Annotated in this window: 48 protein-coding genes; 17 read left to right on the top strand and 31 right to left on the bottom strand. The window is 61.6% G+C overall.

What is annotated here, in order from left to right:
* Window positions 1-237 precede the first annotated feature (237 nt).
* Together tusA and pdxB are read left to right on the top strand one after the other, a co-directional pair.
* The gene (gene tusA / locus ACIPO9_RS27360) at window positions 238-492 is read left to right on the top strand and encodes a sulfurtransferase TusA (protein WP_400784448.1); all 255 of its coding nucleotides are present in this window, start codon (window positions 238-240) and stop codon (window positions 490-492) included.
* Between the two features lie 77 nt (window positions 493-569).
* Complete coding sequence (gene pdxB, locus ACIPO9_RS27365) at window positions 570-1718, top strand: 4-phosphoerythronate dehydrogenase PdxB (RefSeq protein WP_400784449.1); 1149 nt, start codon at window positions 570-572, stop codon at window positions 1716-1718.
* Here the strand turns inward: pdxB and ACIPO9_RS27370 are convergent, their stop codons facing one another.
* The gene (locus ACIPO9_RS27370; protein ID WP_400784451.1) at window positions 1719-2699 is read right to left on the bottom strand and encodes a zeta toxin family protein; all 981 of its coding nucleotides are present in this window, start codon (window positions 2697-2699) and stop codon (window positions 1719-1721) included.
* Between the two features lie 160 nt (window positions 2700-2859).
* Complete coding sequence (locus tag ACIPO9_RS27375; RefSeq protein ID WP_274133533.1) at window positions 2860-3033, bottom strand: PA1571 family protein; 174 nt, start codon at window positions 3031-3033, stop codon at window positions 2860-2862.
* A 193-nt stretch (window positions 3034-3226) separates the two neighbouring features.
* On the opposite strand from ACIPO9_RS27375, the gene ACIPO9_RS27380 reads away from it, so the two are divergent.
* Window positions 3227-5011 carry an ABC transporter transmembrane domain-containing protein gene (locus ACIPO9_RS27380; protein WP_400784453.1) on the top strand — a complete coding sequence of 595 codons (1785 nt, stop codon included), beginning with the start codon at window positions 3227-3229 and terminating at the stop codon, window positions 5009-5011.
* Between the two features lie 89 nt (window positions 5012-5100).
* Here ACIPO9_RS27380 and ACIPO9_RS27385 read toward each other — a convergent pair whose 3' ends face one another.
* Entirely contained in the window at window positions 5101-5388 is a 288-nt protein-coding gene (locus ACIPO9_RS27385; protein ID WP_400784454.1) for a pyrimidine/purine nucleoside phosphorylase, read from the bottom strand.
* A gap of 87 nt (window positions 5389-5475) precedes the next feature.
* A complete protein-coding gene (locus tag ACIPO9_RS27390; RefSeq protein WP_400609584.1) occupies window positions 5476-6018 on the bottom strand; it encodes an exonuclease domain-containing protein in 543 nt (180 codons plus the stop codon).
* Between the two features lie 387 nt (window positions 6019-6405).
* Between ACIPO9_RS27390 and ACIPO9_RS27395 the strand changes: the two genes are divergently transcribed.
* Complete coding sequence (locus ACIPO9_RS27395; RefSeq protein ID WP_400784456.1) at window positions 6406-7236, top strand: substrate-binding periplasmic protein; 831 nt, start codon at window positions 6406-6408, stop codon at window positions 7234-7236.
* Window positions 7237-7274: 38 nt separating this feature from the next.
* On the opposite strand, the gene ACIPO9_RS27400 is transcribed toward ACIPO9_RS27395, so the two are convergent.
* On the bottom strand, window positions 7275-7442 hold the full coding sequence (locus ACIPO9_RS27400) for a DUF2897 family protein (protein ID WP_093469957.1): 168 nt from the start codon (window positions 7440-7442) through the stop codon (window positions 7275-7277).
* A gap of 219 nt (window positions 7443-7661) precedes the next feature.
* Between ACIPO9_RS27400 and pyrF the strand changes: the two genes are divergently transcribed.
* Window positions 7662-8360: an orotidine-5'-phosphate decarboxylase gene (pyrF, locus tag ACIPO9_RS27405; protein ID WP_400784457.1), complete on the top strand. Its 699-nt coding sequence runs from the start codon at window positions 7662-7664 to the stop codon at window positions 8358-8360.
* Window positions 8361-8551: 191 nt separating this feature from the next.
* On the opposite strand, the gene ACIPO9_RS27410 is transcribed toward pyrF, so the two are convergent.
* Window positions 8552-9679 carry a glycerophosphodiester phosphodiesterase gene (locus ACIPO9_RS27410; protein WP_274133527.1) on the bottom strand — a complete coding sequence of 376 codons (1128 nt, stop codon included), beginning with the start codon at window positions 9677-9679 and terminating at the stop codon, window positions 8552-8554.
* Window positions 9680-9838: 159 nt separating this feature from the next.
* Here ACIPO9_RS27410 and ACIPO9_RS27415 point away from each other — a divergent pair, with 159 nt between their 5' ends.
* A complete protein-coding gene (locus ACIPO9_RS27415; protein ID WP_400784459.1) occupies window positions 9839-11197 on the top strand; it encodes a diguanylate cyclase domain-containing protein in 1359 nt (452 codons plus the stop codon).
* Between the two features lie 6 nt (window positions 11198-11203).
* Here the strand turns inward: ACIPO9_RS27415 and ACIPO9_RS27420 are convergent, their stop codons facing one another.
* Both ACIPO9_RS27420 and ACIPO9_RS27425 read right to left on the bottom strand, forming a co-directional pair.
* Window positions 11204-11650, bottom strand: coding sequence for a DUF2442 domain-containing protein (locus tag ACIPO9_RS27420; RefSeq protein WP_400784461.1), 447 nt, complete (start codon window positions 11648-11650; stop codon window positions 11204-11206).
* Window positions 11647-12075: a DUF4160 domain-containing protein gene (locus ACIPO9_RS27425; protein WP_400784463.1), complete on the bottom strand. Its 429-nt coding sequence runs from the start codon at window positions 12073-12075 to the stop codon at window positions 11647-11649. Before ACIPO9_RS27425 ends, ACIPO9_RS27420 begins: the two co-directional genes overlap by 4 nt.
* A 275-nt stretch (window positions 12076-12350) precedes the next feature.
* On the opposite strand from ACIPO9_RS27425, the gene ACIPO9_RS27430 reads away from it, so the two are divergent.
* The 4 genes from ACIPO9_RS27430 (at window position 12351) to ACIPO9_RS27445 (ending at window position 16125) form a co-directional block, all read left to right on the top strand.
* Window positions 12351-13283 carry a 2-hydroxyacid dehydrogenase gene (locus ACIPO9_RS27430; RefSeq protein ID WP_400784482.1) on the top strand — a complete coding sequence of 311 codons (933 nt, stop codon included), beginning with the start codon at window positions 12351-12353 and terminating at the stop codon, window positions 13281-13283.
* A 140-nt stretch (window positions 13284-13423) separates the two neighbouring features.
* The gene (locus tag ACIPO9_RS27435; RefSeq protein WP_400784464.1) at window positions 13424-14179 is read left to right on the top strand and encodes an SDR family oxidoreductase; all 756 of its coding nucleotides are present in this window, start codon (window positions 13424-13426) and stop codon (window positions 14177-14179) included.
* A gap of 234 nt (window positions 14180-14413) precedes the next feature.
* Window positions 14414-15103, top strand: coding sequence for a fumarylacetoacetate hydrolase family protein (locus ACIPO9_RS27440; RefSeq protein ID WP_400784465.1), 690 nt, complete (start codon window positions 14414-14416; stop codon window positions 15101-15103).
* Between the two features lie 119 nt (window positions 15104-15222).
* Window positions 15223-16125 carry a helix-turn-helix transcriptional regulator gene (locus ACIPO9_RS27445; RefSeq protein ID WP_400784466.1) on the top strand — a complete coding sequence of 301 codons (903 nt, stop codon included), beginning with the start codon at window positions 15223-15225 and terminating at the stop codon, window positions 16123-16125.
* On the opposite strand, the gene ACIPO9_RS27450 is transcribed toward ACIPO9_RS27445, so the two are convergent.
* Window positions 16120-17025 carry a LysR family transcriptional regulator gene (locus ACIPO9_RS27450; protein ID WP_400784467.1) on the bottom strand — a complete coding sequence of 302 codons (906 nt, stop codon included), beginning with the start codon at window positions 17023-17025 and terminating at the stop codon, window positions 16120-16122. The genes ACIPO9_RS27445 and ACIPO9_RS27450 overlap by 6 nt on opposite strands.
* 62 nt (window positions 17026-17087) lie before the next feature.
* Here ACIPO9_RS27450 and ACIPO9_RS27455 point away from each other — a divergent pair, with 62 nt between their 5' ends.
* Window positions 17088-17840: a CTP synthase gene (locus tag ACIPO9_RS27455; protein ID WP_400784468.1), complete on the top strand. Its 753-nt coding sequence runs from the start codon at window positions 17088-17090 to the stop codon at window positions 17838-17840.
* Between the two features lie 158 nt (window positions 17841-17998).
* Here the strand turns inward: ACIPO9_RS27455 and ACIPO9_RS27460 are convergent, their stop codons facing one another.
* The 3 genes from ACIPO9_RS27460 to ACIPO9_RS27470 all read right to left on the bottom strand — a co-directional run bounded on the left by ACIPO9_RS27460 (window position 17999) and on the right by ACIPO9_RS27470 (window position 21087).
* Window positions 17999-19417 carry a short-chain fatty acid transporter gene (locus tag ACIPO9_RS27460; RefSeq protein ID WP_274133518.1) on the bottom strand — a complete coding sequence of 473 codons (1419 nt, stop codon included), beginning with the start codon at window positions 19415-19417 and terminating at the stop codon, window positions 17999-18001.
* 261 nt (window positions 19418-19678) lie between these two features.
* Window positions 19679-20335: a CoA transferase subunit B gene (locus tag ACIPO9_RS27465; protein WP_274133517.1), complete on the bottom strand. Its 657-nt coding sequence runs from the start codon at window positions 20333-20335 to the stop codon at window positions 19679-19681.
* A 50-nt stretch (window positions 20336-20385) separates the two neighbouring features.
* On the bottom strand, window positions 20386-21087 hold the full coding sequence (locus tag ACIPO9_RS27470) for a CoA transferase subunit A (RefSeq protein ID WP_274133516.1): 702 nt from the start codon (window positions 21085-21087) through the stop codon (window positions 20386-20388).
* A gap of 130 nt (window positions 21088-21217) precedes the next feature.
* Between ACIPO9_RS27470 and ACIPO9_RS27475 the strand changes: the two genes are divergently transcribed.
* The 4 genes from ACIPO9_RS27475 (at window position 21218) to ACIPO9_RS27490 (ending at window position 25092) form a co-directional block, all read left to right on the top strand.
* Window positions 21218-22105 carry a LysR family transcriptional regulator gene (locus tag ACIPO9_RS27475; protein WP_400784469.1) on the top strand — a complete coding sequence of 296 codons (888 nt, stop codon included), beginning with the start codon at window positions 21218-21220 and terminating at the stop codon, window positions 22103-22105.
* 257 nt (window positions 22106-22362) lie between these two features.
* Window positions 22363-23733, top strand: coding sequence for a gluconate:H+ symporter (locus ACIPO9_RS27480; protein WP_400784471.1), 1371 nt, complete (start codon window positions 22363-22365; stop codon window positions 23731-23733).
* A gap of 334 nt (window positions 23734-24067) precedes the next feature.
* Window positions 24068-24343, top strand: coding sequence for a hypothetical protein (locus ACIPO9_RS27485; RefSeq protein ID WP_400784472.1), 276 nt, complete (start codon window positions 24068-24070; stop codon window positions 24341-24343).
* Between the two features lie 143 nt (window positions 24344-24486).
* Entirely contained in the window at window positions 24487-25092 is a 606-nt protein-coding gene (locus tag ACIPO9_RS27490; protein ID WP_274133586.1) for a LysE family translocator, read from the top strand.
* 141 nt (window positions 25093-25233) lie between these two features.
* Here ACIPO9_RS27490 and ssuE read toward each other — a convergent pair whose 3' ends face one another.
* The 17 genes from ssuE to ACIPO9_RS27575 all read right to left on the bottom strand — a co-directional run bounded on the left by ssuE (window position 25234) and on the right by ACIPO9_RS27575 (window position 44935).
* A complete protein-coding gene (gene ssuE, locus ACIPO9_RS27495) occupies window positions 25234-25815 on the bottom strand; it encodes an NADPH-dependent FMN reductase (RefSeq protein WP_274133512.1) in 582 nt (193 codons plus the stop codon).
* A gap of 390 nt (window positions 25816-26205) precedes the next feature.
* Window positions 26206-27288 (bottom strand): polysaccharide biosynthesis/export family protein, encoded by a 1083-nt coding sequence (locus ACIPO9_RS27500; protein WP_274133511.1) that lies wholly within the window; start codon window positions 27286-27288, stop codon window positions 26206-26208.
* Between the two features lie 180 nt (window positions 27289-27468).
* The gene (locus ACIPO9_RS27505) at window positions 27469-28881 is read right to left on the bottom strand and encodes an undecaprenyl-phosphate glucose phosphotransferase (protein ID WP_274133510.1); all 1413 of its coding nucleotides are present in this window, start codon (window positions 28879-28881) and stop codon (window positions 27469-27471) included.
* 13 nt (window positions 28882-28894) lie between these two features.
* Complete coding sequence (locus ACIPO9_RS27510) at window positions 28895-30127, bottom strand: glycosyltransferase family 4 protein (protein WP_274133509.1); 1233 nt, start codon at window positions 30125-30127, stop codon at window positions 28895-28897.
* 91 nt (window positions 30128-30218) lie between these two features.
* The gene (locus ACIPO9_RS27515; RefSeq protein WP_274133508.1) at window positions 30219-31259 is read right to left on the bottom strand and encodes an acyltransferase; all 1041 of its coding nucleotides are present in this window, start codon (window positions 31257-31259) and stop codon (window positions 30219-30221) included.
* A gap of 9 nt (window positions 31260-31268) precedes the next feature.
* Complete coding sequence (locus tag ACIPO9_RS27520; protein WP_400609615.1) at window positions 31269-32396, bottom strand: glycosyltransferase family 4 protein; 1128 nt, start codon at window positions 32394-32396, stop codon at window positions 31269-31271.
* A 186-nt stretch (window positions 32397-32582) separates the two neighbouring features.
* On the bottom strand, window positions 32583-33905 hold the full coding sequence (locus tag ACIPO9_RS27525) for a hypothetical protein (protein ID WP_274133506.1): 1323 nt from the start codon (window positions 33903-33905) through the stop codon (window positions 32583-32585).
* A gap of 104 nt (window positions 33906-34009) precedes the next feature.
* The gene (locus ACIPO9_RS27530) at window positions 34010-35263 is read right to left on the bottom strand and encodes a glycosyltransferase family 4 protein (RefSeq protein ID WP_400784474.1); all 1254 of its coding nucleotides are present in this window, start codon (window positions 35261-35263) and stop codon (window positions 34010-34012) included.
* Window positions 35260-36261, bottom strand: coding sequence for a glycosyltransferase (locus ACIPO9_RS27535; RefSeq protein WP_274133504.1), 1002 nt, complete (start codon window positions 36259-36261; stop codon window positions 35260-35262). Before ACIPO9_RS27535 ends, ACIPO9_RS27530 begins: the two co-directional genes overlap by 4 nt.
* Before the next feature lie 179 nt (window positions 36262-36440).
* Window positions 36441-36965: a transcription/translation regulatory transformer protein RfaH gene (gene rfaH, locus ACIPO9_RS27540; protein WP_274136717.1), complete on the bottom strand. Its 525-nt coding sequence runs from the start codon at window positions 36963-36965 to the stop codon at window positions 36441-36443.
* Window positions 36966-36971: 6 nt separating this feature from the next.
* The gene (locus ACIPO9_RS27545) at window positions 36972-37772 is read right to left on the bottom strand and encodes a WbqC family protein (protein ID WP_274136716.1); all 801 of its coding nucleotides are present in this window, start codon (window positions 37770-37772) and stop codon (window positions 36972-36974) included.
* A gap of 70 nt (window positions 37773-37842) precedes the next feature.
* Window positions 37843-40059: a polysaccharide biosynthesis tyrosine autokinase gene (locus tag ACIPO9_RS27550; RefSeq protein ID WP_274136715.1), complete on the bottom strand. Its 2217-nt coding sequence runs from the start codon at window positions 40057-40059 to the stop codon at window positions 37843-37845.
* Window positions 40060-40512 (bottom strand): low molecular weight protein-tyrosine-phosphatase, encoded by a 453-nt coding sequence (locus ACIPO9_RS27555; RefSeq protein WP_274136714.1) that lies wholly within the window; start codon window positions 40510-40512, stop codon window positions 40060-40062.
* Complete coding sequence (locus ACIPO9_RS27560) at window positions 40502-41431, bottom strand: glycosyltransferase family 2 protein (protein WP_400609621.1); 930 nt, start codon at window positions 41429-41431, stop codon at window positions 40502-40504. The genes ACIPO9_RS27555 and ACIPO9_RS27560 overlap by 11 nt, the downstream gene beginning before the upstream one ends.
* 3 nt (window positions 41432-41434) lie before the next feature.
* The gene (locus ACIPO9_RS27565) at window positions 41435-42949 is read right to left on the bottom strand and encodes a lipopolysaccharide biosynthesis protein (RefSeq protein WP_400609623.1); all 1515 of its coding nucleotides are present in this window, start codon (window positions 42947-42949) and stop codon (window positions 41435-41437) included.
* A 21-nt stretch (window positions 42950-42970) separates the two neighbouring features.
* Window positions 42971-44092, bottom strand: coding sequence for a DegT/DnrJ/EryC1/StrS family aminotransferase (locus ACIPO9_RS27570; RefSeq protein ID WP_400784475.1), 1122 nt, complete (start codon window positions 44090-44092; stop codon window positions 42971-42973).
* Window positions 44093-44149: 57 nt separating this feature from the next.
* The gene (locus ACIPO9_RS27575; protein ID WP_400784477.1) at window positions 44150-44935 is read right to left on the bottom strand and encodes a hypothetical protein; all 786 of its coding nucleotides are present in this window, start codon (window positions 44933-44935) and stop codon (window positions 44150-44152) included.
* Between ACIPO9_RS27575 and ACIPO9_RS27580 the strand changes: the two genes are divergently transcribed.
* Window positions 44916-45329 carry a hypothetical protein gene (locus ACIPO9_RS27580; RefSeq protein ID WP_274136709.1) on the top strand — a complete coding sequence of 138 codons (414 nt, stop codon included), beginning with the start codon at window positions 44916-44918 and terminating at the stop codon, window positions 45327-45329. The two genes, ACIPO9_RS27575 and ACIPO9_RS27580, sit on opposite strands and share 20 nt — an antisense overlap.
* Before the next feature lie 488 nt (window positions 45330-45817).
* Entirely contained in the window at window positions 45818-47626 is a 1809-nt protein-coding gene (locus tag ACIPO9_RS27585) for a M24 family metallopeptidase (RefSeq protein ID WP_400784478.1), read from the top strand.
* Window positions 47627-47686: 60 nt separating this feature from the next.
* On the opposite strand, the gene ACIPO9_RS27590 is transcribed toward ACIPO9_RS27585, so the two are convergent.
* Together ACIPO9_RS27590 and rhtA are read right to left on the bottom strand one after the other, a co-directional pair.
* On the bottom strand, window positions 47687-47974 hold the full coding sequence (locus tag ACIPO9_RS27590) for a hypothetical protein (protein WP_400784480.1): 288 nt from the start codon (window positions 47972-47974) through the stop codon (window positions 47687-47689).
* 182 nt (window positions 47975-48156) lie between these two features.
* Window positions 48157-49041, bottom strand: coding sequence for a threonine/homoserine exporter RhtA (rhtA, locus tag ACIPO9_RS27595; protein ID WP_400784481.1), 885 nt, complete (start codon window positions 49039-49041; stop codon window positions 48157-48159).
* Window positions 49042-49350: the final 309 nt, after the last annotated feature.

A 49350-nucleotide genomic window follows, 5' to 3' on the forward strand; every position in this document is an offset into this window, starting at 1 on the left:
GTCGAGGGAAGTCCGAAGGACCCCAGCCAGGAGCAAATGGTTTGCCTACTTTCCCGAAAGAAAGTAGGTCGCCCGTAAGGGGCGAAACCCTAAAGCCCAGCCACCGCGACAACGGATAAGCCCCCAATTCAAAAGTCACCCGCGACGCGGAGCGTCACAAGCGCCGTTAACAGATGATCAGATCTACCCGCCTACCACCATTTAAGCGACAATGCCCACCAGTTTCCGGAGTGCCCCATGTCTGATTCCCTCGAAAGCCTTGCCGTCGACGCCGTCCTCGACGCCACCGGCCTCAATTGCCCTGAGCCGGTGATGATGCTGCACCAGAAAGTCCGCGACCTGCCGGCCGGCGGCCTGCTCAAAGTCATCGCCACCGACCCGTCCACCCAGCGCGACATCCCCAAGTTCTGCGTGTTTCTCGACCACGAACTGGTCGACAAACAGATCGGCGACGGCGTCTTCCTGTACTGGATTCGCAAGAAACAGGGCTGACCCGGCCCGGCTTGCGTCTTCGGGCTGGCTCCCTCACCCGTCAGCGCCTACACTGCCGCGACTCCAGGGAGCCCACCATGCGCATAGTTGCTGACGAAAACATTCCACTGCTCGACGCCTTCTTCCAGGGTTTCGGTGAAATCCACCGCTACCCCGGCCGCACCCTTGACCGCGCTGCCGTCGCCGACGCCGACATCCTGCTGGTGCGCTCGGTGACCCAGGTGACCCGCGAACTGCTCGAAGGCACCCCGGTGCGTTTCGTCGGCACCTGCACCATCGGCACCGATCACCTCGACCTGGAATATCTCAAGCAAGCGGGCATCCAGTGGTCCAGCGCACCAGGCTGCAATGCCCGGGGTGTGGTGGATTACGTGCTGGGCAGCCTGCTGACCCTGGCTGAAATCGAAGGCGCCAATCTGGCCACGCGCACCTACGGCGTCGTGGGTGACGGGCAGGTGGGTGGTCGGCTGATCAAGGTGCTGCGCGGCCTGGGCTGGAACGTGCTGGTCTGCGATCCGCCCCGTCAGGCCGCCGAAGGGGGTGACTACGTCAGCCTCGACGAAATCATCGCTCGCTGCGACGTCATCAGCCTGCACACCCCTCTGAACAAGATCGGCGAGTCGCCGACGTGGCACCTGTTTGACCGCAGCCGCCTGCAAGGCCTCAAGCAAGGCACATGGCTGATCAACGCCGCACGCGGGCCGATCATCGACAACCTGGCCCTGCGCGAAGTGCTGCTCGAGCGTGAAGACCTGCAAGCGGTGCTGGATGTCTGGGAAAAAGAACCCCTGGTGGATCCGGACCTCGCCGAACTCTGCGTCATCGGCACCCCGCACATCGCCGGCTACAGCCTCGACGGCCGCCAGCGCGGCACGGCGCAGATCTACCAGGCGCTGTGCGAGCACCTGGGCCAGCCTGCGGCCATTCGCCTGGAGGACCTGCTGCCTCGGCAATGGCTGGCCCAGGTGACCCTGGACGCCGAGACCGATCCGGTCTGGGCGCTGAACATGCTCTGTCGCGGTGTCTACGATCCACGCCGTGACGACGCCGACTTCCGACGCAGCCTGGTCCCCGATGCCACCCAGCAGAAGCTGGCCTTCGATGCCCTGCGCAAACACTATCCGCCGCGCCGGGAAATCGAAGGCCTGCACGTGGATATCAAGGGGCAATCGGCTGCACTGATGCAGATCGTTCAGGCCCTCGGCGCAGTGCTGGTCGACGAGTGATTACCGGGTGTACTTCTTGATATAGCCCCACAGCGTCTCGGGCAGGCGCGACGGGATCTGCTGCCAGAATCCACGCATGCGGCCCAAGGCGCGGTAGGCGCTCTCCCAGGCCTCGCGGCGGTCATTGTCGCCTACGACCGGTGCATGGGTCATCTCGATGAAATTGGCGAAGCTGCAAGGCACGGGCAGCAGCTCGCTTCGTTCGATGCGTCGGATCTGCCGTTCCAGAGTGATGGGCTGGCCCGTTTCGTCGAGAAACTCCAGCGGCGTGAGGCTGTTGATGTGATCGCAGCGGCTGCGGCACAGCAGCCGGCGGTTTTTCAGCTCGCCGAACCCGCGTTCGTACATGCTGATGGTCGATCCGCTGACACGCATGCAGGCTGCCTCGAAGGCATTGAGGATTGCCTCGGCGTTCTCCAGGCTGGCCTCGATGGTCGCGACATCGACAAAGCGCTCCAGCGTGCCTTGCTCAAGGGCGTCGAGCGCGCGCTTGATGGTGGACAGGTGGACGAAGTCCTTCTTGCAGCCGATCAGATGCACGTCGAACTGGTAATCGGCCAGTTCCTTGCCGTTGATGACGGTCGCGAACGCCTTGGTGTCCAGCGCCGTTTCCAGGATGATGTTGTACTTGTTTTCATGGGCGTAGGCGAAAATACGCGCACACAACTCCCAGATAAACGTTTCGGTGTGCTTGTAGCGGCTGAGAACGTCCTGATTGGCGAATTCGGCATAACGCGGGTGAAGTTCCCTGAAGCTCTCCTTGTACAGACGCACGTAATTGTCGTAACCGCCATCCTTGAGCAGCGTGTTATTGAGCATGTAGGTCTTGCCGGAGCCCTGAACCCCGGCAACCACCAGGATCTTCGGCGCGGGCAGGTTATCCTCCCCAATGTCCCGCTTGACTTTGAATAGGCTCGCTTCCAGTGTTTCGTAGGCGGCGTCCATTTCTTTGGGCGTGTAGCTGTAATGTGTAGCGGGCATGACGATCTTCCTTGGATTGAGTCGATTGACTGATAAGCCGGGGACGTAATCGCAAGGAGGTGGGTAGGGCAAGCAGTTAGCAGCCCTTGTTTATTGCAGGATGTTTAAAACGCCCATAAAAAACCCGGCAATGGCGCCGGGTTTCAAGTAAGTCTGTTCATCAGTCTTGTTTTTCAGGTTTGACCCAGTACTTTTCGCATTCCTGACATGCGGCCTGAACCATCTCTTCAGTAATCAGGACTTCCTTTCCGTCCTTGTCAAGAATCGCGCCTCCCAGTTGAAACTCCGGTTGAGGGCGTACGACGGGTTCGTGACTGCTCTGCTGCAAGCTCATGGGCCTCTCTCCTCATCAGGTTGTGCGTTTTACGGTATCCACGCTTGATGACCACCCCGTGACATCCGCGGGTGCTGCGCGGGCACCTTTTACCTGACTGGCTGTGCCGCCCCGAGTTCAGCGCATCTCGACGAGCGTGCAGGTGACGAGCGGTGTAGGCTCTGCCATTCGAGCCGTCTATCAGGTGTATTTCATGGCAGCAGTGTTATCAGGGCGTCAGCGTCACGCCATTCGTCTGGCCATGCGCATGCTCGCGCCTTATCGCAGGCAGGCCATCGGCGCGCTGGTGGCGTTGATCGTCACGGCGGCCATCACGTTGTCCATGGGGCAGGGCATCCGGCTAATGGTCGATCAGGGATTCATGACCCGCTCGCCGACCCTGCTCAACGAAACCATCGGCCTGTTCATGTTGCTGATCCTGGCGCTGGCAGTGGGCACCTTCGCCCGTTTTTACCTGGTGTCGTGGATCGGCGAACGGGTGGTGGCCGATCTGCGCAAGCAGGTGTTCGATCACCTGGTCAGCCTGCATCCCGGCTTCTACGAAAACAACCGCAGCTCGGAGATCCAGTCACGCCTGACCGCCGACACCACGCTGTTGCAATCGGTGATCGGCTCGTCGCTGTCGATGTTTCTGCGCAACGCGCTGATGGTGATCGGCGGGGTGATTCTGCTGTTTTTCACCAACCCCAAGCTGACCAGTATCGTGGTGATCGCGTTGCCGCTGGTGGTGGCGCCGATCCTGATCTTCGGGCGGCGGGTGCGCAGCCTGTCGCGGGAGAGCCAGGACCGGGTCGCGGATGTCGGCAGCTATGTCTCCGAGGCCCTGGGCCAGATCAAGACGGTGCAGGCCTACAACCATCAGGCCCAGGACCGGCAGCGCTTCGGGCAGACCGCCGAAGACGCGTTCGACACGGCGCGCAAGCGGATCCTGCAGCGTTCGTGGCTGATCACCCTGGTCATCGTGCTGGTGCTTGGCGCGGTGGCGGTGATGCTCTGGGTAGGTGGCATGGATGTCATTGCCGGGCGCATTTCCGGCGGTGAACTGGCAGCCTTCGTGTTCTACAGCCTGATCGTCGGCAGCGCGTTCGGCACCCTCAGCGAAGTGATCGGGGAGCTGCAACGGGCGGCAGGCGCGGCAGAACGCATCACCGAACTGCTGCAGGCGCGCAGTGAAATCACCCCGCCTGCCGAGGATGTCCTGGTGCTGCCGCAGCGGGTCAGTGGGCGGCTGGAGCTTGCGAACGTCAGCTTCGCTTACCCGTCGCGGCCCGAGCGCAATGCCGTAGAGGACCTGACGCTGACCATCGAGCCCGGCGAAACCCTGGCGCTGGTCGGGCCGTCGGGGGCGGGCAAGTCGACGCTGTTCGATCTGCTGCTGCGTTTCTACGATCCGCAACAGGGGCAGGTGCGCATCGAGGGCTTGCCGGTCGAGCGTCTCGATCCACTGGACCTGCGCCGCTGTTTCGCCTGGGTATCCCAGACGCCGGCGCTGTTCTTCGGCAGCGTCGAGGACAACATTCGCTATGGCCGCCCGGATGCCAGCCTTGAGCAGATTCAGGCTGCGGCGCGGATCGCCCATGCCCACGAGTTCATCGAGCTGTTGCCCCAGGGGTATCAGACTCACCTGGGCGATGGCGGGATGGGGCTTTCAGGCGGGCAGCGCCAGCGCCTGGCCATTGCCCGGGCGCTGCTGGCCGATGCACCGGTTCTGCTGCTCGACGAGGCCACGAGTGCGCTGGATGCCCAGAGCGAGCATCTGATTCAGCAGGCCTTGCCTACCTTGATGAAGGACCGCACGACCCTGGTGATCGCCCACCGTCTGGCCACGGTGCAGAACGCCGACCGGATTGCGGTGATGGATCAGGGGCGGCTGGTGGCGGTGGGCACGCATCAGCAACTGATTGCCAGCAATGCGCTGTATGCGCGACTGGCGGCGTTGCAATTCAATGCGATGGGCCCTGCGAATGAGCGTGTGTAGCAGCACGGCTTGCCGGCGTTGGCGTACTTGCAGTCGCCACCGCCAGCAAGCGGAGCGCCACCCGGCCGGGCGGCGACAGGAAGAGGGTGTCAGTCCTTGCGGTACTCGCACAGGTAAGCGGTTTCGACGCTCACTTCCAGGTCGAACTTGCTGTTGGCCGGTACACGGAACTGGTCGCCCGCGTTAAAGATTTCCCAATCGTTGCTGCCTGGCAGCAGGACTTTCAGCGAGCCGGACACCACGTGCATGATCTCGCGGTCGGCGGTGCCGAAGTTGTACTTCCCTGGCGCCATGACACCGATAGTGGCTGCGCCATCGGCTTGCTGGAAGGCGATGGACTTGACGGTGCCGTCGAAATATTCGTTGACCTTGAACATGGCGGATTCCTTGGAAAGGGCTGAAAAAGGCCGGACAGTATGCCCAACGTATAAAAGGACGTCATCCGCTTTGATAAATGCGTCACTTCAGGCCGGAATCACCAGCGGCAAAAGTCTTGCGGTGTTGCGCGCATCGGTCAGTGCCCGGTGTTGCTGGCCGCTGAAATGCATGCCCGCCAGTTGCAGGGCAGTGTTCAGGCCGCAGGGTTTCTGTAGATGCCGCGCCTTGGCGAAGCGCTGCTTGAGGTTGATGTGCGAGAGGCCGCTCAACTCGCTGACCAACTGATGCTGCTGCCATTGCAGTTCGAACTGCTGACGATCGTAGTCACCCCAACTGACCCAGCCCTGCAGCCGGCTGCGATGATTGCCCAGCCAGCGCTCGAATTGCGGCCAGATGGCTGGCAAAGGCTGGGCGGTGTCGATCTGCGCCTGCTGGATATGGGTCAGCTCGCGGCAGAACGGGGTCAGCAATGGCCGCCTGACCGGACGCACGAAACGCTCGAAATGATCGACCTCCCGCCCGTCCGAATTGACCACGCAGGCGCCGATCTCAATGATTTCCATCTCTGCCACCGGCCATCCGCCCTCTTCGGTGGTGGCCTCCAGGTCTATCACCAGCCAGTGGGGCATGTGCAACTCCAGTCTCAAATCCGTGGCACCGCCATGGAGCGTAGCTGCTCAATCAGACTCACAGGAAGGCCGATGGTTTGCGCGGTGCTGCGGATTTTTACCGCACGACCGTCGGGAATGTTCCACCAGCCGCTTGCCTGCCTGGCTTGCAGGGCATAAATTGCGGCGCGTCCGGCGATTTTGTAAGTGTTTTTTTCCGGGATGGCGGAGCCGGGAATGGCTTGCGTATTCCCGCCGCGATGCTCAAGCGATGCGCTCCGGGCGCAGCCCTTGGTTGCGGGGCATTCATATCAAGAATAAATCGGACTTCGCGTTGTTTGACCGTTGTCTAATTGTTTTCAAACGCATAGCTTACGTACTTCGATTCGTCGGGAGTGTTCTGTCTTGATGTCTATGCCAATGCGGATGGCTCTGAAAACGCTGCTGCTGGTCACGACCACCCTGTGCGCCTGGCAGGCGAGCGCGGCGCAGGTCGTGCGCATTGGCGCGGCGCATTTTCCGCCGTACACCATTCGCCCCGAGCGCGGCGAAGACACCGGTTTGCTGCCGCAGATGGTCAGCGCCCTGAACGCCATGCAGAGTGAATACCGTTTCGAGATGGTACCCACCTCCATTCCTCGTCGTTTCCGGGATTTTCAGCAGGCGCGCTTCGACATGGCGATCTTCGAGAACCCTGGCTGGGGCTGGAAAGACATTCCCCACGAAGATGTCGACATGGGCCTGGAAGACGCGGAAATCTTCGTCGCCCATCGTGGCGCAGGCCGCACCCAGAGCTACTTCGACGACTTGCGCGGCAAGCGGCTGGCGCTGTTCAGCGGGTATCACTACGCCTTCGCCGACTTCAACGCCGACCCCAAATTTCTCGCCGAGCACTACAACGCCACGCTGACCTATTCTCACGACAGCAATCTTGCGATGGTGCTACGGGATCGGGCGGACATCGCCCTGGTCACGCGCTCGTACCTGAGCACCTTCCTGGCGAACAACCCGCAGGATGCCAACCAGTTCATGGCGTCGGACAAGGTGGATCAGGTGTATCGCCATTTCACGCTGTTGCGGCCGGGCGCGCCGATCACGGGGGAGCGGTTCAGCGATCTGCTGCGTCAGTTGCGGGAAAACGGCCAGATGTTCAGGATTTTCCAGCCGTTTCGCATCGCCGTCACGCCACAGGCCAGCCACCACGCCGTGGCGCTGGATATGGATGAAGGTCGGGATTGAAGGGGAACGGGCGGCGCCTTTGGCTCCGCCCGCAGTCATCAGCGGTCGCGAGCTTCCTTGGCATCCATTTCGGCATTGCGCTCATGAACTCGCTTGAGTTGTTCTTCGGTCAGGGGAAGTTTTTTCGCTGAATCCTTGAGCATCAGCAAACCACCGACGATCGAGCCTATTGCAACGACCAGTATCAACCACGCGTACCAGGGCATGATGCTCACTCCTTATTGTGATAAAGCTTTGAGCAATGGCGCTGCCCACAGGTTCCATTGTATGAGATGCCCGGTCGGGCGAGTACCGTGATGATGCTTCGGCAGGCCCCGTTTCAGGCATTGCGGGGTTTTACCATGGAGTTGCCGATCACCGGGTCCCGCGCCGGGACATGTTCAGCTACAATGCGCGCCGATTTCGACTTGCCAGAGAACCCGCTCATGTCCGCCTGCCAGACCCCCATCATCGTTGCCCTGGATTTCCCGACCCGCGAAGCGGCGTTGAAGCTGGCAGACCAGCTCGATCCGAAACTGTGCCGGGTCAAAGTGGGCAAGGAGCTGTTCACCAGCAGCGCGTCAGGCATCGTCGAAACCTTGAATGACAAGGGTTTCGAGGTATTCCTGGACCTCAAATTCCATGACATCCCCAACACCACCGCCATGGCGGTCAAGGCTGCGGCCGAGATGGGCGTGTGGATGGTCAACGTGCACTGCTCCGGCGGTCTGCGCATGATGGCGGCCTGTCGCGACGTGCTGGACCAGCGCACCGGCGCCAAGCCATTGCTGATCGGCGTGACCGTGCTGACCAGCATGGAACGTGAGGATCTGGCCGGCATCGGCCTGGACATCGAGCCGCAGGAGCAGGTGCTGCGCCTGGCGGCACTGGCGCAGAAGGCCGGTATGGACGGCCTGGTGTGCTCGGCCCTGGAAGCCCAGGCGCTCAAGGCTGCGCACCCGTCGCTGCAACTGGTGACCCCAGGTATCCGCCCGGCTGGCAGCGTTCAGGACGACCAGCGCCGCATCCTGACCCCGCGCCAGGCACTGGACGCCGGCTCCGACTACCTGGTCATCGGCCGCCCGATCAGCCAGGCGGCCGATCCTGCCAAGGCGCTGGCCGAAGTGGTTGCGCAACTGGCGTAAGGCTGCGATCCCCTTGTAGGAGCGCGCTTGCCCGCGACGGGTTTTAACTGACATTGCAAGGGTGGCTGACACTCTGCTGTCGCGGGCAAGCGCGCTCCTACAGGCTCAGCGGTGTGTCAGGCGACGAATGCGTCACTGACACACCGCTCCCGCCGGCAAGCCGTGCTGCTACGGGGTTGAGAGGTCAGGGCTCAGTAGCCGATCCGCTTGAGGATCGACTCCTTGCTCTCCTTCGAAGGCCGCCCGTAGAACTTCAACAACTCCGAAGCGCGGTTGGTGAAGAAACCGTCGACACCGCGCTCGCTGATGGCCTTGAAGTCCACGGCATCGTCCACGGTGTAGGGGTGGATGATCATGCCGCGGTCGTGGGCCATCTTGTTCATCCATGGCTGCACCAGGTCCATGTAGCTCTGGTCACCGCCATTCTTCAGGGCTGCCGCAGGGCCTGTGCCCACCGCGCCATGGGCCTTGGCCCAATCCATCCACGCCGCGAAATCCTCCTTGGACTTGACCTGTTGCGTCGCGTAGAACGCCGCCTTGTCCTTGGCCCCCGAGTCCTTGAAGCTCTTGTCGGATGCTGCCGGGATATAGCCGTCGCCCAGCCACAGCAACAGCACCTTGGGCGTGTCCGGCATGGCTTTGTGCAGCAGTTCAAGGCTTGGCTTTTCAAAGGTCTGCAACACCACGCGCCCCGGCATGTGTGCAACGTTCACATGGCCTTTCTCGGCCGCCGGACGCTGGCTCAGCCAGCCACGTTGCGCGAGTTTGTTCTTCAAGTCTTCCTCGATACCGGGAAACTGCGCCGGCACCTTGGTTTCGATGTACAGGCCAGGCTTGTTCTTGCCGCCCTCGGCGATATCGATCACCTCGTCCAGCGTCAGGATCTTCAACCCCGCGTAGCTGGCGCGGGCGCGATCCGGATGGGCCTTGTTGAACCATGAGCCGGCATCCAGGCGCTTGATTTCTTCAAGGGTGAAGCTGCTCAGCGGATCCTTCACCCGGTCGGGGTAGACCTGGGCGATGTTGGTGGTCCTCTCCAGAGTGTCGTCGTGCAGCGCGATCAGGACACCGTCTTTGGTACGCTGGATGTCCATCTCCAGATAGTCCGCGCCCAGTTCGCGAGCCAGGGTGTAGGAGGGCACGGTTTCTTCAGGGGCATCGAACGAGGCGCCGCGATGGGCGATGACCGCAGGCCACGGCACGCCGATTTTCGCCGCCAGCGCCTTGCCCGGCGCATCGGCGGCACCGGCCAGTCCCGAAGACAACAGCGCACCGGCCAGTGCGGCGGTGCTCAACGTTCTACTGATTCCTTTGAACATAAGCTCTCGTTCCTTTTTGTGCATGATTCGTTCAAGTGCTCAATCGGCAGATGGCCGAACGCATCGGGTTTGGGCACTATGACCGCAGGTTAGGTCATTTTTTATGACCTACCTCTCTCGAAAGCGTGAACGTTGGCTAATGCAGGTAGTGCTTTTCGCATGGAAACAAACACTTACGCGGCGCTTACGGGATTTGTCGACATGTTGCTGGACGCCATCTGCGTGGTCGACGCGGAAGGGCGGTATGTCTTTGTCAGCGCGGCGGCGGAGCGGATCTTCGGTTATCTGCCACAGGAGCTGATCGGGCGCAGGATGATCGAGCTGGTGCATCCCGATGACCAGGAGCGCACTCTTGCGGCGGCAGGCGAGATCATGGCCGGGCAACCCAACCTCGGATTCGAGAACCGCTATGTGCGCAAGGACGGGCGCATCGTCCACATCATGTGGTCAGCGCGCTGGTCGCAGGATCACAAGCTGCGCATCGCCGTGGCCCGGGACATCACCGAGCGCAAGCGCGCCGAATCGATGCGCACCGCGCTGTTTCGCATCTCGGAGGCGGCCCACGTCGCCAGTGACCTGTCGGCGCTGTTCAAGGACATTCATGGCGTCATCGGCGATCTGCTGCCGGCGCGCAACTTCTTCGTCGCCTTGAAGGATAAATACAGTGGCCTGCTGAACTTTCCTTACCACGTCGACGAACAGGACCCTTCGTTGCAACGGCCTATGGCTGACGCATTGGCAACAGAAGTGGCCAGCAGCGGGAAAACCCTGTTGCTGGCTTCAGGTTCCGGGCCCCGGCAGAGCGACGATGGCGTGCCCGATTACCTCAGGCAGCGCACGGCAGACGACGTGTTTTCCTGGCTGGGTGCGCCGCTGGAAACCCAGCACGGCATCATCGGCGCACTGCTGGTCAAGAGTCACACCGATTGTCCGCCGTATGACGAGCGTGACAAGGAGTCGCTGCAGTTCGTCTCCACCCAGGTCGCTGCGGCCATCGAGCGCAAGCAACTCTACGAACGTCTCAAAAGCATGGCGCAGTACGATCAACTGACGCAGTTGCCCAATCGCATGCTCCTTCACGAGCGTTTGCTGCAATCCCTTGAGCGGGCAAAGAACAGCAAGGGTCGCATGGCGCTGTTGTATCTGGACCTGGACAAATTCAAGCTGGTCAACGACACCCTCGGCCACGCCGCAGGCGACCTGCTGTTGCAGGAAGTCGCGCACCGCCTCAAACAATGCGTGCGCGAGACAGACACCGTCGCCCGCATCGGCGGAGACGAGTTCGTCATCCTGCTCGATCGCGTCAACAGCCTCGAAGATTCCGGCAAGGTCGCCGACAAGATCTGCAAGACCCTCAACGTGCCAATGGTCCTCAAGGGCCACGACTGGCAGATCCTGCCCAGCATCGGCATCGCCAACTACCCCGAGAACGCAACCGACCTCGCGCAACTGTTCCGCCACGCCGATGAGGCGATGTACAGCGCGAAGAAGAATGGCGGGAATCGATTTCAGGGGTGATGCAGGTTATGGGGCCACGATCACCTTGCGTGGACGGCCGCCTTTCAAACCGTTGGCCCTCGACGCTTTGGTTTTTGCCTCAGTGCTGCGTCGACCGTTGCGCGAGGCAACGACACTCGCCGCCATCGCCATCAATGATTCGCTGGCCGAGATCATCCCGGCGACGGATATGTGCAGGTCACGGGATTCAAGGCACAGCGCGCTTCCTCCAAAGCCCAGCTCCATCTGTTCAAGCTCTTGAACCGACAGATTGCGAAGCTCCGGATAGTTAGCGACTGGAAGCAGTAGCGCGGTCTGATCTGCAAAGCCAATGGCGTAGGCATTCAACGAACCCATGAACTGCAGGGTGACGGCGCGCAAGACGCCGCGTGTGCGGCCCAGTTCAGTCGCCTGCTCGAGAGCGGCATGGTCGACGATGTCGTCATCGTGTTCGCGAGCTTTCACGGGTTTCATAACTCTATCTCCAACGGCGTGCAGTAGCCCGCCAAGTGCAATTGTGTTTTGTAGCTTCTGGCGTCGAATAGAGCGCAAAGAATGGGTGATGCACTCAATCGTCCGTAGCGGGGAGCCACCACCTCGCCGATTTCCAGATCCCAGGCCTGATTGTCCAGACACAAGGTTTGCTGGCTTGCCCACCAGCATTCCCGGGCCCTGCGCAAGTTGGCGCGGCGTTTGATCACCTGACGCAACTCCTCCAGTATCCGCGTGCAAGGCCCGTTCTTGGCCGGCGTTACGTCCCATAGGCGGATGCCGTTATGCCAAAAGCTGAACAGAAACCTGGCATCCCATTCGCTGGTTCCCACATGAACGTGAGGAGGGCAGTGCTCATCCCTGGTGAAGAATGCGACCAAATAACCTTTATGACTGCATACCTTCATTCAATAACCCATCCGTTAGGTTTTGGAGTCTACGCTCTGTGTTGCGTACTGGCGACTACCAAAGTGCACTTGCATGAAGTTTCGGAAATCGCCTACACCGCACAGCGAGTTGAACGTAATTTCGGCGAACGGGCCATGTTGTAGCTGCTACAAGATTTGACCTGCTGTTGTCGAAGAGAGGATGCATTACCCATCCATTTTCCCGGGAACCCCTGCACAACCGCTCTAACTCGCGCTACTGTCTGTCCCTCTGCAAATTTCGGGACGTGATGATGGTGAAGACGGTTCTGGTGCTGGTGGAAAGTGTGAACGAGTATTTGCCGATTCTGGAGGACGCAGGTTTTCGCCTGATCCTGGCGCCGACACCGGCGACCCGGGCCGAGGCGGTGGCGACCCGGGGCGGAGAGATCGACGCGGTGTTGACCCGTGGTCCGCTGGGGCTGACGGCGGCGGAGATGGCGGCGTTGCCAGGGCTCGGGATCATCTGCGTGCTGGGCGCGGGGTACGAGCAGGTGGACTTGCCTGCCGCCCAGGCGCGGGGCATTACCGTGACCAATGGCGCCGGGGTCAATGCGCCGACCGTGGCCGACCATGCGCTGGCCTTGCTGTTGTCGCTGGTGCGCGACATTCCCCTGGCCGATGCATCGGTGCGGCGTGGTGAGTGGCGCAAGGTGACGCGGCCTTCCTTTACCAGCAAGACGATCGGGATTCTCGGCCTGGGCGCGGTCGGCCTGGCGATTGCCAGGCGCGCTGCGGCGTTCGACATGCAGATCGCTTATCACAACCGTACGCCGCGCACAGACGTGGATTTCCGCTATTGCGCGACGCCGCAGGCGCTGGCGGCCGAGTCGGATTTCCTGATCGTGGCCACGCCCGGTGGCAGTGGCACTGCGCACCTGATCGATAGGGCGGCCATCGACGCGCTGGGCGAGGAGGGGTTTCTGGTGAATATCGCCCGTGCCAGCGTGGTAGACACTGGGGCGCTGGTGGATGCCTTGCAGCACGGTCGTCTGGCCGGGGCGGCGCTGGATGTGTTCGACGATGAACCCCAGGTGCCCGATGTCTTGAAGTCGCTGGGCAATGTGGTGCTCACGCCCCATGTGGGCGGTCTCTCGCCGGAGGCCTCTCGCGCCACGGTGCAGCGGGTGGCTGACAACCTGCTGGCGTTCTATGCGGGCAAACCGGTGCTGACGCCGGTTTATGCCTGAGGGCCTGTAGCAGCGCAGCTTGCTGGCGGGGCGGTGTGTCAGGCGATAAATGTGTCACTGACACACCGCTCCCGCCGGCAAGCCGTGCTGCTACGGGTCAAGATTGTTTTTCAACATTCCAATAACAACAGGAGGTTCTCATGTCTGCATTGAAAGTCGCGCTGGTCACCGGTGCCGGGAGCGGCATTGGCCGTGCGGTGGCGCTGAAATTGCTGGATGACGGCTATGCCGTGGTGCTGGCGGGTCGTCGTCTGGAGCCGCTGGTGAAGTTGGCCGAGCAGGCGAAGGCCGCGGGCCGCCAGGCGCTGGCGGTGTCCACCGACGTGCGTGATGCCGCCAGCGTACAGGCGCTGTTCGACAAGATCGAGAGTACCTATGGCCGCCTGGATGTGTCGTTCAACAACGCCGGGATCGGCGCCCCTGCAGTGCCGATGGATGAACTGTCGGTGGAGCAGTGGCAGAACGTGATCGATACCAACGTCACCGGCATGTTCCTGTGCGTGCGCGGGGCATTCGGCCTGATGCGCCGGCAGGTGCCCCAAGGCGGGCGGATCATCAACAACGGGTCGATCTCTTCCCACACGCCACGCCTGTTCAGCTCGCCCTACACCTCCAGCAAGCACGCAGTGCTGGGCCTGACCAAAAGCACTTCGCTGGACGGGCGCCAGTACAACGTCGCCTGCGGCCAGATCGACATCGGCAACGCGCTGACCGACATGACTGACCGCATGACCAAGGGCGTACCCCAGACGGACGGCAGCCTGATGGTCGAGCCGACCATGAATGTGCAGCACGTGGCCGATGCGGTGAGCTACATGGCCTCACTGCCGTTGTCGGCGAACGTGCTGAACATGACGGTCATGGCCAGCAGCATGCCGTTCGTGGGCCGTGGCTAAGCAGCACGCATCCACATCCCGTAGCAGCACGGCTTGCCGGCGGTCGCGGTGTGTCAGGAGCGGATATATTCACTGACACACCGCTCCCGCCGGCAAGCCGTGCTGCTACGCAGGCCAGCGTAGATTGACAGACCTTTGTTTCGTCCAAAACCTGACGGGATCTGTCCAACCCGGCGCGTTGGCGAGTCTGCACACTGTGTCCATGTCGAACACCTTTCATTCGAGGACATGACCATGAGCGAATTCGTCATCGCACCGGTCGCCACGCCATCGCTGGCGGTGGCGGGCACTTCCAGCCGCTTCCCGATCCGCCGGGTATTCTGCGTGGGCCGCAACTACTCCGAGCACGCCCGTGAAATGGGCCATGATCCGGATCGCGAACCGCCGTTCTTCTTTGCCAAACCCGCCGACGCCGTGGTCCCCGCGCAAGGTAGCATTCCCTATCCGCCGTTGACCGCCGACCTGCACCACGAGATCGAACTGGTGGTGGCGATCGGCAAGGACGGCGTGGATATCCAGCCTGAAGACGCACTGAGCCATGTCTGGGGCTACGGCGTTGGCCTGGACCTGACCCGTCGCGACTTGCAGGCCCAGGCCAAGAAAATGGGCCGTCCATGGGAATGGGCCAAGGCGTTCGACGCCTCGGCACCGGCCACCGCGTTGCTGCCGGTGAGCAAGGTCGGCCACCCTGAAAGCGGCTCGATCTGGCTCGACGTCAACGGAGAAGCTCGCCAGCGCGGTGACCTGGCCGATCAGATCTGGGCGGTCAAGGATGTGATTGCCTACCTGTCGCAATCGGTGGGCGTGAAAGCCGGCGACCTGATCTACACCGGCACGCCAGCGGGTGTAGGCGCGTTGCAGCGCGGTGATGTGGTCACCGCCGGCATTGAAGGCATCGCCGAGCTGAGCCTGACCATCGACTAAAGCCGCAAGCCGCAAGCCGCAAGCCGCAAGCTACAAGTCTCAAGCCAGCGCCAGGCGGCTTTTAGCTTGCAGCTCGCGGCTTAAAGCTTGAAGCTTGTGTTTTTTTCAGGCCTCAAGCGATGGCGAACACCCCCCGCATCCAGACCTATGGCATGCAGCAGCGCAGCGACCGCATGGATTTCTACATCCGTGACAAGTCGGCCCGTCCGGCGCTGACCTCGCCCCATCGTCACGAATATTTCCAGATCCAGATCAACCTCGGTGGCGACACCGTGCAGCACATCGGCGGTGCGATCCGGCCGTTTCCCCGCAACACCCTGGCCTTCATCCTGCCGCACCGGCTGCATGTGATTCCCCATCCCGAAGACGGCAATTTCGTGCTGATCAATTTCGCCCAGGAGTTCCTGCTGCAACATGTGCAGTGCGATCCGATGGACCTTGAGGACGTCTCCCTGACCGACTGCCCGGAGCTTGCGCCGTTCCGGTTTCAGGAGCATCTGGACTTCATACTGAGCGACGCCGATTTCGCCGAGGTAACGGTGCTGCTGGACCTGATGCGCGAAGCGGACCGCACCCGTCAGTTGGGTTGCGCGGCGATTCTGCGGGGCTATCTGCTGCAGTTGATCGGCAAGGTCTGCAACCTGTTCGAGCCGCATTTGCTGGCGCTTTCCCAGGACAAGGCCGAGCGAAGAGGGCGGCGCGACGCGATGGGGCGAGTCATGGTCTACATTCGCGAACACATCGCCGACCCGGCCATGACCCTGACCGATGCAGCGGCGGCGGCTTTTCTGTCCCCGAACTACCTGACCCACCTGCTGCGCAAGGAAACCGGCAACACCTTTTCCGAGCTGGTGCTGGAGCGGCGCATGCGCCTTGCGCGCACGCAATTGATGAACAGCGACAAACCCCTGAGCCATATCGCCCAGGTCTGCGGCTTCACCGACGAGGCCTATTTCTCACGGCGTTTTCGCAAGGCCCACGGCATGCCGCCGGGGCAGTTTCGGCGCGAACGCCGCCTATAAGTCAATCGCGTTGGTCAACTCGCTGAACAACGCCGACACCGAGCGCAATGCCCGGCAATCGGGGCGGGTGAGCAGCCACAGTTGCGTGTCGCAGCCTTGCAGAGGCTCACCCAGCGGTTGCAGTTCGCCCGCCCGCAGCATGAAGTCCGGCAACGCCGCCACGCCCATTCCCGCCCGCACCATCTGCGCCACGGTCTGCATCGAGCTGCAGCGGTAGCCGGGGTTGACCTGCGGCCATTGCTGACGGCGCCAGACAACCGTCGGGTGATCGGGCAGGAAATCATCCGGGGCGACCCAGACCATCCTGGCAAGGTCGCTGTGCTCGCAATGTTGCAGGTACTGGGCGCTGGCATAGACCCGGTACGACACCGTGCCCAGGCGCGTGCCTACAAGATGCTGGGGCGGTGCGTCGGTCAGGCGCAGCGCGATGTCGGCGTCGCGACGGCTGAGATTGGCGAAGGTGTCGGACGTATTCAGTTCCAGACGCAGGGCCGGATAGTCCGGCATGAAGCGCGTCAAGGCTGGCAGCAACAGGCTCTGCAACACCGCTTCGGTGCAGGTCAGGCGAACGCTGCCGCTGACGGTTTCCCGGTCCTGTTCCAGGGCGATTTGCGCCAATGCCAGCGCCTGCTCGGCAGTCTCGGCCTGTTGCGACAGCAGCAGCGCTGCGCTGGTGGGGCGATACCCGGCGCGGCTTTTCTCGAACAACGCGGTGCCCAGGGATTTCTCCAGGCGCCGTACTGCACGAAACACCGTGGAGACATCGACCTTGAGCTGTTCGGCGGCGCGGGCCAGGGTTCTGCCCCGCACCAGCGCGAGGATCAGCGACAGGTCCGCGTGGCAGATTCGATATTGCGTAGCTGCATGGATCACTTGCTTGAACGCCCATTTTGATTGCATGGACACAAGCTTATAGTCGCCGTCGCACGTTCAGCAAAGCGTTTTGATTTCAGGGAGCAGACATGCAAGACAAGCAGGCAATTCGCATCGCATTGGTAGGTGACTACGACTCGCAGGTGGCCGCCCACCTGGCCATTCCGGTGGCGCTGGACCGAGTGGCGGGGGAGACAGGGGTGGTCGTCGAGTTCGACTGGTTGCCGACACCGGCCGTCGGCAGCGGCGAAGTCCTCAAGTCATTCGACGGCATCTGGTGTGTGCCCGCCAGTCCCTATCGGGACATGAACGGTGCGCTGACCTCCATTCGTTTCGCCCGCGAGCGTCAGGTCCCGTTTCTCGGCACCTGTGGCGGATTTCAACACGCGCTGCTGGAATACGCGCGCAATTGCCTAGGCTGGACCGATGCCGAACACGCCGAGACCGCGCCAGAGTCGCAGCGGGCGATTATCACCGAGCTCAGTTGCTCGCTGGTGGAGGCGTTCGCGCCGATTCGCCTGGTGCCCGGTTCGCGCATCGCCGGAGTCTACGGCAGCGAGCAGACCCAGGAGCGCTACCGTTGCCGCTACGGCCTGCGCAAGGCGCTTGAGAAAGAGGTGTTTGCCGGTCCGCTGAAGGTAAGCGGCTACGATCCGGAAGGCGAGATTCGCGCGATGGAGTTGGAAGGGCATCCGTTCTTCGTCGCCACGCTGTTCCAGCCTGAGCGCGCCGCGCTTGAGGGCACCACACCGCCTTTGGTCAAGGCATTCGTTAATGCGTGCCGGGAGAACAGGGAGCGCAACTACAAGTCATTGCTGGACCATGTCCACATGACCACATGACCACATGACCACATGACCACATGACCACATGACCACATGACCACATGACACCCGTAGCAGCACGGCTTGCCGGCGGGAGCGGTGTGTCTGTGACGAAGAAGTCGCCTGTCACACCGCTCCCGCCGGCAAGCCGTGCTGCTACGGAGGGGCGTAGCGGGTTACGGCATCACTGGCGGCAGGTACGCCAGGGTGGTGCCCAGTGCCCACAGCAGGAACAGCACCAGCGGGGTGTGCACCAGCAATTGCACGAAGGAGAAGCCGATCAGGTCCCGCGCCTTCAAGCCCAGCACGCCCAGCAGCGGCAGCATGTAGAACGGGTTGATCAGGTTCGGCAGGGCTTCTGCAGCGTTGTAGATCTGCACTGCCCAGCCCAGGTGATACTTCAGGTCATTGGCCACTTGCATCACATACGGCGCCTCGATGATCCACTTGCCGCCACCCGATGGAATGAAGAAGCCGAGGATCGCCGAATACACGCCCATCAACAGCGCATAGGTGTCATGGGACGCGATGCTGGTGAAGAAGGTCGAGATGTGGTGCGCGACGGTCTGGGCATCGCCGCCCTTGACGGTGGTCAACAGGGCGGCAATCGAGCCGTACAGCGGGAACTGGATCAACACGCCCGTGGTGGTGGGCACGGCGCGGGCCACGGCATCCAGGAAGCTGCGTGGGCGCCAGTGCAGCAATGCGCCAACCATGATGAACAGGAAGTTATAGGTGTTCAGGCCGGAAATGGCGGTGATCGCAGGCTTGGTGGTGAACTCGTTGTACAGCCAGCCGGAGGCCAGCACGACCATCAGAATGATCAACAGCGGACTGTATTCCAGCCACTCGCCAGGGCGAGTGCGCGGTGGCAGCGGCGGCATGCTGAACGCAGGATCGACACCGCAGTCCTTGGCTTCGCGGGCGCTGTTCGGGCCGGGCGCAGTGGCGTAGGCGACGATGATCGAGACCACCACCAGCGCCAGCAGCATGACGCCCGATTGCCAGAGGAAGATGGTCTGGGTGAACGGGATCATGCCGGTGATCGCCAGGATCGACGGCGGCAGGCTGGCCGGGTTGGCCTGCAGTTGCGCAGCCGACGACGACAGGCCCAGCGCCCAGACAGCGCCCAGACCCAGATAGGCAGCGGCACCGGCGGCGCGATAGTCCATCTTCAGGTCCGTGCGACGGGCCAGTGCGCGCACCAGCAAGCCGCCGAACACCAGCGAAAGGCCCCAGTTGAGCAGCGACGCGACCATGGAAATCAGCGCGACCCAGGCCACGGCCGAGCGTCCGTTTTTCGGAATGCGTGCCAGGCGGTCGATCAGCTTCACGGCGGGTGGGGAGCTGGCGACGACATAGCCGCCGATGACCACGAAGGCCATCTGCATGGTGAACGGGATCAGGCTCCAGAATCCATCGCCGAAGGCCTTGGCGGTGTCGGCGGGTTTGGCGCCGATGACCAGGGTCGCCAGGGTGACGATGACCACGGCCAGGGCGGCGAACACCCAGGAGTCAGGGAACCAGCGCTCGGCCCATTTGGCGCAGCGCAGGGCAAATCGGGCGGAGCGGCTTTCTTCGATATCGGCGGCCACGTGTTGTACCTCTTGGAGTTATTTTAGGTGCTGTTTAAGTTGTTTTTATGTGTTGGCGGTGATGCAGAAAAAGGTGCCGCGCCAGATACGGCAATGCCCCTTCATTGCTGAAGGGGCAGGTTGGCATAGCGGTGTTACATCCGGGAGGCGCGCCCTCTGTAGGAGCGCGCTTGCCCGCGATGACGGTGTGTCAGCTAAGCAGATATTGAATCTACCTGCGCCGTCGCGGGCAAGCGCGCTCCTACAGGGAAACTGAACTCATCAGAACGTCATCTCGACCACATCGTCTGGCACGATCAGCTTGCCGGCGGTCTTGGCGACGATCTCTTCGATGCTCACGCCCGGCGCGGTTTCGCGCAGGATGAAGGCGCCGTTCTCGATTTCCAGGTAGGCCAGATCAGTCAGCACCTTCTTGATGCAGCCGGCGCCGGTCAGCGGCAGGCTGCAGCGCGACAGCAGCTTGGACTCGCCGTCCTTCGAAGCGTGGGTCATGGTGACGATGATGTTGTCGGCACCGGCCACCAGGTCCATCGCGCCGCCCATGCCTTTGACCAGCTTGCCGGGGATCATCCACGAGGCGATGTTGCCCTCGACATCGACCTCGAAGGCGCCCAGCACGGTCAGGTCCACATGGCCGCCACGGATCATGGCGAAGGATTCGGCCGAAGAGAAGATCGAGGCGCCGACGCGGGCGGTCACGGTCTGTTTGCCGGCGTTGATCATGTCTGCATCGATAGTTTCCTCGGTGGGAAACGCGCCCATGCCCAGCAGGCCGTTTTCCGATTGCAGCATCACGTCGATGCCATCGGGAACGTAGTTGGCGACCAGGGTCGGAATGCCGATGCCCAGGTTCACGTAGAAGCCGTCTTGCAGTTCGCGCGCAACGCGCTGTGCCATTTGTTCGCGGGAGAGTGCCATGGTTTGGGTCTCTTTTATTCTGTTCGGTGGCCCATGTCGGATGGGGTGCGTCAGGCTTTTCTGACGGTGCGCTGCTCGATGCGTTTCTCGAAGGTGCCCAGGATCACCCGATCGACATAGATGCCGGGGGTGTGGATTTCAGTCGGCAGCAACACGCCCGGCTCGACGATTTCCTCGACCTCGACCACGGTGATCTTGCCTGCGGTGGCGGCAACCGGGTTGAAGTTCTGCGCGGTGTGGCGGTAGACCACGTTGCCGAAATGGTCGGCTTTCCAGCCCTTGACGATGGCGAAGTCGCCGGTGATGGCTTCTTCCAGGATCACGTTGCGGCCGTTGAACTGGCGGGTTTCCTTGCCTTCGGCGACAGGGGTGCCGTAGCCGGTGGCGGTGTAGAACGCGGGGATGCCGGCACCGCCTGCGCGCATTTTCTCGGCCAGGGTGCCTTGGGGGGTGAGTTCGACTTCCAGCTGGCCGTTGAGCAACTGCTCCTCGAACAGTTTGTTCTCGCCGACGTAGGAGGCGATCATTTTGCGGATCTGCCGGTCTTCCAGCAGGATGCCCAGGCCGAAACCGTCGACGCCGCAGTTGTTGGAGACCACCGTCAGACCCTTCACGCCCATGCGCTTGATGTGGGCGATGAGGTTTTCGGGGATACCGCACAGGCCGAAACCGCCCGCCAGTACAGTCATGTTGTCGGTCAGCCCGGCGAGGGCCTCTTCGTACGTTGCTACTCGTTTGTCGAGTCCGGCCATGGTGCGATCTCCGCCTTCTTTGTAGTTGTGTCCGACAAGGGCGTGTCGGAAAGCGTTCACCGCATCTTCTCTCTCCCTCAGTGATTTGTTAATTTTGTTTTTTTCATGAATTCATAAGTTCTATAAATAAATGAACGTTAAACAGCTTCGGGCGTTTCTCGCGGTGGCCCAGTGTCTGAGCTTTGCTCAGGCCGGTGAGCGGCTGCACCTGTCACAACCGGCGCTGAGCCTGACCATCAAGGCGCTGGAAGAGGACCTGGGCGGGCAGTTGCTGACCCGCACCACCCGCAGCGTCAGCCTGACGCCGGAAGGCGAGACGCTGTTGCCGCTGGCCCGGCAACTGCTGGCGGACTGGGACAACGCCGAAGAACTGCTGCGCCAGCGCTTCACCCTACAGACGGGCAAGGTATCGATTGCCGCCATGCCCTCGTTCGCCGGCAACCTGCTGCCGGTGGCGCTCAAGGTGTTCCGCGAGCGCTACCCGAGGGTCAACGTGGCAGTGCACGACGTCATCAACGAGCAGGTGCTGGAACTGGTGGATCACAGGCGGGTGGAACTGGGCATCGGCTTTGAACCGGAGTCCAGCAACAACCTGAGCTTTACGCCGTTCTACATGGACCGCTTCGTGGCCGTCGTGCCGGTGGATTCGCCCTTGGCCGAGCAGGGCGAAGTGACCTGGGACGAGCTGCTGCATCACGACTTCATCACCCTGCAACGGCCGTCGGCAGTGCGCCTGCTGCTGGAGCAGGACCTGCAGACCCAGCACGGCAAATTATCAGTGGCGTTCGAAAGCCATCAGTTGTCGACCGTGGGGCGCATGGTCGCCAACGGCCTGGGGGTGAGCGCGGTGCCCTCGTTGTGCATTCAGCAGATGGAAGAGCTGGGCGCCCGTTGCATTGCCCTGGAAGGGCCGCGCATCGAGCGCAGGATCGGCCTGATGACCCTGGCCGATCACAAATTGTCGGCGGCGGCGCAGGCATTGCGCGATGTGTTGATCGAGTGTTCTAGAACCGCTTGATCTGTAGGAGCGCGCTTGCCCGCGACAGCGGTGGGCCAGACACATCCCTGGTGCTGGCACACCGCCGTCGCGGGCAAGCGCGCTCCTACAGTATCGGACGCTATTCATTTAGATGAATGGATGAATGGCAGGGCTTTTCGGCCAGTTTCTGTTAAAAAATCACTGCGACGTCTTGCCGCATCCGGTATCGTTCGGCCATCTGAAACAAATTGTTTCAGATCATCTTTCAATAAGAATCGAACGATAAGGGGTTCCGCTTGGATTTGTCGTCTGCTGCCTGGGTGTTGCACGACACCCGGCTCATCATCTGCTGCCTGATCGCCATTGCCACGATTATCGTGCTGATCAGCGCCACCAAACTTCCGCCGTTTCTGTCGATTCTGGTGGGTACTTTCATCGCAGGGATAGGTGCAGGGCTGCCAGCGGAGGCGGTTGCAAAGGCCTTCAGCAAAGGCGCGGGCGGGATCCTCGGAGAGGCCGGCATCATCATCGCGCTGGGTGCGATGCTGGGTGCCCTGATGGCCGAATCCGGCGCGGCGGACCGCATTGCGTCGACGCTGCTGGGGCTGGGCAAGGGCCGGACGCTGCCGTGGGTCATGGCCCTGGTGGCGATGGTCATCGGGCTACCGCTGTTCTTCGAGGTGGGCCTGGTGATGATGGTGCCGATCATCTTCGTCATGGCGCGCCAGTCGAACCTGCCGCTGTTGAAGATCGCCATTCCGGCGCTGGCGGGCATGACCACCTTGCACGCCCTGATGCCTCCGCATCCGGGGCCGCTGATTGCGGTCAGCGCGTTGCACGCCGATCTTGGCCTGACCATGTTGCTGGGCCTGTGTGTTGCGGTGCCAGCGGTGATCCTTGCCGGTCCTTTGTACGGCAACTGGCTGTCCAAGCGCCTGCACATCGAAGCGCCGGCCGAACTGGGTGAGCTGTTCTCGGCCAAATCCAGTGCCGCGCGCCAGCCGGGGTTCGGCATTTCGCTGCTCATTATCCTGCTGCCAGTGATTCTGATGCTGGGCAGCACCCTGGCCAAGGTGGCGATGGAGCCTGAGAGCAATGTTGCGCTGACCCTGAAATTCCTCGGCGAGCCGCTGGTAGCGCTGGGTATCGCGGTGCTGGCGGCCACGGTTTGCCTGGGCTGGGCCAATGGCATTTCCCGTGAGCAGGTCGGTGGCACGCTGCGCAAGAGCCTGGCGCCGATCGCCGTGTTGCTGCTGACCATCGGTGCCGGTGGCGGCCTGAAGCAGACGCTGCTGGATGCCGGTGTCAGCCAGACCATCAGTAAAGTGGCCGAAGGCGCGCACATGCCGTACCTGTTGCTGGCCTGGCTGATCGCCGTGGCGCTGCGTCAGGCAACCGGTTCGGCGACCGTGGCGACCACCACCACCGCAGGCATCCTGGCGCCAATGATGGCCGGGCTTGCGCCGGTTGAAGCGTCGCTGGTGGCGCTGGTGATCGGTGCCGGCTCCGTATTCTTCTGCCACGTCAACGACGCCGGCTTCTGGATGGTTCGCGAGTACTTCGGGCTGCAGCTCAAGCAGACGATCTGGGTGTGGTCGGTGCTGCAGACCATCGTCTCGGTGGTCGGGCTGATCGGTACGTCGCTGCTGTGGCACTGGCTGGTTTGAGGTAGTTACGGGTTCGTCACCCTGTAGGAGCCCGCTTGCCCGCGACCGCGGTGGGTCATACCCATCCAGGCTGACTGACACGCCGCTCCCGCCGGCAAGCCGTGCTGCTACGGGACTGGATTGTCACCCTGTAGGAGCGCGCTTGCCCGCGACCGCGGTGGGTCATACACATCCATGGTGACTGACACACCGCAGGTCGCGGGCAAGCGCGCTCCTACGAATCTGAAGACTGTTTCATCCGCCGATAGCGACTATCAAGACGACTGATTTCTGCTGGAAAGGACCCAGGCGTAGCCTTGGCTTCATTCCAGAAACGAGCCGAATGGAGGCTCCCATGAACCGTCTTCTTGCCCTCGCCATGTTGCTTTCAGTCGCTGTCGTTTCTGGCTGTGCCGCTGGCAATCATCCTGAACTTCGCCCTTACACCGCTGAAGAAACCCATCAGTTGGCCCTCGAAGACCTCAACCGTCGCGGCCTGTCCTATGACGATTACCAGGCTCGCAAGGCGCAGTTGATGGTCCAGCCTCAAATGCAGCAAGCCCACGAATTCGACACCCGCGGCGAAGTGAACGCCGAGGTCAGCGCCCCCTCGAAAGCGCGTCAGGGTTGAGCCAGGTGGTTTGATAACAGTTTCGTGAGCGACACGAATGTCATGAAACTGTACGGGTAAAAGTCAGCCTCACTGTCCATGTGTTTTGCGCCGTGCTTTCGATAGCGTGGCAGGCAGAAAATCAAAACATATCCTGGACCTGCATCATGCTCACTGCCGACCTCTTGCTTGCCTTCATCCTCTTCGCCTTTGTGTCATCGATCACGCCAGGTCCGAACAACACCATGCTGTTGTCCTCGGGGGTGAACTTCGGTTTCAACCGCACCATCCCCCACATGCTCGGCATCAGTTGCGGTTTCGCGTTGATGGTGCTGGCGGTCGGCTTCGGCCTGGGCGCGGTGTTCCAGGCGTATCCAGTGCTCTACACCATCCTGCGTTATGCGGGCGCGGCGTATCTGCTGTACCTGGCGTACAAGATCGCAACCTCAGGTCCTGCCAAGGACAGTGACGAGAGCAAGGGCAAGCCGATGAGCTACCTGGGCGCGGCAGCGTTCCAGTGGGTCAATCCCAAGGCCTGGGTGATGGCGGTCGGCGCGATCAGCACCTACACGCCCATGAATGGCTACTTCACCAACGTGGCGGTGATTGCCCTGGTGTTCGGCATCGTCAACCTGCCTGCGGTGAGCATGTGGGCGGGGTTCGGCAGCCTGTTGCGCAACGTGCTGCGCGATCCGCTGTGGCTGCGGGTGTTCAATGGGGTGATGGCGGCGTTGTTGGTGCTGTCGCTGTATCCACTGCTGGAACACTGATCCGCTTCCCGTAGCAGCACGGCTTGCCGGCGGGGGCGGTGTGTCAGGCGACTTATTCGTCACAGTCACACCGCTCCCGCCGGCAAGCCGTGCTGCTACGGGGTCGGCGCACTGGAACCTAAATCCCGTGCGCTCAAAGGCTTACAACGCCAGCTTCAAATGCCCGCCCGCTTCCTTGTGCCGGGCATTGGTGCGGTGTTGCAGGCCGAGGAGGAAATGATCCAGCCCGTCGTGCAGGCGCTGGGTCAGCAGTTCGTCCAGCTCGCCGCCAAGCTCACCTTCGCCGTAGCTGATCTGGCTGTCGATGGCGAATACCCCGTGCAGCACTTCCTGGCATTTGAGGGCCGACAACACCGGCTTGAGGGCGTAGTCCACTGCCAGCATGTGCGCGATGCTGCCGCCGGTTGCCAATGGCAGCACCACCTTGCCGTGCAGCGAGCGCTCCGGGAGCAGGTCGAGCAGGGTTTTCAGCGCGCCGGAAAACGAAGCCTTGTACACCGGCGTGCCGATCAGCAAACCATCGGCCTTGGCCACTGCCTCGATAAAGGCGATCACGGCGGGGCTGTCGAACCGCGCATACAGCAGGTCTTCGGCGTTGAAATCCTGGATGCGCACCGCCTTGACGTCCACGCCATGATCGCTCAGCCATTGCGCAGCGTGCTTGAGCACCACCCCCGAACGCGAGCGGGTCGATGGGCTGCCTGAAATTGAAACCACCAGCATGTTCTGATTCCTTGGGGTCAGTCACCCGAGGTGCGCAAAGGCACCGTACAGGCCGCGTACCACGCGATTGAAATGGGCGGATAGACCCTGTACTGCGTTCAAAGCAGCATGCGTGCCAGTGTGGCAAAGCCCCGCATGGTCGGGGGAGGGCGAGCAGGCCGGTGCCTGAGTGCGTGCAGTAAATCGCAGGAATTGTTGATGCGCTGTTGCTGGAGCAACACCTGACTTGCGTTGTAGGAGCGCGCTTGCCCGCGACGGCGTCGGTTCATTCACCATCAAAGTGCCTGACAAAACGCCGTCGCGGGCAAGCGCGCTCCTACAGGTGGAGTGTTTTTCAGGCAAAAAAAATCCCCGCAGCCGGCCACTGCGAGGATTTTTTGTTTGCGCTTCTTAGTTCCGGAACATCGCACCGGTCTGGATGATGTTGTTGGAACCCAACAGCTGACTTACATAACGGCTCCAACGGGTGATGTTGGCAGGGCCGACAAACACCACGTCCTGGGCCGCCAGCTCAAAGCCCTTGGCCAGTGCGAAACTGGTCGGCTTCTTGGCGCTCAGGTGATACACGGTGGCCGAGTGGGTCGCATCCTGGGCGCGAATCACGTACACCGCATTACCGTCCGCCGAGTCAGGGCTCAGGCCACCGGAGCTGCCCAGCGCTTCGAGCAGCGTCACGCTGGTGGTGCTGAAGGAGATCACCTGAGGGCGTTGAACTTCGCCCAGCACGTAGATCTTGTTCTTCGAGTTGCTGTTGAGGTGCAGGTAGTCGCCGTCCTTGAGGAAGATCTTGCTCAGTTGCGAGTCCTTGCGGTTGAGCGAGTCGACGTCGATCACGTAGTCCTTGCCGTCGCGACGCAGGGTCAGGCCTGCGAGGTTGGCGTCGGTGAGGTCAAGACCTGCCTGGCTGATGGCCTGCACCAGGCTCAGCGGAATGTTGGTGATCGGCTGGGTGCCCGGCGTCTTGAAGGCACCGGACAGCAGAACGCGCTGGCTGTTGTAGCGCAGCACTTTGACGTCGACCTTGACCTCGGTGTATTGCGGCAGCAAGCCCATGCGCAGTTGTTCACGGATCTGCGAAACGGTCTTGCCCGCCGCCTGGATACGACCGACATACGGGAAGAACACAGTGCCGTCGTTCAGCACTTCCCGGCTGTTGGCGTCCAGTTGCTCCTGGGAGCCCGGGGCGGTCAGTTCAGGGTGTTCGAATACGGTGACCAGCAGGGCATCGCCCGGCCCGACCACGTACTCGGGTGTCTTGTAGGTCAACAGTTCAGGTGGCAATGGCTTGGCCAGGGCCGCAGCGGATTTCTGCTGTTGGGCCAGGGTCGCGGGGGTGATATTGACGAGGGTGACCGCGGGGCCGTCCGGGTCTTTGTCGGTTACATCGTCGAGGGACATGTACTGGCCGGGGGCGAATGCGCAGCCTTGCAAAATCAGACTGGAAAGCAGCACTACCGCTAACGTTACTTTCATATGTATGTTCCTTCTAATCCTAAATGGTGCGCACTGGCACCGCAGTGATTTCGTTGCATCCCTTACTTACACCGAACATCGGATTTCAATCGCTCATACACTCACGGACCTCCTGCCGAGCTTAGTAGCCAACGGCCATAGTTGTTGTTATTGGCAGACCCTTCTTTTCTTTTTTCATCGTTAGAAAGCGTTCTTGTTGACGAAGCCTTTGAAGAGCGTCAGCAGGATGATTTTCAAGTCCAGCCAGACCGACCAGTGCTCGATGTACTGCAGGTCGAATTCCACGCGTTTCTGCATCTTGTCCAGCGTGTCGGTCTCGCCACGCCAGCCGTTGATCTGTGCCCAGCCGGTGATGCCCGGCTTGACCTTGTGCCGGAGCATGTAGCCCGACACCTGCTTGCGGTATTGCTCGTTGTGCGCCACGGCGTGGGGGCGCGGGCCGACGATGGACATCTCGCCGCGCAACACATTGAAGAACTGCGGCAACTCGTCCAGCGAGGTGCGCCGCAGGAAGGCGCCCAGCGGCGTGATGCGGCTGTCGTTGCGCGTGGCCTGGGTCACCACGTCGCCGTTTTCCTGGACGCTCATGCTGCGGAATTTCCAGACCATGATCGGTCGCCCGTCCAGGCCGTAGCGGCGCTGGCGAAACAGCACAGGGCCCTTGGAGGTGAACTTGATCGCCAGGGCAATCAGCATCAGGGGCAGGGCGATCATGGCCAGGATCAGGCTCGACAGCACGATGTCCTCGATGCGCTTGACCACGCTCCAGGCGCCGTCCATGGGCGAGTCGAAAATGCTGATGCTCGGCAGGCCGTTGATGCTTTCGCTGCGGGCATGCAGCAACTCGAACATGAACACGTCCGGGATCACGTAGACCGAGGCTGTGGTGTCGCTCAGGCCCTTGATCAGTTCCTGCAGGCGGGCCTGGGCACCCAGGGTGAGGGTGATGTAGACCTTGTCGATCTTGCCGTCGCGGGCATCATTGATCAGTTGGTCCAGATCGCCGATCACCGGGATCCGCCGGCCGATCTGCGCAAGGTCCATCTGCTCCGGATTTTCGTCATAGAAACCCAGCAGGTTGAGGCCCATCCAGGGTGCGCTCTCGATGGACATCGCCAGGCGTTCGCCACAGTGGCCGGTGCCGACAATCGCCACCCGACGGGTGTTGAAGCCCCGGGCGCGAAAGCTGTGCAGCAGGCTGCGGATCGCCAGGCGATAACCGCACAGCGCCACCAGCACCGAGGCGAACCAGGCCATCTGGCTGTTATCGGCCAGGTTCGCCGGCTTGAGCAGCATGTAGTCCACGAACAGCAACAGCACGAAGGCCAGTCCCCAGTAATTGGCGACCTTGAGCAGTTCGCGCAGGATACGTTCGCCACGCCAGGAACCGTACAACTGGTGGTATTCGGCCAACCAGTGGAAGGCCACGGCGGCCAGCAGGATCTGCATCCAGATTTCGGTGCTCATGCCTGCGTCGGACAGCAGGTTGACGCCGTAGCCGCACAGCATGATGACGGCCAGGTCGAGCAAACGATGAGCGACCGACAGCGATGATTGATGCGCGTGCAAGATGCCGCGAAGAGGTGTGCTCATGTCAGGTGCTCGCTCAGACGGATTTGATCGGAACAACGCGGGCGCAAAGCTCGTTGGGTGCCACGGTTTGGGTGACTTGAGCAGCCGGTGCCGACCTTGCGACCGGCGGCTGGCGTTTCTCCCGCGCGGCGCTCAGGCGCAGGTCGACGAACTGACGCATTTCCTGCTCGAAACGCGCCTGGCTGAAGCGCTCGGCGTTGGCACGGCAGGCCTGGGCAGTGATGCGCGGGCTGTAGGTCTCGAAGATCTGCACCGCTTCGATCAGCGACGCCACGCTCTGCTCGGGATACAGCACCCCGGTGGGTTGCGCATGGTCCAGGCCGCAGACGGTTTCCAGCACGCCACCCTTGCCAAAGGCGATCACCGGGGTGCCGCAGGCCTGGGCTTCCACCGGGCTGATGCCGAAGTCTTCCTCGGCGGCGAAGACAAAGGCGCGGGCGTTGCGCATGTGCTCCTGCAACACGCTGAACGGCTGGTAGCCCAGCAGCTGGATGTTGGGGGCGTGGGCCGCAGCGGCGCGTGCCTTTTCCATTTCCGGGCCGTCGCCGACCATCACCAGACGTTTGTCCGGCATGGCGGCGAAGGCTTCGACGATCATCGGCATGCGCTTGTAGGGCACCATGCGCGACGCGGTGAAGTAATAGTCCTGCTTGTGTTCCTGCAGGGTGAAGCCACGGGTGTCGACGGGCGGGTAGATCACCGTGGATTCGCGGCGGTAGGCCTTGGTGATGCGCGCGCCGATGAAATGCGAGTTGGCGATGAAGTCATCCACGCCAGCGGCCGTGCGCTGATCCCACATGCGCATGTAGTGCAGGATCATGCGCGCCACCTTGCCTTTCATGCCGGTGCTCAGGTTGGCTTCGCGCAGGTACTGGTGTTGCAGGTCCCAGGCGTAGCGGATCGGCGAGTGCACGTAGCTCACGTGCAACTGGTCCGGGCCGCACAGCACGCCTTTGGCCACCGCGTGGCTGCTGCTGATGATCAGGTCGTAGCCGGAAAGGTCCAGTTGCTCGATGGCCATCGGCATCAACGGAAGGTAGCGTTGGTAGTGGGTCCTGGCCTTGGGCAGGCGCTGGATGAAGGTGGTGGTCGCCACTTTGCCGCCCAGTTGGGCGCGGTCCTGATCGCTGAGGAAATCGATGACGGAAAACAGATCCGCCTCGGGCCAGATATTGATCAACGATGCCAAAACCCTTTCGGCACCGGCGTACGTCACCAGCCAGTCGTGGACGATTGCGATTTTCATTGGAGTTCTCTGCATTAACGGCGTTGAAAGGCCCCGCACGTCGAGCGAAGCTCGCGCGGACCTCAAGCGTTTGTGTTTGCGCAGGCTGACTTCAGATACTCAGCGGCTGCGTCCCTGCCTTGCGATTATTGAGTCGTTTTCCAAGTTGAATGAACGGGTGTTCGATGTAGTGAAAGCACAGGTGCGCGGCGCCCAGGGTCAGCACCGTGGCGAATACCGCGACCACCAGCGCCGGTGCGCCGGTAGGTTCGAGCAACCACTGGGCGAGCATGCCCATGGTCGGGTGCAGCAGGTACAGCGAGTAACTCACCGCGCCCAGCCAGACCAGCGCCGGGTGGTCCAGGCGTACGCTGCGCGTGAGCAGCAGAAAGCTGGTAATAGCCACTGCATAGGTGAAGCAGTAGCGGCCCCAGGTTTCACCGGTGCCCATGTCCTTGCTGTAGGCCATGACCAGTGTGGGCGGCAGCAGTACGGCGAAGGCGATCAGCAGCATGGTCAGGTTGCGGGTCAACTGCCTGCTGTGTTCGGCCAGAAGCCACTGGCGCCAGACCGAGCCGAAGAACATCAGCGACAAGGCCAGCGGCAGGGCCACCGGCAACTTGCGGTCGGTCAGGGCGCGCACGATGCCCATCGCCAGCGCCACCAGCAGAAACACCAGCGAGCAGCGCGCGCGAAAGGTCTGGTCGTAGAGCTTGCCGCCGATGAACAGCGCAAGGCACAGGCCGTAGAACACAAGCTCGATGAACAGCGTCCAGTACAGCCCGATCACGTCATCAAAACCCAGGGCCGCCTGGATCATGGTCAGGTTGGCGACCACCTGGGCCAGCGACGGTAGCGGCTCGCCGCTCAGCTTGAGCATCAGCACGAACACCAGCAGTGACAGCCAGTACGCCGGATACAGGCGCATGAAGCGCGAGACCAGGAACCGCTGCGCGCCGTCAGGGCCGGGCTTGAGGCTGTAGGGGATGACCACCCCGCTGATCATGAAGAACCACAGCACCCCCAGCTTGCCGGGGTCGATCAGTGCGTCGAAGACCCAGACATGCCCCACGATCGGCAGATACAGGTGTGTGAACACCACCATCAAGGCGGCGATACCACGCAGCGCGTCGAGATAGGCCAAACGTTTCATGAGCGTGCCTCACAGCTTGCTGGACGATTCACGACGCAGGGCATCGGTGCCCGTTGCCGGGCTGGCGCGACGGTCGCGTGACTGGTTGAGCAGCACATCGATACGGTGCGAAACCCGCCGCGCCGATTCTTCCCAGGAAAACCGCGCCACGTTGTTCAGGCCGCGGCGGCGCAAGGACTGGCGCAGCGGCAGGTCAGTGAGGATGCGCTCCATGGCCGAAGCCATGTGGGTCACGTCCAGCGGATCGAAATACAGGGCGCTGGCTTGCAGCACTTCCGGAATCGACGCCGCGTTCGCCGCCAGCACCGGGCAACCGCAGGCCTGTGCCTCCAGGGGCGGAATGCCGAAGCCTTCGTACAGCGAAGGGAACACGAAAGCGGTCGCGCCCTGGTACTGCGCGATCAGTTCTTCGTCGCTCAGGCGGCCCAGGAACTTGATGCGCGAGTCGCGGCTGGCCAGGCGTTGCAGGTGGTCATCGGCGAACACGTCGCTGGCCCCACCGACGATATGCAGTTGCAGGTCGTCGTGGTCACGCAGCATCAGGAACGCCTGAATCATGCGGCTGAAGTTCTTGTGGGCGCTGGGTGATGACACGGCCAGCAGGTACTCGGGGCTGTCCTTGAGCGGTGGCCCGGGCTGGAAATCGCCGCTCACGGCGTTGGGCACCACGAAGATCTTCTTTTCCGGGTAGTTGTAGAACTGCGAAATCTCTCCCTTGGAAAAGTTGCTCACGGTCAGCAGCGACTTGATGCGCGACAGCATGATCGGCGTCATGGTCCGGTACAGCAGGCGGAACAGGCGCGTGTAGCTTTCCGGGTGACGCACATAGGTGACGTCATGGTGGGTCGCGATCTGATTGCCGTACATCAGCGGCGCGGTGCTGCACAACGAAACCAGCAGCGGGCTGCCCTGCCTGCGCAGGTAGAGCGGCAGGTCCAGTTGCTCCCACAGATGGCCGCCGTGGCGACCGATGCATTGCACGTCCAGCGCCTTGGCGCTGTCGTGCATCTTGATGCCGTGAGGCGCGACGAACACCACGTCGTCGCGCAACTGCTTGAGTGCCAGACAGGTCTGTTCCGCGAAGCGCTGGACGCCACGCAATTCCTGGGTGAGAAAACGTGCATTGATCACAATCATTGTGGGCGACCTGTTGAAGAGATGAATAAGTCGTGAAGTCCGTGCGGGTGAAGCAAAATCGTCTGAACACGTTCTCCCGTAGCAGCACGGCTTGCCGGCGGGAGCGGTGTGTCAGGCGATGGATGGGTCACTGATCCACCGCACCCGCCGGCAAGCCGTGCTGCTACGGGAAATGGCGGATGCGAATCAGGGCAAGGCAAACAACGCCGGGCGTGTGCCCAGGGTGATGATTTTTGGAAATTCGTCGATCGGTACTTGCGCCGAGCAGCGCCCTTCGTTGCAATTCCACGGGATGCCGCTGTCGACCTGGCCGTTCTGCGGCTCCCGGGTGTCGATGTATTGCACGTTGCCGCGCAGCACACTGCTGGAATCGACCTTGATCGTGCGTGGCAGCCCGGCCGTCCAGGCGACCATGATCTGGTCCGATCCACGGGCGAACCGCAGCAGGTACTGCGAGTCGATTTCGCGGCTCTTCTCGGCGTCGAAACGAAACTGATGCAGCGTCGGACTGATCGCCTTGAGCGTCAGGTACGCCTGCTTGATGCTCAGGTCCTGGTTGAGCAGCCCGAAGTTCTGCTCCGGGTCGGTGCCGTCAGGGCCATCGTTGAGCAGGCCGTTCCACCACATGCCCTTGATGTTGGGCATTGTCTGGGCCAGAAAGAAGCTGCGGGCGAGAAAGGCCGCCTGGGTCTTTTCGTCACCGCCGCAGCGGCCTTCGTTGCTGGGCCAGCCCATCTCGGTCAGGTAGAGCGGCACTTCGGTCTTGTTGCGGGTCTTTTCCTTGAGGTCCTCGTTGATCCTGCGCAACCAGGCGATCCAGTTTTCCGGGGTGTTGCGTTCATCCGAGCGGCAATGCACATAAGGATGCAGCGACAGGCCGTCGACATGATTCAGAATCCCGGATTCCACCAGCCGGTCGGCGAACCCCAGGTCCATCCCCTGGCTGGTGACGGCCCCGGCCAGGATCACCATGGGCCGCTGGTTGGTGCGAATGCGCCTGGCCGCTTCCTCGACCAGGATGCTGTAGTCCTGGGCGAAGGTCGGGTCGACGGGGTTTTCCTTGTCCCACTCGTTCCAGATTTCGTAGAAATCCACGCTGTCGGTGAGCTGGCGGGTGACGAAACTCACGTAGTTGGCGTAGGCATCACGGACATTCGGTTTGCGCGGTTTTGCATAGTTGTCGTAGAACGGGTTGCCGTAGCCCAGCACCAGCAAGGGCCGCAGATGGTGCTCCTGGGCCTTGCTCAGATAGGCCTGCCAGGCCGGTTCGATCCTCATCAAGCCCCGTCGGGGCTCGGCGCTGGACCAGTACGCATCGTCGCGCACCGAGTCCACCCCCGCAGCTTCGAGCAACTGCAAGGCCTTGGCCGAGGTCGAGTTCTTGTTCATCAGGTGGGTATCGACCCCGATGATGAACGATTCATCGGCAAAGCCTGTGCAGCTGATGAACAGACCCAGCAGCATCGCCAGTAAGGGGCGTCGTAACCTCGTCAGGCGCGTGATGGGCATGGCTTGTCTCAATGAAGAGGCACGGTCCGGAGCGCTTGCTCAGGTAGGTCTCGGGCCGTTGGCAAATGAAAGCGGCACCCGGTCAGGACCGGGTCCGCACGTCTTCAAACTGTATGAGGCAAGACCGTCGCGTCACGGTGCGTAATGTTATCCAGCAGGGTCTGGTCGAAGATGCTCTCGTAACTGTCGAGCATCAGCTCAAGGTTCAACAGCGCCGCAACGCTGACCCGCGCCTGACTGCTCAGGCGAGCCAGCAGGTCCGGTTGCTGATGCAGGCGCAGCATCGCGTGGCCCAGCGAATCGGGGTCATCGGGCCGGCACAGCAGACCGTTGAGCGGGTCCTGGATGATTTCCGGCAACCCGCCCATGCGGCTGGCGATCACTGGCACCGAATGGGCGCAGGCTTCGACGGCGACCAGGCCGAAAGGCTCGTTCCACAGCGACGGCACGACAGCGACGTCGATCTGGCTGTAAAACGCTTCAGGTTTCTGGTAACCGACGAAACTGACTTTCGGCGAAGTGACCAGAGCCTTGAAGGCAGCCTCGTCGTCCGGCTGGCCGCGCCCGGCGATCTGCAGGGTGGCGTCGAAGGGCAGGCGCTGAAATTGTTCGATGAGCCAGCGTACGCCTTTCTGCTCGGACAGGGTGCCCATATATCCGAAACGCAGCGGCGCATGCTTCATCGACGGGTCGAGCTGGCGCTGCTTGTTCGGCGAGTTGTACACCTGGGCATAGGGGCTGGCGTTGTGCACGACGTAGCCTTTGGCCGCGCTGAAGTAACCGCGCTTCTGCAGTTTCTCCAGAATGAACTGGCTGACCCCGACCACCGCCGACACCTGCGCCGAGCGCAGGTCATGGCCCTTGCGGAACGACTGGCAACTGCTGCATTGCTGCTGGCAGCAGTGGCCGCGCTTGAACATGTTGCTGCTGGGGCACATCAGGTACATGTCATGCAGCACCTGAACGATGGGCAGCCCGGCGGCGGTGATCTCGTCCCACACCGACACCGACCATCCGGCCAGGTTGTGGCACACCACCAGTTGCGGCTCTTCGCTTTTTATCACCTGGCGCACGTAGCTGCGCATGGCGCCGTTGTAGCGGTCGCGCAGGTGCCAGCCCAGGCGCAGAAGCCGCCCCGGACGCTTGGCGCCGAACTGCCAGTAGAAGTTGTGAAGCCCTGCGCGGTACACCTTGACCCCGTTGACCATTTCGGTCGCCAGGCCCGCGTCGGGTCCTGTCACCAGCACGCTGACCTGGCAGCCGCGTTGTTGCAGGCCTTCGACGGTGCGCTGGAGAATGATCTCCGCGCCGCCGCCGATGTGAGGTGAATACAGGCTGCTGATGAACAGTATTTTCATAGTGGATACGACTGATTCAGACCCAATACGCCGGACTCACCGTCACGGATGGCTTTTTCGATCAGATTCAAGCGCTCTTCGGCGCCGCGCCGCTTGGCGATCAGCCGCAGCAGCCGGAAGAACACCCAGCGGTTGAGGCTGTAGAGCAGCGACGAATTGGCCCAGACGTTCTTGTCGAACCAGGCCTGGTTGCGCGCTCCGTAATAGGCGCGCAGGTCCGAGCCGCCCAGCAGGAAGCTCTCGTAGATGTTGTTGGTGCGCGCCTTGATGTTCCAGGAGTTCTCCAGGTCATCGAGCACCGCATCGGGCACCAGGAAGATCCGCCCGCCACCTGCGGTGATGCGCCAGGTGTATTCGCTGTCGTCTGCGTACAGCAGCAGGGCGTCCAGCGGCAGGCCGATCTTGCGGTACAGGTTGCGGTGGGCGAGCAGGCCGCCGTATGTGGCGAACGGCAGTTGCACCATGCCCATCTTGTCCTGGGAGCGCTGAGGCGCGCCCCAGGGCAAGCGGCGCCAGATCTTGTAAGGCAACTGCGCGATGTGAAACCCGAAGAAGCTTGAGCGGCGCTGAATGGCGAAGCGCTTCGGCACGCCAGCGGCGATGTCGGCCTGGTGAGTCGGGCGGAAACCCAGCACTGCGGCCTTTTCATCGCCATCCACGGCTTTGCGCTCTTCAAGCACCTCGTGCAGCGTGGCGATGGCGTTGATGGTCGGCGCGTTGTCGTCGTCCATCAGCCAGATGTGTTCGGCGCCAGCATCCAGCGCAGCCTGGATCCCCACCGAGTAGCCCCGGGCGGAGCCGGTGTTCTGGTGCAGGTAGATGACGCTGACCTCGTCGGGCCAGGTGCGGCGCAGGGTTTCCAGCGGCGCGGTCGATGCATTGCTGACGATAATTACGCGGTCGATCAGCGGGCTTTCCAGCGAACGGCTGACGAGCGTGTGCAGATAATTGAAACGGTCACCATAGGTGAGCGTCACCAACGTCGTTTTTCGGGTCATGGTGAGTTTCCGGGCGAAGAGGGTTCAAGAGGCTGAAAGCATCAGCCCCGCAGTACATTCGAAGTGAGATTGGTAGGAGCGCGCTTGCCCGCGACGGCGGTGTGTCAGACACACCTATGGCGCGGGGAAATCGCAGTCGCGGGCAAGCGCGCTCCTACAGGCAAGAGGCGATCAATCGATCAGACCCGCGCTTCCATCCGCGACAGGCTGCTGACCGGCAGGGTCACTTTCTGTTCGCGGTGCAGCAGGTTGAGCAGGATCACCGCGCGTTCGTCGCCATCGGCGGCGAGGAAGATCGCCTCGATGTCGTTGAACCCGTCAGCCGTGATACGCACCGCCTCACCCTGTTCAAAGGTGACCTTGGGCGGCGGCGCCAGCAGGCGGTCGCGGATCTGCTCGATCAGTTCGTCCTTGACCGGAATCGGCATCCCGCCGAAGGTCACGATCCGCGCGACACCCCGAGTGGAGCGGATCGGGTACCAGTTGTCGTGGGTCTGATCCATGCGAATGAACAGGTAGCCGGGGAACAGCTCCTCTTCGGTGGCTGCGCGCGAGCCGCGTTTCTTTTCAGTGCGCTTGACCGGGCGATAGCATTCGAAGCTCTGACGCTGCAGATGCTCCTCGGCGCGCCCTTCCTGGCGTGGCTTGGTCTGGATCAGATACCAGCGTGCAAGGTTGCTGGAACTGCAATCGATCTGAGACATAATCCTTCACTCCATTGCCATCCGGTTCTGACCCGCCGTTACTACGTTCGGGTGATTGAGTATCTCAAACAGAAAACCTTTGCCTTGCGGCTCTTCGCCCTTGTCCAGGGTGAAGCTGTTAAGCATTTGCTGGATCTGCTCGACGCAGTTGAACATGAGCACATCGATAATAGACAGGTTTGCGACGAAGGGATGCTTGAACTGCCGGTAGACCACCGGATCCATCCGGAAGAAATGCACCTTCAGCCCGTTCTCGGCAAACAGCGCGCGGTCGTAGAGCACCGAACCGCCTTCAGGGTTGATGAAGGTGGTTGCAGCGAAGGTCTGCACGATGCGAATCACACGATCCTGTTTGTCGGTGGGTGTGCCCACGTCAAGGTCGGACCCGCGCATGATCGGGGTGACGATGTGCAGGTAGGCGCACAGCTCGCGAATCGCATGTTCGGCATACAGCGCGATGTTCTGCTGGGGGAAACGGACCAGACGCTCGATCAGCGGCATCACCTGGGCGAAGTAGGGCGCCTTCTGGTAGTTCTGCGAGATCTGACGCAGCAGGCGTTCCCCTTCGCTGGTGAAGTTGTCGCACAGCTGGCGCTGGTTGATCGGCAGCTCGAAACGGTCCTTTTTCAATGGAAAGGTGATCAGTTTCGCCTCGCCGTTGCTCAGGATCCGGTTGCGGTTGACCCAACCGGATCGAATGTATTGCAGATCATCGCCCAGGACGAAGACATCTGCGGCAGCTATCAGCTGAAAGTAACCCAGGTAGGGAAACAGGTAGGGCTGCATCATTGCTATGGTCCGGGCCATTTGTATCTCCTGTGATAGTGTCTCTGGCTCTAGGGCCGGATTGGTCGGGTGGCAAGTCCTGCCCCAGGGTTCACTTGCGAACCGTGGTGTAGTCGTAGCCGTAGGCTGCGCAGTCGTAATCGGCGGTCGAGGCCTTGCGCAGAACACCGTTGAAAATCGCACCCTTGATCAGGATGCCGTTGTGCATCAGTCGACGTTTGCTCGCTTCGATCTCCTTGGCAGTGGAGAGGCCGAAGCGGGTGACCAGCAGGCAGGTGCCCGACTGGCGCCCTACCAGCGTGGCGTCGGTGACGGCCAGGATTGGCGGGGTGTCGACGATCACCAGGTCGTACAGCGGCGACAGGTCGGTGATCAGCTTGTTGAAGTTGTCATGCATCAACAGCTCCGAGGGGTTGGGCGCCGCGAAACCGCAGGAGATGAAGTCCAGGTTGCGCACCTCGGTGTGGTTGATCACTTCCTTGCTCTTCAACCGCGCGGCCAGGGTGTCGGACAGACCGTGCTTGGGCGTCAGGTTGAACGTCTTGTGCAGGTAGCCACGGCGCATGTCGGCATCGATCAACAGCACGCGCTTGCCGGTCTGGGCAATGATCACCGCCAGGTTGCTGGAGACGAACGATTTGCCCACGCCCGGGGTCGGGCTGGAGATCATCAGCACGTTGTTGCGCGCTTCCAGCATCGCGAAGTGCAGGCTGGTGCGCAGGCTGCGCAGCGACTCGATCGCCAGTTCCGTTGGCGCGCTGACACTGAGCAGGCGGGGCTCCTTGCTGCCGCCACGGCTCTGGTTGCTCTTGTCCATGCGTTCCTGCTGGCGCGAGAACGGCAGCGACGCATACACCGGCATGCCCAGGTTCTCGATCACGTCGGGGTTGTCCACGCCGCGATAGAAGGCCTGGCGGACGAACACCGCGCCGACGGCCAGCAACAGGCCGGCGAGGGCGGCGACCAGCACGATGATCTTGCGCATCGGCTTGACCGGCTCTTCGACGTTGGCGTCGGCGTTGTCGATGATGCGCACGTTGCCGATGCTGCCTGCCCGCAGAATGTCCTGCTCCTGGCTCTTGTCCAGCAACAGGGTGTAGGTCTGCGAAGTCACCTGCATGTCACGGGTCAGGCGCAGCAGCTCCTGCTGGGTCGCGGGCAGGGTTTCGATTTTCTTCAGCAGCGCCGCTTTCTGCGCTTCAACCTGGCCGATCTGGGTCATCAGGCCGCGATAGGTCGGGTGCTCCGGGGTGTACAGGCGTTCGACATCGACCCGTTTCATCTTCAGGTCAGACAGCGTGCCTTCCAGCTTGACCACCTGATCGAGCACCGACTTGGTTTCCACGCTCAGGTCCACCGACTTGGCGCTGGTCTGGAAATTGTTCAGGGCAATTTCCGACTGTTCCAGCTGTTTGCGCACTGCCGGCAACTGCGAACGCAGGAACTCGAGGCGCTGGGCGGCTTCGGCCGAACTGCGCTCGACGTTCTGACGCACGTACAGGCGGCTGACTTCGTTGAGGATGCGCTTGGCCTTGGCCGGGTCCGGGTCCTGGATCGACAGGTAGACGATCCCGGAGTCCTTGCCGGCTTCGAGGATTTTCAGGCGATCCTGGTAGTCCAGTGCCGCGGTCAGCGGACGTTGGCGAATCACCGTGAACTCGGTGCCGGGACGCCCGTTGAGCGCCGCCACCTGGATCTTCACGCCGCTGCCTTCCACCGTCTGGCCGACCGGGCCGCTGAGCAGCTTGTTGTGGTCGCTGTCGTACAGGCTGAAAGTGTCTGGCTTGTCCACCACCATGCTCAGCTTGTCGCCGAGCAGCGCTTCGGGCACTTCGAGCTGGAAGATGTCGATCTTCTCGCCGCCCCAGGCGTAGCTGTCCAGGCCGAACAGCGGCGCGGCCAGGTCACCCTCGTGATCGGGCTTGAAGTGGCGCGCCATGTAGCCGCCCAGGCCCGGTACATACTTGGGCTTCTGGATGATGTAGAGCTTGAGGTCGTCGACCACCTTGCCCAGCACCGCACGGGATTTGATCAGCTCGATCTCGGTGGTCGCCTGGGAAACCGACAGCGGCTTGCTGCTGATTTCGGTGCGCCCCTCGATGCCGATTTTCTTCGGCTCGATCTGGATCATGGCGTTGGCCTGGAAGATAGGCGTGGCGAGGATCGCGTAGGTCAGCCCCAGCAGGATGCAGACGCCCATGATCGACGCAATCATTCCCTTGTGGTCGAAAAGCGTGCGCAGGATAGTCGCCAGATCGATCCGGGAGTCCTGGACTTCGTCCAGGGAAGTACGGTTCATAGCGGTCATTTATCTCGGTTCTCCTGACTGAAGATAAGGAAGCCAGTCGTCGACGCAACGCGAGAGAAGCTCGTAGGTCTGTTCAAAGGCTAATTTCGGGCGCCGATAGGGATCGGCTATTTCCATGTCCTGTTGCCACTTGCCTATCAGAAACGTCTTGCCACGTACTTCGGGCGCGAGCTTGAGCACGCTTTGCGTCTGCCGGTGTTCCATCAGCAGAATCAGGTCCGCGTCGTAGAGCATCTGCCGGACCATTTGCCGGCTACGATGGCGGTGGGCCTCCACGCCGTTGACTTGCAGCACGGCACGGGCGAGGGGGTCCATGGTTGAGCTGAGCATGGCGTGGGTGCCAGCCGACGTGATCGCGATGCCGGGGTTCTGCACGCGTTGTCGGAGCATGGCTTCGGCCATGGGGCTGCGACAGATGTTGCCGACGCAGACCACCAGGACGTTACTGAACATGGCCTTTGCTAAAGGTCGTCATCAGTCGCTTGCTGATGTTGAGGCTGAAATTGCGGGCCACCTGCAGCAGCGTCAGGATCTTGCGCTGCGGGGTGATTGCCGACAGCGAGTAACCGACCATTTCCATCAGAAAGTGCTCATAGAGTTCCTGGTTGCCCAGGCGGTGGTAGTAGTTGGCCAGGGCGCCGGATGTCTGCAGCGCCATGTGCAGCTTTCGCTTGCTCGAACGCATGGAGAAGATCCCGCCCAGGTGCAGGCGGTACGCTGCGGGCTTGATCTGGGCCATGAACTTGCCCTTGCCGTAGGCGCCCAGCAGCGACCACCAGACCAGGTCGTTGAGCGGCGCGGCCACCAGTTCCTTGGGCAGCGAGTCGAAGACGTTGCGAAACACCGTGGTCAGCGTCGAAATCGGCCGGGTCTTCTGCAGTTCCAGCGCCGAGGCATCGCCGCGCAGCTTGCCTTGCAGCTGGATGCCGTACTGGCCGTTGGTATCGAAGGGGATGGCGTCGTGGTAAGTCAGCACGTAATCGGGGTGGCTTTCAAGAAAGTCCACCTGGATCTGCAGTTTGCGCGGGTCGGTCCAGTAATCGTCACCTTCGCAATAGGCGATGTAGCGGCCACGGGCCTGGCCGAAGAGGCCGGGAACCGATGACTTGCCCTGCGAAAACTGGTTCGTCTCGTGGAAGAAGGTGCGGATCAACGTCGGGTAACGCGCGGCGTAGTCGGCAATGATGCGGGCAGTGGCGTCGGTGGACGCGTCGTCGTTGACCAGGATTTCGAAATCGAAGGTGGTCTGTTGCATCAGGAAGCCATCCAGCGCCTGGGCGATGTAGGCTTCCTGGTTGTAGGCCGGGCAGACGATGCTGACCAGAGGGGTATTGGCGGGCGAGACATTCGCCTTATTGCTGGAAGCATCCATGGCTCAAATACTCGGTTTGCTGAACAAGACGGAAATCTTCGTCACCAGTGGCTTGTAGCTAGCGGCTACCACCATCAGCGTGATCAGGCCGCTGGCGGCCAGACCCATGAACGTGTTGAAACGGTTGTCACTGGCGATCAGGCGCAGCACCGGCTCGCTGATCGCAAGGCCGGCGGCGGTCATCACGCTGATGCGCAGGGTGTCGCGCAGCCATTGGCCGTGAATCCCCGGGGCCAGGCGCTGATGCACGATTGCAGGCCAGATGGCGAACGACACCAGCCGCAGGACGAACCAGGCGATGGCAGCGCCCAGCGCGCCCTGGTAATGAATCGCCAGCAGCATCACAGGCACCGTGACCACTGTGGAAACGACGCTGTACCAGACATGTAGGCGCATCTGCCCATAGGCGTATTGCAGGTAGAACTGAAACGCGCTCATCGCCATGATGGCGCTGCCCAGCGAGTACCACGGCAGGATCGAGCGGCTCCACTGGGCCGCCACCTGATCGCCGGACCAGGCGTAGATCATGTCGTAGGGGTGCAGGGCAATCAGTGCCGCCAGCGGAAACAGAAAGGTGCAGACAAAGCGGTTGGCCGCCAGAAACAGGTTGTGCATGTCATCGCGCCGGCCTTCGGCCATCAGCACCGTCAGCCGCGGCAGCAGCGTCTGGGCCAGCGGGTTGCTCAACATCAGGATGCCGGTGGCCACCAGCGCCACCAGTGAGAAATACCCGTACTCGTTGAGCGGCAACAGCTTGGAGAGCAACACCTTGTCAATCTGGGTCAGCACGATCCACAGCACTGCGGTGCCGGACATGCCCGCCGCGAACGGGATGATCGGCTTGACCAGATGCCAGTCGAAGCCGGTCAGCCAGGACGGTGTCGGCATCTGCCGGTAGGCGCGGACCGCGAAGATCAGCGTCTCGACCAGCCCGACCAGCACCTGAAACTCGAAGAACGTGACCGGGTCGCTGGAAATCGTGCTCACCAGCAGCAGACCGCCGAAATAACGCAGCGTGGCGATGACCACGTTGGCGGTGTTCAGCCAGGCGTGCTGCTCAAGGCCTTGAATCCCGCTTTTATAGAGGGTGGCAAACAGGCGCAGCGCGACCACGATGCCCATCAGGCTGATGCACTGCACCAGCGTCTCGGTCGACAGGGCCTTGGCGTTGAGCCAGTGCACGGCGATCCAGTCGCTGCCCAGGTACATCGCCAGGCAGCAGAGGCTGGACAGCGGCAGGAAGATCAGCTCGAAGGAGCGCAGCAACCGGCCGGAGAAGTAGTCCAGCCTGTCGCTGGCCTGCTGATGGGCCACGGCCCGCACCAGGCTCGGCGATAGCCCGGCATCCAGCAGTTGCAACCAGGCTTGCAGCACCGAGAAGAACCCGATCAGCCCGTACGCCTCGGCACCCATGTGGCCAAGGTAAAAGGGCATGATCAGGATTCCCACCAGCAACGCGTAGGCCTGTCCCGCATAGCTCAACGCAGTGTTGCGTATGACTGAGCGCCTGTTCTGCATGATCCGTAGGTCCTGTTTCGACTAGATAACGCGGGCCAGGGAAGGCGTCGTGTAGGCGGTATTTGCGGGGCCGCACTCGGCCATCACGGTCTGGATCACCCGGTCCTGGTCTTCGCGGGACAGGCCCGGATAGATCGGCAGGCACAGCACGCGCTCGCTCAGACTGCGCGAAGCGGTCTGGGCCGCCTGCGGTTGCAGGTATTCCAGGGTGTCCAGCGACGGATAGAAGTAGCGACGCGGGTTGACGCCGTTGGTATTCAGCGCGCTGCGCAGGTTGAGCAGTTGCTGCTCGTCGCGCAGGGCGATGGGGTAGTAGCTGTTGTTCAGCTGGCTGTCTTTTTCCGGCTGTTGCAGTTGCACGTAATCGCCCAGGGCGCTGTTGTAGCGCTCGGCGATCTCGGCGCGCTGGGCCAGAATGTTGTCGATATCGTCCAGGATGCACAGGCCCATCGCCGCCGAGAATTCGTTGAGCTTGGCGTTGATGCCGATGCCTTCGATCTTGTCGACGTCGGCAATGCCGAAGTTGCACAGCAGGTAGACCCGCCGGGCGATTTCGTCGTCATTGGTGATGATCGCGCCGCCTTCGATGGTGTGGAACAGCTTGGTGGCGTGGAAGCTCAGGGTGCTGATGTCGCCGAAGTTGAGCACCGACTGGCCTGCATGGCGGGCCGCGAAGGCATGGGCGCCGTCGTACACGACTTTCAGATTGCGCCGACGGGCGATTTCTTCGATGCGTTCGACCGCGCAGGGGTTGCCGAACACGTGAGTGCCGACGATGGCGGTGGTGTCGGAGACGATGCGGCTTTCGATGTGCTCCGGGGAGATGTTCCAGGTCTGGGCATCGATGTCGGCGAAGATCGGGCGGATGCCTTCCCATTGCAGCGAGCTGCTGGTGGCCACGAAGCTGAACGGCGTGGTCACGGCGCTGCCGGTCAGGCCCAGGGCACGGTAGGCGACCTGCAGGGCCAGGGTGCCATTGTTGGTCAGAAGCACGTGCTTGACGCCCAGATAATCCTTGAGGCGCTGCTCCAGTTCGCACACCAGCGGGCCGTGGTTGGTCAGCCAGCCGCGCGCATAGATGCCTTCGACATACGTCTTGAACTTGTCGATATCGCCCAGGTAGGTCTTGGTTACGTTAATCATCGTGATCTCCATTTCTGACGCAATGCTTGTGGGCTTGCCGCTGCCGGCGGGCCTGTATCAGCCTCGGGGTGAGGCGGAAGGGCGATTGCCGGCCTTGTTGCTCATTCGTCTTGCCCGGCCCTGGTTGATCCTGAGGATCAGGCGGGTGGCCAGGCTTCCTGTGTGTGGGTCACCGAAGTGAAACAGCGCGGTGGCGCGCTTGACGTCGGGGCTGCAGCTCTTGTTGGCGTGCAACGTGCGATAGCCCCAGAAGAAGTAAACGTTGCCCGGCTCCAGGCGCAGGATGTAAGGCTTGAGCCACTGGCGCTGCATGCCCTTGATGATCCAGTTGCGGGTGAACCTGTTTTGCAGCAGCGCCTTCTCGATCACGTTGAACAGCACCCAATGGCGCACCCGACGAATATTGGGAAACAGCATCAGATCGCCGCGTTGTTCACCTTCGGTAGGGATGAACACAGGAATAAGTGCGGTGACCAGGCTTGCGTCGTAGTGAAATGCATTGGATTCGCGAGTGCCCTGATTGCCCTGCACGCAACGCAATACAGGGAAGATCCGGTCGCTGGCGGCGTCCTTCTGTGCGGCGTGCCTGTAAAGCCCTGACAGCAAGTGCTTGAAGCGCACATCGCTCCAGTAGTCGGCCAGCAGGCTTTCACCCAGCATCGTTTCACCGTGATAGGCGAAGTATTCGCCCTGGTGTCTTTGCGCCTGTTTGTCAGTCCAGGCGCGCAACTGCTCAAGATCGGGGGCAGTGACCGCGTCGCTCAGTTTTGCAAAGCCGTTGGTATCGATTTCGTCAGCCAGGCGTTGGACCAGCTGCTCATCCATGTCGAAAGATAAAGGCATTGCGTTGCGCCCCCTTGAGGAGTGGAAGGGGCACGACAGATCGTCATTCAGGGCTCAGGCACGCTACCGCCCGAATCTGCAGATCCTGCCGCGCGTTTCGCTTTCAGTGACGTGCAAGGCTCTTCATTTCGTTGGGCAAAGCTACCGCCCAACCGAGCACTTTCAGTCAATTTGGAAAACTTTGTTTCGGCCAACAGAAGCCCACCGGCGCAAGAAACTCACCGTTGTGTTCAGTAACTTCGTAGGCAGAACCAGAATGAAAAAAGTCGAAATGTCTTCTGCGCGCAACTCTGCGGTTACGGTGCTGAAACAGGAAAACATTAGACACGCATATATATCGACGGCGGCGCTTTCCCTGTCAAACGATTTCGCCAACATTCTGTTAAATTTTTGATAAACGGATTGAATAGAGTCGTAACTTGTTGATTTATATTGCAGTCAAAAAACCAGCAGTGCCCCCGTTCGGTGCGCTGACGCTTTTCAGGCATTGATCTGTAACGCCGCTGAGAGTGGCCAGGGGGAGCCAAAGACGTTTTTCCAGCGCCAGAAGTCGGGCATTCGGCTGTGTCTCCAAAATGTTGGCGCTCATTAATTGAACTTTATGTCGGACGTGTTAGTTGCTTCGTAAGTGGCGAAAGTTAAGTGTGCGCCGATAAATGTTGTCAGTGAATGCTGACAACTTAATACGTGGACTCTATTCGTTTGAATGTATGTTCTGTTTCCGCTGGATAATTCGCGCCGGGCCATACATGCACAGTGTGACGTTCAGGGTGCCGGCAGGTGCCGTCATCAACAGAAACCTGAGCACGGTTGCTCCGGCCCTGCCGGTACTCCATCATCTGCCCGGTGCAGTGCATAAAAACCGGCTTAGCAGGAGAACCAATGAATACGCAGTCGAAAACCAGTGGAGTGGTGGCCCAGCGCCTGGCGCAGGCGCGCGCCTTGATGAGTCGCGAAGGTATCGATGCCTGGCTGGTGCCATCCGCCGACCCTCATCTGTCCGAGTACCTGCCGGGTTACTGGCAGGGCCGCCAATGGTTGTCAGGTTTCCATGGTTCGGTCGGGACGTTGATCGTCACCCAGGACTTTGCCGGTGTCTGGGCAGACAGCCGTTACTGGGAACAGGCCACCAAGGAACTGGCAGGAAGCGGCATCGAACTGGTCAAGCTGCAGCCAGGCCAGGCGGGCCCACTCGAGTGGCTGGCCGATCAGGCCAAGGCCGACTCGGTCGTGGCAGTGGACGGTGCGGTATTGGCGGTGGCGTCTTCGCGCACCCTGGCCAGCAACCTTTATGCACGCGGCGCACGCCTGCGTACCGACCTCGATCCGCTGACCCTGCTGTGGAATGATCGTCCGGCGCTGCCGACCCAGGCCATTTATGAACATGTCGCGCCTCAGGCCACCCTGACCCGCGGCGAGAAGCTGGCCCGCTTGCGAGGCGTAATGGCCGAGCGCGGCGCCGATTGGCATTTCCTGGCGACCCTTGATGACATCGCCTGGCTGTTCAACCTGCGGGGTGAGGATGTTTCCTTCAACCCGGTGTTCATTTCCTTTGCCTTGATCGGGCCTGACAGCGTCAGCCTGTTCGTGGCGTCCGAAAAAGTCAGCGCCGAACTGCGCAGCGTCCTGGAGGCCGAAGGCATTACCCTGCGTGAGTACACCGCCATCGGTGCGGCGTTGCGTGAAGTGCCGAAGGATGCACGATTGCTGGTCGATCCGGCCCGGGTCACCTGCGGCCTGCTCGACTACCTGAGCAGCGAAGTGACGCTGGTCGAAGGGCTGAATCCGACAACGCTGTTCAAATCGCAGAAAAGCGAGGCCGACGCCCGGCACATTCGCCAGGCCATGGAGCAGGACGGCGCGGCGCTGTGCGAATTCTTCGCCTGGCTGGATTCGGCACTGGGTCATGAACCGGTCAGCGAACTGACCATCGATGAAAAACTCAGCGCGGCGCGCGCCAGCCGTCCCGGCTATGTTTCCCAGAGTTTCGCCACCATTGCCGGGTTCAATGGCAACGGCGCAATGCCACACTATCGAGCTACCGAAGAAGAGCACGCACAGATCGAAGGCGATGGTCTGTTGCTGATCGACTCGGGTGGTCAGTACCTGGGCGGCACAACCGACATCACGCGCATGGTTCCGGTGGGCACGCCCACTGCCGAACAGAAGCGTGACTGCACCCGTGTGCTCAAGGGCGTGATTGCGCTGTCACGGGCGCATTTCCCGCGCGGGATCCTGTCGCCGCTGCTGGACGCCATCGCCCGCGCGCCGATCTGGGCCGAAGGCGTGAACTATGGTCACGGCACCGGCCACGGCGTGGGCTATTTCCTTAATGTGCACGAAGGTCCGCAGGTGATTGCCTATCAGGCAGCGGCCACGCCGCAAACGGCCATGCAACCGGGGATGATCACTTCCATCGAACCGGGCACTTACCGTCCTGGGCAGTGGGGCGTGCGCATCGAGAACCTGGTGATCAACCAGGAAGCCGGCAAGACCGAGTTTGGCGAGTTCCTCAAGTTCGAAACCCTGACCCTGTGCCCGATCGATACCCGTTGCCTTGAAACCGGCTTGTTGACGCAGGACGAGCGTGAGTGGCTCAACGAGTATCACGCCGAGGTCAAGCGGCGCTTGAGCCCGCTGGTCGAAGGCGCGGCGCTGAAATGGCTGGAGACGCGCACGGCGGCTGTCTGATAACGACTTGCGCCAACCCTGACCTGCCTTATGGGGCGGGGCAGGGATGGCGTACACAGATCAGGGCTGAGGCTTCTTGCAGACGATGATCATGCTGCGGCTGGTGTAGCCGGCAGGATTGAGGCCCAGCGGAAACTCGCTCGGGTCTTCCGCTGCATCGCCTGACTTGGCGATGACGCGATACTGGCGCGACTCGCAGGAGTCGGTCGCCGTCTGATAGCACTTGTCCCAGGAAGACGACAGGCCGGAGCAGTTGATATGCAGGCCCCGTTTACTCTTGACTGGCTTGGAGGTGGCCGCGCATCCGGTCATGGCCACGATCGCCAGTATTATTAAAATGTACTTCATTCACTTCCTTACCTGACCGGTCTTTCCCGCTCAGTCTCTAGCTGAATTCGCGTAGCTTGCGTGAAGCCGACTGCCATGCCCGTCCGGGTGTATCCACGAGGTGGAGACGGGCCAGGATGTAAACATGGCGCAACAGCGTTACAAATGCTAGTGACATCGTGTAACGAAAGGAAAAATGCCCGTCAATCCGCAGGCACCAATGCCGCAGGTTCCGGCGTGGTGGTCAGTGTGGCACCTATGGACGCTACGATGATTGCGCCGATGGCCAGCCACTGCGTCAGCGACAGGGCCTCATGCAGAAACACCAGCCCCATCAGCGCGCCAATCGCCGGTTCCATACTCATCAATGTCCCGAAAGTGCGTGCGGGCATTCGAGTCAGGGCGATCATCTCCAGGCTATAAGGCAATGCGGTCGACAGGATGGCGACACCCAGGGCAATGGGGATCAGTGCAGGGTCCAGCAGTGCTGCGCCAGCGTGGGCCACGCCGAAGGGGGCGATGAAGATTGCGGCGATGACCACCCCCAGGGCTGCGGTCTGCACGCCGTGGTCGGCGCCGGCCTTCTGGCCGAACAGGATATAGGCAGCCCAACAGACACCAGCGCCGAGGGCATACAAGGCACCAGTGAGGTCCAGGGCGTCTGTCTGCCCCATCGGGATCAGCAACGCCAGGCCGATGACCGCCAGAATGATCCAGATGAAATCGGTGATCTTGCGTGAGTGCAGCAAGGCGACGGCCAGCGGGCCTGTGAACTCGAGCGCTACGCCGATGCCCAGCGGGATGGTGCGGATAGCCATATAGAAGAGGAAGTTCATCCCGCCCAGGGCGATGCCATATATAAGCACGGAGCGTAGTGAGCTCGCGGTGAAGGTCGTGCGCCAGGGACGCAGGATCAAGACCATCAGGATGCTGGCGAAAATCAGGCGCAGGGCAGTGGTGCCCTGAGCTCCTACGATGGGGAACAGCGACTTGGCCAGCGAGGCGCCGCTCTGGATCGACATCATGGCGACGAGCAGCATGCCTACGGGGAGGATCACCGAAGCCAGGCTGCGTTGTTTTGCGTTCATTGTTCAGGAAGGGTCCGTCAGAGGCAGGGAAGGGGGCCATTCTGCTGAAGAATGAAATATTGAGCAATATAATGCTCATTAATGGTTGATTTGGAGGTCGTTGAAATTAAGTGTTGACGCCCCCTCGAATCTCTCTATAATTCGCCCCACTTCCGGCGCAGTCGGAACGGAAAACTCCTTTAATATCAATGAGTTAGACGTTCAGGATGGCGAAGAAGTGCTTCGGTTCAGGTCACTGAATCGGCAGCGGTGAAAAAGGTGGTTGACAGCAGGTTGTAACGCTGTAGAATTCGCCTCCCGCTGACGTGA

The sequence above is a fragment of the Pseudomonas sp. NPDC090203 genome, assembly GCF_044746765.1.
GTDB lineage: Bacteria > Pseudomonadota > Gammaproteobacteria > Pseudomonadales > Pseudomonadaceae > Aquipseudomonas > Aquipseudomonas putida_AD.

Coding starts and splice junctions, on each gene's coding strand:
- tusA (WP_400784448.1), top strand. CDS start 238: ATGTCTGATTCCCTCGAAAGCCTTGCCGTCGACGCCGTCCTCGACGCC.
- pdxB (WP_400784449.1), top strand. CDS start 570: ATGCGCATAGTTGCTGACGAAAACATTCCACTGCTCGACGCCTTCTTC.
- ACIPO9_RS27370 (WP_400784451.1), bottom strand. CDS start 2,699: ATGCCCGCTACACATTACAGCTACACGCCCAAAGAAATGGACGCCGCC.
- ACIPO9_RS27375 (WP_274133533.1), bottom strand. CDS start 3,033: ATGAGCTTGCAGCAGAGCAGTCACGAACCCGTCGTACGCCCTCAACCG.
- ACIPO9_RS27380 (WP_400784453.1), top strand. CDS start 3,227: ATGGCAGCAGTGTTATCAGGGCGTCAGCGTCACGCCATTCGTCTGGCC.
- ACIPO9_RS27385 (WP_400784454.1), bottom strand. CDS start 5,388: ATGTTCAAGGTCAACGAATATTTCGACGGCACCGTCAAGTCCATCGCC.
- ACIPO9_RS27390 (WP_400609584.1), bottom strand. CDS start 6,018: ATGCCCCACTGGCTGGTGATAGACCTGGAGGCCACCACCGAAGAGGGC.
- ACIPO9_RS27395 (WP_400784456.1), top strand. CDS start 6,406: ATGTCTATGCCAATGCGGATGGCTCTGAAAACGCTGCTGCTGGTCACG.
- ACIPO9_RS27400 (WP_093469957.1), bottom strand. CDS start 7,442: ATGCCCTGGTACGCGTGGTTGATACTGGTCGTTGCAATAGGCTCGATC.
- pyrF (WP_400784457.1), top strand. CDS start 7,662: ATGTCCGCCTGCCAGACCCCCATCATCGTTGCCCTGGATTTCCCGACC.
- ACIPO9_RS27410 (WP_274133527.1), bottom strand. CDS start 9,679: ATGTTCAAAGGAATCAGTAGAACGTTGAGCACCGCCGCACTGGCCGGT.
- ACIPO9_RS27415 (WP_400784459.1), top strand. CDS start 9,839: ATGGAAACAAACACTTACGCGGCGCTTACGGGATTTGTCGACATGTTG.
- ACIPO9_RS27420 (WP_400784461.1), bottom strand. CDS start 11,650: ATGAAACCCGTGAAAGCTCGCGAACACGATGACGACATCGTCGACCAT.
- ACIPO9_RS27425 (WP_400784463.1), bottom strand. CDS start 12,075: ATGAAGGTATGCAGTCATAAAGGTTATTTGGTCGCATTCTTCACCAGG.
- ACIPO9_RS27435 (WP_400784464.1), top strand. CDS start 13,424: ATGTCTGCATTGAAAGTCGCGCTGGTCACCGGTGCCGGGAGCGGCATT.
- ACIPO9_RS27440 (WP_400784465.1), top strand. CDS start 14,414: ATGAGCGAATTCGTCATCGCACCGGTCGCCACGCCATCGCTGGCGGTG.
- ACIPO9_RS27445 (WP_400784466.1), top strand. CDS start 15,223: ATGGCGAACACCCCCCGCATCCAGACCTATGGCATGCAGCAGCGCAGC.
- ACIPO9_RS27450 (WP_400784467.1), bottom strand. CDS start 17,025: ATGCAATCAAAATGGGCGTTCAAGCAAGTGATCCATGCAGCTACGCAA.
- ACIPO9_RS27455 (WP_400784468.1), top strand. CDS start 17,088: ATGCAAGACAAGCAGGCAATTCGCATCGCATTGGTAGGTGACTACGAC.
- ACIPO9_RS27465 (WP_274133517.1), bottom strand. CDS start 20,335: ATGGCACTCTCCCGCGAACAAATGGCACAGCGCGTTGCGCGCGAACTG.
- ACIPO9_RS27470 (WP_274133516.1), bottom strand. CDS start 21,087: ATGGCCGGACTCGACAAACGAGTAGCAACGTACGAAGAGGCCCTCGCC.
- ACIPO9_RS27475 (WP_400784469.1), top strand. CDS start 21,218: ATGAACGTTAAACAGCTTCGGGCGTTTCTCGCGGTGGCCCAGTGTCTG.
- ACIPO9_RS27485 (WP_400784472.1), top strand. CDS start 24,068: ATGAACCGTCTTCTTGCCCTCGCCATGTTGCTTTCAGTCGCTGTCGTT.
- ssuE (WP_274133512.1), bottom strand. CDS start 25,815: ATGCTGGTGGTTTCAATTTCAGGCAGCCCATCGACCCGCTCGCGTTCG.
- ACIPO9_RS27500 (WP_274133511.1), bottom strand. CDS start 27,288: ATGAAAGTAACGTTAGCGGTAGTGCTGCTTTCCAGTCTGATTTTGCAA.
- ACIPO9_RS27505 (WP_274133510.1), bottom strand. CDS start 28,881: ATGAGCACACCTCTTCGCGGCATCTTGCACGCGCATCAATCATCGCTG.
- ACIPO9_RS27510 (WP_274133509.1), bottom strand. CDS start 30,127: ATGAAAATCGCAATCGTCCACGACTGGCTGGTGACGTACGCCGGTGCC.
- ACIPO9_RS27515 (WP_274133508.1), bottom strand. CDS start 31,259: ATGAAACGTTTGGCCTATCTCGACGCGCTGCGTGGTATCGCCGCCTTG.
- ACIPO9_RS27520 (WP_400609615.1), bottom strand. CDS start 32,396: ATGATTGTGATCAATGCACGTTTTCTCACCCAGGAATTGCGTGGCGTC.
- ACIPO9_RS27525 (WP_274133506.1), bottom strand. CDS start 33,905: ATGCCCATCACGCGCCTGACGAGGTTACGACGCCCCTTACTGGCGATG.
- ACIPO9_RS27530 (WP_400784474.1), bottom strand. CDS start 35,263: ATGAAAATACTGTTCATCAGCAGCCTGTATTCACCTCACATCGGCGGC.
- ACIPO9_RS27535 (WP_274133504.1), bottom strand. CDS start 36,261: ATGACCCGAAAAACGACGTTGGTGACGCTCACCTATGGTGACCGTTTC.
- rfaH (WP_274136717.1), bottom strand. CDS start 36,965: ATGTCTCAGATCGATTGCAGTTCCAGCAACCTTGCACGCTGGTATCTG.
- ACIPO9_RS27545 (WP_274136716.1), bottom strand. CDS start 37,772: ATGGCCCGGACCATAGCAATGATGCAGCCCTACCTGTTTCCCTACCTG.
- ACIPO9_RS27550 (WP_274136715.1), bottom strand. CDS start 40,059: ATGACCGCTATGAACCGTACTTCCCTGGACGAAGTCCAGGACTCCCGG.
- ACIPO9_RS27555 (WP_274136714.1), bottom strand. CDS start 40,512: ATGTTCAGTAACGTCCTGGTGGTCTGCGTCGGCAACATCTGTCGCAGC.
- ACIPO9_RS27560 (WP_400609621.1), bottom strand. CDS start 41,431: ATGGATGCTTCCAGCAATAAGGCGAATGTCTCGCCCGCCAATACCCCT.
- ACIPO9_RS27565 (WP_400609623.1), bottom strand. CDS start 42,949: ATGCAGAACAGGCGCTCAGTCATACGCAACACTGCGTTGAGCTATGCG.
- ACIPO9_RS27570 (WP_400784475.1), bottom strand. CDS start 44,092: ATGATTAACGTAACCAAGACCTACCTGGGCGATATCGACAAGTTCAAG.
- ACIPO9_RS27580 (WP_274136709.1), top strand. CDS start 44,916: ATGTCGAAAGATAAAGGCATTGCGTTGCGCCCCCTTGAGGAGTGGAAG.
- ACIPO9_RS27575 (WP_400784477.1), bottom strand. CDS start 44,935: ATGCCTTTATCTTTCGACATGGATGAGCAGCTGGTCCAACGCCTGGCT.
- ACIPO9_RS27585 (WP_400784478.1), top strand. CDS start 45,818: ATGAATACGCAGTCGAAAACCAGTGGAGTGGTGGCCCAGCGCCTGGCG.
- ACIPO9_RS27590 (WP_400784480.1), bottom strand. CDS start 47,974: ATGAAGTACATTTTAATAATACTGGCGATCGTGGCCATGACCGGATGC.
- rhtA (WP_400784481.1), bottom strand. CDS start 49,041: ATGAACGCAAAACAACGCAGCCTGGCTTCGGTGATCCTCCCCGTAGGC.